Source organism: Brevundimonas sp. (genome assembly GCF_019636155.1).
Taxonomy (GTDB): domain Bacteria; phylum Pseudomonadota; class Alphaproteobacteria; order Caulobacterales; family Caulobacteraceae; genus Brevundimonas.
In genome coordinates this window covers 53,536-109,021 of record NZ_JAHBYB010000001.1, presented here as the reverse complement: position 1 = coordinate 109,021, position 55,486 = coordinate 53,536, and the positions used below count along the sequence as shown (strand labels likewise).

Below are 55,486 nucleotides of genomic sequence, written 5' to 3'. Positions count from 1 at the left end.
GCAAGACCATCGGCAAGATATTCATCGACGTGTTCGACCGCGAGGCGAACAGGATCGAGGGCGCCGAATTCCTGGCCCAGGGGACGCTGTATCCCGACGTGATCGAGAGCGTCTCGGCCTCGGGCGGCCCCAGCGCCGTCATCAAGAGCCACCATAACGTCGGCGGCCTGCCCGATTATATGAAGCTGAAACTGGTCGAGCCCCTGCGCGAACTGTTCAAGGACGAGGTGCGGGCCCTGGGCCGCGAACTGGGCCTGACCGACGCCTTCGTGGGCCGCCATCCCTTCCCGGGGCCGGGCCTGGCCATCCGCATTCCGGGCGAGATCACGCCCGACGCCGTGGCGACCCTTCAGGAAGCGGACGCCATCTATCTGGACGAGATCCGCAAGGCGGGCCTGTATGACGAGATCTGGCAGGCGTTCGCGGTGCTGCTGCCGGTCAAGACGGTGGGGGTGATGGGCGACGCCCGCACCTATGAGAAGGTGCTGGCCCTGCGCGCCGTCACCTCGACCGACGGCATGACGGCCGATTTCTTCCAGTTCCCGTGGGATGTCCTGGCCCGCACGGCGACGCGGATCATCAACGAGGTGCGCGGCGTCAACCGCGTCGTCTATGACGTGACGTCCAAGCCGCCCGGGACCATCGAGTGGGAGTGACGGGCACTGGCTGGCAATGTCTAGCAACGGCAGGCATTTCGGCTGAGGGTAAAAGAACTTTCCGCTAAGCGATAGACTGTATGTAAACACAGTATTGCAAGGACGCGGAACATGCCTCATGTGGCGGCCAGGACGGCCAGCCGGGATCGGGATACTGGTCGTTACCAGAGCCACCGACCCGAGCAAACCCTTCTCTATCAGATCGTTGACGAGTATTACCCGGCATTCGCTGCGCTTATGGCAGAGCAGGGAAAGGAATTGCCGGGCTATGTGCAACGGGAATTTGAAGAATTTCTCCAATGCGGGCGGCTGGAGCATGGCTTTCTACGGGTTCGCTGCGAGTCTTGCCACGCCGAGCACCTGGTCGCTTTCAGCTGTAAGCGTCGCGGTTTCTGCCCGAGCTGTGGGGCGCGGCGGATGGCCGAAAGTGCCGCCTTGCTGGTTGATGAAGTACTGCCTGAACAACCCATGCGTCAGTGGGTGTTGAGCTTCCCGTTTCAGCTGCGTTTCCTGTTTGCCAGCCGGCCCGAGATCATGGGGTGGGTGCTGGGCATCGTTTACCGCGTCATTGCCACGCACCTGGTCAAGAAAGCGGGCCATACCCACCAAGTGGCCAAGACGGGCGCGGTCACCCTGATCCAGCGTTTTGGATCGGCGCTCAATCTGAATGTTCACTTCCACATGCTGTTTCTCGACGGTGTGTATGTCGAGCAATCCCACGGCTCAGCGCGTTTCCGCTGGGTCAAGGCGCCGACCAGCCCAGAGCTCACCCAGCTGACGCACACCATCGCCCACCGGGTGGGTCGCTATCTGGAACGGCAAGGCCTGCTGGAACGGGATGTCGAAAACAGCTATCTGGCCTCGGATGCGGTGGATGACGACCCGATGACACCCCTGCTGGGGCACTCGATCACTTACCGTATCGCTGTCGGTTCACAGGCGGGGCGAAAGGTGTTCACTTTGCAAACTCTGCCGACCAGTGGTGATCCGTTCGGTGACGGGATTGGCAAGGTAGCCGGGTCCAGCCTGCACGCCGGCGTGGCGGCCAGGGCCGATGAACGCAAGAAGCTCGAACGGCTGTGCCGGTACATCAGCCGCCCGGCGGTATCCGAGAAGCGGCTGTCGTTAACACGAGGCGGCAACGTGCGCTACCAGCTCAAGACGCCGTACCGGGACGGCACCACGCACGTCATTTTCGAACCATTGGATTTCATTGCAAGGCTGGCCGCCCTGGTACCGAAGCCCAGAGTCAACCTAACCCGCTTCCACGGGGTGTTCGCACCCAACAGTCGGCACCGGGCGTTGGTCACGCCGGCAAAACGGGGCAGGGGCAACAAGGTCAGGGTGGCTGATGAACCGGCAACACCAGCACAACGGCGAGCGTCGATGACATGGGCGCAACGGCTCAAGCGTGTTTTCAATATCGACATCGAGACCTGCAGCGGCTGCGGCGGCGCCATGAAAGTCATCGCCTGCATTGAAGACCCTATAGTGATCAAGCAGATCCTTGATCACCTGAAGCACAAAGCCGAAACCAGCGGGACCAGGGCGTTACCCGAAAGCCGGGCGCCACCGGCTGAGCTGCTCCTGGGTCTGTTTGACTGACGAGCCTGAAGGCCAACGATACCAATCAAAATGCTGCGTTCACAGCGCCGCGGCAGGGATCCGCCGTGCTGGTTGTCGGAAAAGGAGCCGCTAGTGGGAAAGAGGAGGGTAAATTTTCAGCGTTGCTGGCTCCCCGTCAGCCGGATTGGGTTGCATCGCAGGGGTGTCGAAAGAGTCAACTGCGGTCCAAAGCTGTTGGACTTGGGTGAAAAGGGCGTTTATTCTTCCTATACGTTGTCGGCAGCGGGCCAAAAAGGAATACGTCCATGCCCATCGAGGTGAAACCGGCTGTGAGCGCGGGTTCAAGCATATAGCCCGACAGGCGCGTATCCTTGCCGATCACGACACGATGGCGGTGGTCACCGCGACGAAAGACACGGCCAGCCGCCATGCCGACGCGCAAGGCGGTTTCCGCCGTCATCGCGCCTTCGTTGGCTTTGCCACGAATACCGTCTGTGCCGAAATATTTGCGCACCATAAGGTCGATTATCCTGTCGTCGGGTCGCCCTCAAAGGGGACATGCCTGCTGAACCGCGAATATAGAGAAATATCCCGAATGTGCAGTTAACGAATTCTTGCGGTTTCTTTCAGCGCCGCCAATACCGCCAGCCCGTCGCGCAAGGGGCGCGGCTCGTGTGTGCGGATGAAGTCAGCTCCACCTGCGGCGGCGGCAAGCTCTGCAGCGAGTGTCGCGGCCCCGACATCCCCCGGACCACGGCCTGTGAGCGCGCGCAGAAAGGATTTGCGCGAAACAGACAGAAGCACCGGCAAATCGAAGCGCAGCCGCAATTCATCGAACCGCGCCAGCACCGAGAGCGAGGTTTCGGGAGCAGCCCCCAGAAAAAACCCCATGCCGGGATCAAGGACAAGGCGGTTGCGTTTGATACCGGCACCCGTCAGCGCCGCGATGCGCGCGTCAAAGAACGCCGCAATGTGATCCATGATGTCGCCAGCGGGTGCCTCGCGCCGATCTGCCTGCCCGTCTTGCACCGAATGCATAACGACGAGTTTGGCAGATGATTTCGCCAATTGCGGATAGAACGCAGCGTCTGGAAAACCGCGAATATCATTGAGATAGGCCACACCACGCGACAAGGCATAGGCTTGCGTCGCGGGTTGATAACTGTCGAGCGAGACGGGAATGCCATCTGCCTTGAGCGCGTCCAGCACCGGCGCGATACGCGCGATTTCTGTGTCGGACGAAACAGGCGCGGCGTCGGGATTGCTGGATGCCGGACCGAGGTCGATCACATCTGCCCCCTCGGCCATCAGCTTACGCGCCTGCGCAATGGCTGCGTCTGGCGCCAGATACCGGCCTCCATCGGAGAAACTGTCCGAGGTTATGTTGACGATGCCGAAAATGATGAGCGATTTATTCATGGGGGCTTCTATAATAATAATAATCGAGCATGAGTCTCATACGGATGCTCGGGTCGAAAGGGAATCCCCAGGCGAGTAACCTGTTTGCGGTGATCCATTAGCTGCAGGAGCAGAAGAGCATACATCTGGAAGCAAAGCCAGGAAAGCGGCCTATGGAGCTGTGCGGCAGCGCTCAGTAGGCAATTTTTCAAAATATTGTTAAGCCTTTTCTGAGCATGGTATTTTTCATGGTATTACCAATTAGCAGGAAAATAAGCCATTGAATATAAAAGATAAAAATGTCTTGTTTACAATAGAGTGGGAGTGAGGGGCGCGCGCCGCTAGAAGCTGGGTGGGGTGCAGGCGCTGATCAGGCGGCAGGGTTCCTGGCCGACGCAGCGGAAGCGGTGCGGCTTGTGGCTTTCGAAATAATAGGCGTCGCCGGGACCCAGGACGCGCACCCGCCCTTCGACCGTGACCTCCAGCCGTCCGCTGATGACGACCGCCCCTTCCTGGCCTTCGTGCATCAGGGGGACCCGGCCGGTGTCGGCGCCCGGCTGGTAGGTTTCGCTGAGGATCTGGAGGGTCTTGCCGAACACCCTTTCACCGACCTGGCGATAGGAGATCAGCCCCTTGCCGATCTCTGTCAGTTCGTCCGCCGTGTAGAAGAAGCGGGACGAGGCCTCGGGGACGATGGCGAAGAATTCGGACAGGCCGACGGGAATGCCGTCCAGAATGCGCTTCAGGGCGCCGATCGAGGGGTTCATCCGTCCCGCCTCGATCAGGGATATGGTGGAATTGGTCACGCCCGCGCGCTTGGAAAGCTCGCGCTGGGACAGGCCCTGACGTTCCCGAACGAAGCGCAACCGGCTGCCGACATCGACCGTCATGAGGGTGCGTCCGTTGTTGCGGATGTTGCGGATCGGGCAAAGATAGCCCGACCAAACGCGTGAATCCAGTGACTTAGGGAGCGTTAGAAAAGGGGTTGTTGTCGATGGCGCCATATAGCCCACTGGCGCCGATGTTAGAGTCCATGAAGTCAAACACGCTTTTGATCGGTGGTCGCTGGCGCAGGGCCGACGCCGCCGAGGCGATCCCGGTCGAGGACCCCTCGACCGGCGAGGTGATCGCGGACATCGCCGCCGCGACCGCTGCGGATGTCGATGGGGCGGTGGAGGCCGCCAGGGCGGCGCTCGATTCCGACTGGGGCGCGCTGGCGGCGGCCGACCGGGGCCGAATTCTGGCGAACATCGGCCAGGCGGTGCTGGCCTATGTCGACGACCTGGCGGTGCTGGAGGCGCGGGACGTCGGCAAGCCGCTGAGCCAGGCGCGGGCCGATGTGGTCGCACTGGCGCGGTATATGGAGTTCTACGGCGGCGCCGCCGACAAGGTTCATGGCGAAACCATCCCCTTCAAGGCCGGCTATACGGTCTACACCCTGTGGGAGCCGCACGGGGTCACCGGCCACATCATCCCGTGGAACTATCCGATGCAGATCATCGGACGCTCGGTCGGGGCGGCGCTGGCCATGGGCAATGCGGCGGTGCTGAAGCCGGCGGAGCAGGCCTCGCTGACCGCCCTGGCCTTCGCGCGGATCGCCATGGAGGCGGGACTTCCGGCCGGGGCGCTGAACGTCATCACGGGCCTGGGGTCCGTGGCCGGGGCCGCCCTGGCGGGACACGCCGGGGTGGGGCACGTCTCCTTCACCGGATCGACCGGGGTCGGCGCCATGATCCAGCAGGCCGCCGCCGCCAATGCGGTGCCGGTCACCCTGGAGCTGGGCGGCAAGTCGCCGCAGATCGTGTTCGATGACGCGGACCTGGAAAAGGCCCTGCCTTTCCTGGTCAACGCCGGAATCCAGAACGCGGGCCAGACCTGTTCCGCCGGGTCGAGAATCCTGGTGCAGACGGGCGTCTACCGCCAGCTTCTGTCCGCCCTGAAGGAGCGGTACGAGGCCCTGCGCGTCGGCCCGGCCATGGCCGACCTGGACGTCGGGCCGCTGATTTCGGCGCGGCAGAAGGCCATGGTCGAAGGGTATCTCGAACTGGGGCGGGCCGATGGCCTGGTCGCGGCCGAGGGTCGGATCGTCGAGGATGCGCCCGCCGGCGGCCATTACGTCCGGCCGACCCTGTTCGCGGATGTCCCGGCGGATCACCGGCTGGCCCAGGAAGAGATATTCGGCCCGGCCGTGGTGGTGACGCCGTTCGAGACGGAGGACGAGGCGGTCGCCCTGGCCAACGGCACCGATTATGGGCTGGTGGCGGGCGTCTGGACGGCGGACGGCGGCCGGCAGATGCGGCTGGCCCGGCGTCTCAGGGCCGGTCAGGTCTTCCTGAACAACTATGGCGCCGCGGGTGGGGTCGAACTGCCGTTCGGCGGCGTGGGCAAGTCCGGCCATGGACGGGAAAAGGGGTTCGAGGCGCTCTATGGGTTCTCCACCCTGAAGACCGTCGCGGCCTATCACGGTTAGGAGCCGAGATGAGACTGGACGGCAGGATCGCTATCGTCACGGGGGGCGCGTCCGGTTTTGGCGAGGGCATCGCCCGTCGCTTCGCCGCCGAGGGCGCGCGGGTGGTCGTCGCCGACCGCAACGAGGCCGCGGCGGCGGCCCTGGCTGCGGACCTGGGAGGCCAGGCCCTGGGCGTCGGGGTCGATGTCTCCGACGCGGATCAGGTCAACGCCCTGGTTCGACAAACGGCCGACCTGGGCCGCATCGAGATCCTGGTGAACAACGCCGGGGTGGGCCACCAGCCCCAGCCGATGGAAGACCTGCCGCCGGAGGAGTTCGAGCGCGTCTTCGCCGTGAACGCCCGATCCATCTATCTGACGGCCCGCGAGGTGGTGCCCCTGATGAAGGCCGCCGGCGGGGGCGCCATCCTGAACATCGCCTCCACGGGCGGCGTCAGCCCGCGCCCGAATCTGACCTGGTACAACGCCTCGAAAGGCTGGGTCATCACCGCCACCCGGGCCATGGCCATCGAGCTGGCGCCGTCGGGGGTGCGGGTCAACGCCCTGAACCCGGTGGCCGGGGAGACCCCGCTGCTGAAGACCTTCATGGGCGCGGACACGCCCGAGGTTCGTGCGAAATTCCTGGCCTCCATCCCGCTTGGCCGGTTCTCGACGCCGGCGGACATGGGTGCGGCGGCGGCCTTCCTCTGTTCCGATGACGCCTCGATGATCACCGGCGTCGCCCTGGAGGTGGACGGTGGCCGCTGCATCTAGGCCGGACAGGCTGCGGCTCCTGGTTCTGCCGGGAGACGGGATCGGACCCGAGATCGTCGGGGAGGCGGTTCGTCTGGCGCGCTGGTTCTCGGCCGACCTGGGCTTTGATCTGGAGATCACCGAGGGGCTGGTGGGCGGCGCCTCGATCGAGGCCCATGGCGCGCCGATCACCGACGCGGTGGTGGAGCAGGCCCTGGCCGCCGATGCGGTTCTGTTCGGCGCCGTGGGCGGCCCGCGCTGGGACCATCTTGAGCGACCCGCGCGGCCCGAGGCGGGAATCCTGCGTCTGCGCCAGACGCTGGACCTGTTCGCCAACCTGAGGCCGGCGGTCTGCTACGGTGAGCTGGCGGGGGCGTCGGCGCTGAAGCCCGATCTGATCGAGGATCTGGACATACTGATCATCCGGGAAGCGACGGCCGGGGTCTATTTCGGCCTTCCCCGAGGGATCGAGACGGGGCCGGACGGCGCCCGGCGGGCCTATGACACCCAGTCCTATACCGAGGCCGAGATCGCCCGGATCTGCCATGTCGCCTTCGCGACCGCCCGGACCCGCTCTGGCCGGGTCTGTTCGGTCGACAAGGCCAATGTGATGGAGACGGGGGCCCTGTGGCGGGCGGTGGCGACGGAGATCGGAGCGCAATACCCGGACGTCGCCCTGAGCCACATGTTCGCCGACAACTGCGCCATGCAGTTGGTGAGCCGGCCCAAGCAGTTCGACGTGATCGTCACGGACAATCTGTTCGGCGACATCCTGTCGGACGCGGCGGCCGCCCTGAGCGGATCGCTGGGCCTGCTGCCGTCCGCCTCGCTGTCGGCGCCGCTGGCGAACGGCCGACGGCGCGCGCTTTATGAGCCGATCCACGGGTCCGCGCCGGATATCGCCGGGCGGGGCATGGCCAATCCCATCGCGACGCTTCTGTCCTTCGGCCTGTGCCTGCGCCATTCGATGGACCGTCCGGAGGCGGCGGACCGGCTGCAGCAGGCGGTCAGGACCGTTCTGGCCGAGGGCATTCGCACCCCGGACATCGCCGTCGACGGCCCATCCGTGTCGAGCGCCGCCCTGACCGACGCGGTGCTGCGGCAGCTGGAAAATCCCTCATCTCCGGTTGAAACGAAGGCGCGCCGATGACCGATCCCCTGGACGCCGTGATGACGATGATCGACGGCCGCGCCGACGATGTGGCGCAGCTGACCCGGGACCTGATCCGCTTTCCCACCGTCAATCCGCCGGGCGACGCCTATCGCCCCTGCGCCGAATATATCGGCGACCGTCTGCGTCGGCGCGGGTTCGAGGTCGAATACATCCGCGCAGTCGGTTCGCCGGGCGATTCCGACGCCTATCCCCGCATCAATATCGTGGCCCGTCGAGAGGGGTCGCGGCCCGGCCCCTGCGTGCATTTCAACAGCCACATCGACGTGGTCGAGGCCGGTGAGGGCTGGACGGTTGATCCGTTCGAGGGCGTGATCAGGGACGGCCGCGTCTATGGCCGGGGCGCCTGCGACATGAAGGGGGGGCTGGCCTCCTCGATCATCGCGGTGGAGGCGCTGATCGATTCCGGGGTTGACCTTCCCGGCGCCCTGGAGGTTTCGGGCACGGCGGACGAGGAGTCGGGCGGCTATGGCGGGGTGGCCTATCTGGCCGAGCGCGGCTGGTTCTCGAAGCCGCGCGTCGATCACGTCATCATTCCCGAGCCCCTGAACGTGGACCGGGTCTGCATCGGCCACCGGGGCGTCTGGTGGGCGGAGATCGAGACCAAGGGGCGCATCGCCCATGGCTCCATGCCCTTCCTCGGGGATTCGGCGATCCGGCACATGAACGCCGTGATGCAGACCTTCGAGGAGCGGCTGTATCCGGCGCTGGAGAGCCGCCACTCGGACATGCCGGTGGTGCCGGAGGGCGCCCGCCAGTCGACGATGAACATCAACTCCATCCATGGCGGGCAGAGCGAGGATTTCGAAGGCCTTCCGGCGCCCTGCGTCGCCGATTCCTCGCGGATGATCATCGACCGCCGGTTCCTGATCGAGGAGACGCTGGAGGATGTGAAGGGGGAGGTGGTCGGCCTGCTGGACGAACTGGCGGCGACGCGGCCCGAGTTCCGATACGGAATCCGCGATCTGTTCCAGGTCGCGCCCAGCATGGCGGATCGCGACGGGCCGGTGGCCACCGCCGCCGCCAGGGCCGTCGAGCAGGTTCTGGGACGAAAGGCCAAATTCGTCTGTTCGCCGGGCACCTATGACCAGAAGCACATCGACCGAATCGGCAAGCTGAAGGACTGCATCGCCTATGGGCCCGGCGTGCTGGACCTGGCGCACCAGCCCGACGAATGGGTCGGCATCGACGACATGGTGTCGGCCGCCAAGGTCATGGCCCGGGCGGCCTATTCCCTGCTGCACGGCCAGCGGTGACGGACCGGAAGGGAGCGACGCCATGGACAACATCGTCGGTCCCAAGCTGAGGCTGCTGCGCGCCAAACTGGGTCTCAGCCAGAGGGCGCTGGCCAAGAAGGCCGGAGTGCCGTCCAGCACCGTGTCCCTGGTCGAAAGCGGACGGACCAGCCCCTCGGTCGGCTCCCTGAAGCGGCTGCTGGACGCCGCGGGCCTGTCGCTGGGCGAGTTCTTCAGCCAGGATTTCGAACAGCCCCAGCAGGTCTTCTTCCGCAGTGAGGAGTTCACGGAAATCTCGCAGGGCGACGTTTCGTATCGCCAGCTGGGCTGCGGCCAGGCCTCGAGCCTCCAGATCCTGCACGAGACCTATCAGCCGGGCGCCGACAGCGGCCGGGTTCCGCTGTCGCACGAGGGCGAGGAGGGCGGTCTGGTCGTGGAGGGGCGGCTGGAGGTCACGGTGGGCGACCAGGTCCGGGTGTTGAAGCCGGGCGACGGCTATCTGTTCTCCAGCCTTCTTCCCCATCGCTTCCGCAATATCGGGGACGCCCCCTGCGTGATCATCAGCGCCTGCACCCCGCCAACCTTCTGAGGTCCGAGAAGCCCATGTCCCGGACCGATCGAGCGGCTGATGCACCTGATCAGAATCTTGAGCGATATGGCGACAAAGCTGAACCTTTTCAGCGCAATCGGCGAGGCAAGAAACAGGCTTGTTCCTCGGCTCGGACCAACGGACTAATCCTTTATTGATCATGAAGTCGGCAAATGCTCACACGTGAAACCAGTGATCTGGCGTCGTTCTGGATGCCCTTCACGGCCAACCGCGACTTCAAGCGGACGCCTCGCCTTCTGGAGTCGGCCGAGGGGATGTACTACTTCACCCCCGAAGGTCGGCCGGTGCTGGACGGCGCCGCGGGCCTGTGGTGCGTCAACGCCGGCCATGGCCGCCGCGCCATCATCGACGCGATCAGCCAGCAGGCGGCCCGACTGGACTATGCGCCGACCTTCCAGGTCGGCCATCCCAAGGCGTTCGAACTGGCCGACCGGCTGGGCAAGCTGTTTCCCGACGACCTGGACAGGGTCTTCTTCGCCGGGTCCGGATCCGAGGCCGTCGATACCTCGCTGAAGATCGCGCAGGCCTATCATCAGGCCCAGGGCAAGACGGACCGGGTGCGGTTCATCGGTCGCCAGCGCGGCTATCACGGCGTCGGCTTCGGCGGCATCTCCGTCGGCGGGCTGGACAACAACCGGCGCGGATTCTCCCTGCTGCCGGGCGTCGATCACCTGTCCCATACCCACAGCCTGGAACATGCGGCCTTCTCGCGCGGCCAGCCGACCTGGGGCGCCCATCTGGCGGACGAGCTGGAGGACCTGATCGCCCAGCGGGGCGCCGAGACGATCGCCGCCGTCATCGTCGAACCCCTGGCGGGGTCGACGGGCGTCCTGGTGCCGCCGGTCGGCTATCTGGAAAGACTGCGAGAGATCACGGCCCGCGAGGGCATCCTGCTGATCTTCGACGAGGTCATCACGGCCTTCGGCAGGCTGGGGGCGGCGACGGCTTCGGAACTGTTCGGGGTAACGCCGGACATGATCGTCTGCGCCAAGGGGCTGACCAACGGCGCGGTGCCGATGGGCGCGGTCGCGGTCCGCTCGGACATCTATGACACGGTGGTCGAGGCCGGCAGCGGCATCGAATTCTTCCACGGCTACACCTATTCCGGCCATCCGCTCGCGGCGGCCGCGGGCCTGGCCGCGCTGGACATCTACGAGGGCGAGCAGCTGTTCGACCGCGCCCGTTCCCTGTCCGGCGTCTGGGAAGAGGCCGCCCATGGCCTTGGGAACGCCGCCCATGTCATCGACATCCGCAACCTGGGCCTGGTCGCCGCCATCGAACTGGAAAGCCGCCCGGGCCAGCCGGGCGCGCGGGCGACCGAGGTGTTTCAACGCTGTTTCGACGAAGGCGTGCTGATCCGGGTGACCGGCGACACCATCGCCCTGTCGCCGCCCCTGGTGGTCAGTCCATCCGAGATCGAACGAATTTTCGAGTGCGTGTCCACGGTGATCCAACAAACGGCCTGAGGGCCGAAAGGGGGAGACGATGAGGCAGTTCTACTTGAGTGCGTCATTCGGGGTCCTTGCATCGGTTCTGGCCGGCGCCGCCGCGGCCCAGACGCCGCCGGCCAGCCAGACGGGGCAGGCCGCCACGGTGATCGACGAGGTCATCGTCACGGCCCAGCGTCGCGAGCAGGCCGCCCAGGACGTGGGCATCGCCCTGAGCGTCCTGTCCGGGGACGACCTGGCCGATCGCGGCGTCACCAACATCAACCAGTTGCAGACCGCCACGCCCAACCTGGAGATCGAACCGGCGTTCGGCGGCGGCGCGGCGCAGTTCAGGCTGAGGGGCGTCGGCTTCCAGGACTACGCCTCGAACAACGCCCCGACCGTCGGCGTCTATGTCAACGAGGTGGCCTATCCGGTCCCGGTCATGACCCAGGGGCTGATCTTCGACATCGACCGGGTCGAGGTCCTGCGCGGGCCCCAGGGCACCCTGTATGGGCGCAACACCACGGGCGGGGCGATCAGCTTCGTGACCCGCCGGCCGACCGATACGCCGTCCGCCGGGATCATGGCGGAATACGCGAGCTTCGACGCCCTGCGGGTGGAAGGCTTCGTGTCGGGCCCGATCGGCGACAGCGTGAAGGGGCGCATCGCCCTGTCGACCCAGCAGGGCGGGGCCTTCCAGTACAACCGCGACACCGGGGCCTCCCTGGGCGACGCCGACCGCACGGGCGTCCGGGCCCTGATCGACTGGCAGGCGTCCGAAACCGTCTCCTTCCTGCTGGATGTGCATGGCGGGATCGACAAGTCCGAGAACGAGGGCCTCTATCTTCTCAATCCCCTGGTGACCCGCCTGGGCGGTCCGGGCAGCGTGCTGATCCCGGCCGACAGCGACCACCGGGCGACCGGATGGGGGGTGTCGCCGCGCTTCGCCGCCGAGATGGGCCGCGACCTCGACGCCAAGCCCGGGCGCGACAACAGTTCGTGGGGCGCCTCGCTCAACGCCAACATCGACCTGGGCGCGATGAGCCTGACCAGCATCACCAGCTATGAGACGCTGGATCGCAGCGAGTTCGGGGACTGGGACGCCACCGCCTCGGTCGAGGCCGACACCTTCTTCGGCAGCGACGTCAGCGTCGTGTCGCAGGAGGTGCGCCTGGCCTCCTACAACGACGGGCCGCTGAACTGGGTGGCGGGCGTCTATTATTCCAAGCAGGAGTTGGACGAGCGCTATTCGTCCGACTTCATCGACATCTACGGCACCTACGGGCAGGTCTCCTATGCCCAGCAGGTGGAGTCCGTCAGCGTGTTCGGCCAGGCGGAATTCCGCTTCAACGACGCCTTCAAGCTGATCGGCGGGCTGCGCTACGAAGAGGAGACCCGCGATCTCGACGGCTTCGGCACAGCCTTCGGCGGGGCCACCGCCCTGCCGCCCACCTCCGTCTCGACGAAGATGACGCCCATGACCGGCAAGGTCGCGCTGGAATACACGCCGAGCGACAATCTGCTGATCTACGGCTCGGTCAGCCGGGGCGCCAAATCGGGCGGCTTCACCACCTACAACACCGGGGACGCCAGCGGGATCGCGCCGTTCCGGCCCGAGATCCTGATCGCCTATGAGGTCGGGTTCAAGTCGGACCCCAGCCCGAGCCTGCAGATCAACGGCGCGGCCTATTTCTACGACTATACGGACCAGCAGGTGCTGTCCGCCGTATATGGGGTCAACGGGCCGGTGGGCCGGTTCGCCAATGTGCCGTCGTCGGAAATCTACGGCGCGGAACTGGAAGGCGTGTGGAGGCCGATGGACGGCCTGCGGATCGCCCAGTCGCTGAGCTACAAGCATGGCGAATACACCGACTTCTTCGACCTGGACGTGCCGGCGTCGCGGAATGCGGGGATGGCGGTCTATGCCGACAAATCGGGGCAGGAGATTCCCTTCCCGGCGATCAGCTATGGCGGGTCGGCTTCTTATGACTGGATGGCCGGCGGTTTCGCCCTGACCGCCGAGGTCAACTACAGCTATCGGGATGAATACCCGTCCTGGCTGGGCGTCAAATACGACGTGCCGTCCTACTGGCTCGCCAATGCGAGCCTGACCTTCTCGCCGTCCGCCGGCCCCTGGTCTGCGACGGTCTTCGTCCGGAACCTGTTCGACCAGGAATACGACCTGACGCGCAATTTCTTCACCAGCGCGGACATCGCACAGCCCGGCCGCCCGAGAACCTGGGGGGTTCGCCTAAGCTACCAATACTAAAAACTTTTCCTGAGGGGGAAATGCCATGAGACAGCTTCTTTTCGGTTCTTCGACACTGGTGCTCGCCGCGCTTATCTCAGGCGCCGCGGCCGCCCAGGACAGGCCTTCGACCCAGGAGGGCGCCTCCGTCCTCGACGAGGTCATCGTCACGGCCCAGCGGCGTGAACAGGCGGCCCAGGACGTGGGCATCGCCCTGAGCGTCGTCGGTGGCGAGCAACTGGACGAAAAGAACATCAGCGTCGTCAACGACCTGGAAAACGCCGTCCCGGCCCTGGAGGTCGACAGCCAGTTCGGGGGCGGCCAGCCGCAGTTCCGCATCCGCGGCATCGGCGCGCGCGAATATTCCAGCAACAACGCCTCGACGGTCGGCATCTATGTCGACGAGGTCGCCCACCCCTATACGGTGACCACCCAGGGCGCCCTGTTCGACGTGGCGCGGATGGAAGTCCTGCGCGGGCCCCAGGGCACCCTCTATGGTCGCAACACCACCGGCGGCGCCGTCAACATCATCACCAACGCCCCGACCGACCAGCTCCGCGCGGGGATGACGGCGGAATACGGCTCCTACGACCGCTATAAGGTCGAAGGCTTCGTGTCCGGCCCCATCTCCGATAGCCTGCGGGCGCGCCTGGCGGCGACGACGGAGCAGGGCGGGGCGTGGCAGTTCAACCGCGACACCGGCGAAGCCCTGGGCGACGCCGATCGCACCGCGGTGCGCGGCCGCCTGATCTGGGACGCCTCGGAGCGAGTTTCGGTCAATCTGAACGCCACCTATTCGCGCGACCAGTCTGACGGTCTCGGCTTCCGGCTGCTGGCCCCCTATACGCCGGTCGGCGGCGCGACCATCCCGGCCGATACGCAATGGCGCATCACCGGCTGGGGCATTTCGCCCGAGTTGGCCGCCGTCGCGGGCCTGCCGAACAACGCCAAGCCCCAGCGGAACAACACCGGCTTTGACCTCAGCATGATCATCAAGGTCGATCTGGGGGCGGCCGAACTGACCTCGATCACCGCGCACCAGTCGTTCGAGCGCAAGGAGTTCAACGACTGGGACGGCACCGCCTTCCACGAGTCGAACGTCTTCTTCTACAACGACATCAACGTCACCTCGCAGGAACTGCGCCTGGCCTCCACCTCGGACGGTCCGCTGAGCTGGATGGTCGGCGCCCACTATGCCGACGAGGACATCGACGGGGGCTTCTACACCCAGTTCCGCGGCCTGGGCCCGCTGATCAACACCCCCTATGGCCAGACCGTGGAGGCCTTCGGGGTCTTCACCCACAACACCTATCAGGTGACGGAGCGGCTGAACCTGGTGGCTGGTCTGCGCTATGAGACGGAGACCCGGACCCTGACCACCACCGGCACCGGCGTCGGGGGCGCCGTGGGGGCGGCGGTCACCTATGACACCGACCTGTCCGAAGTCTCCGGGCGGCTGGGTCTGGAATACAAGCTGGCCGACGACGTCCTGTTCTACGCCAACGTCTCGCGCGGGGTGAAGTCCGGCGGCTTCACCACCTACAACGCCACTTCGGCCACCCCGTTCAAGCCCGAGATCGTGATCGCCTACGAGACCGGGTTCAAGTCTCAGTTCCTGGATCGCCGGGTCCAGCTGAACGGCGCGGTCTTCTACTACGACTACCGGGACCAGCAGGTTCAGGGCCTGGAATACGACCGTGACAACGGTCGTCTGGGCAAGATCACCAATGTGCCCAAGTCCAGCATTTCGGGTGGAGAGCTGGAGCTGATCTGGGCCGTCCTGCCCGGTCTGACGGTCACCCAGCATGTCGCCTACAAGGATGGCCAGTACGACGAGTATTTCGCCATCGACGGACCGAAGACCGACGCGGCCAACCCGCCGGACGGCCCGTGGGACGTGATCATTTCGAACGATCGGTCGGGTGAGCGGCTGGGCTTCCCGCGGCTGACCTACGGCGGTTCGGTGGCCTATGACTGGTCTCTGGGGAATGTCGATATCCGGGCGGAGACCAACTACTCCTATCGGGACGAGCTGTATTCCGTCAGCGCGTCGTCCATCATCCCCGAATACTGGCTGGCCAACGCCAACCTGTCGCTGAGCCCGGCGGGTTCGAACTGGAGCGTGACCTTCTGGGCGCGCAACATCTTCAACAAGTATTTCGAGGAGACCCGGAACGGCTTCAATGGATCGGCCCGTCCGACGACGTCGCCGCACATGCCCCGGACTGTCGGGGTCCGTCTGAGCATGGACTTCTGATGGTTACTGGCGGGCGGGTCTCCCCGGTCTCGCCCGCCAGTCCTTTTGTGTGTGGATGCGTCGATGATTCTCAGCTGCCCTCGTCCTGACCGGCGTTCGGTCCTTGCCGGACTGATCGCCGCCCCGGCGGTCATGGCGTTCGGCCGCGCCCGGTCGGACGGCGCCGACCTGTTTTCGCTGGGGGTGGCCAGCGGCGATCCCACGCCGGACGGGGTCGTTCTGTGGACCCGGCTGACGGTCGATCCCCTGGCGGCCGATGGGTCGGGGGGGCTTTCGGAGCCGATCCCGGTGCGCTGGGAAATCGCGGCCGACGAGGCCTTCCGGCAGCCGGTGCTGGCGGGAGAGGATGTGGCGACCGCCGACTGGGCCCACTCCATCCACATCGAGGTTTCGGGCCTGCAGCCGGACCGGCCCTACTGGTATCGTTTCGTGGCGCAGGGCCAGCAGAGCCCCATCGGCCGCACGCGGACGGCCCCGGCGCGCGACGCCGACCTGGAGCGCCTTCGCTTCGTCGTGGCCTCGTGCGCGCACTGGGAGCGGGGGTATTTCAGCCCCTACCGGCACATGGCGGACGAGTCGCCCGATCTGGTCGTCTTCCTGGGCGACTACATCTACGAATATTCGCTGGGCGAAGATCGGGCGGCCGAGGTGGTGCGGCCCTATGGAATGGGCGAGGCCACGACCCTGGCGGGCTATCGCAACCGCTACGCCCTTCACCGCACCGACCCCGACCTGCGGCGTCTGCACGGGGCCGCGCCCTGGATCGTCATCTGGGATGACCACGAGGTGCAGGACGACTATTCCGGCGTCTGGTCCAAGGTGAACGGCGTCAGCCCGGTGGATTTCGGGCGGCGGCGGGCGGCGGCCTATCGCGCCTTCTACGAACATATGCCGCTGCGTCGGAACGTGCTGCGCGGGCCGGGGATGGAGATCTATCGCAGCCTGTCCTACGGCCGACTGGCGCAGTTCGTCATGATGGACGGCCGGCAGCACCGTTCGCGCCAGCCGTGCAGCACCGGGCCTGAAGGCGGCAAGGGACAGGTCGTGGCCGATTCGACCTGCCTGGATCGCGCCGACCCTTCGCGCACCTTCCTGGGCTTCGAGCAGGAGACCTGGGTCTATGACGCCTTGAGGCGGTCGAACGCCCGGTGGAACATCCTGGCCCAGGACCTGGTCATGGCGGGGCTGAGGATGGGGTCGGCGGGCGGCGCGGAACCGCGCTACTGGACCGACACCTGGGACGGCTTCCCCGCCGCGCGGAACCGGTTCGTGCGCAATCTGGCGGCGATCAATCCGTCGAATCCCGTGGTCCTGACGGGGGATTATCACTCGTTCTGGACCAATGACGTGCGGCTGGATTCGGCCGATCCGGACTCGCCGGTGGTCGCCACCGAATTCGTCGGCACCTCGGTGACCTCCAGCGGGCCGCCCCACGATGCGCTGAATGCGATGCTGCCGGAAAATCCGCAGGTGAAATTCCTGGATGCCCGTTCGCGCGGCTATATTTCCGCCGATCTGGATCGACGGCGGCTGAGCACCCGCTATCAGGCGATCTCGGATCGGCGGGACCCTGACGCCACCCTCTCGACCCTCAAGTCCTGGGTCGTCGAGACCGGCCGCCCGGGCGCCGTGGCCACCGATGACTGATATGCGTCCCCCTTCCGGAGCCGACCAATGACCCTTCGTTCCTTCCTGTTCCTGGGCCTCGGCGCGCTGGCTTGCGGAACCCTGGCCGGCTCGTGCGCCACCGCCGACATGGGCGCCGCCGCGGCCGAAACCGGGGCCGCCCCGACGCAGACCAGCTTCTGGACCGGATTCCGGGATCATCCGCACGGCTATCTGACGGCGGGCGACGCGCCGAACGCGCTCAACTTCCTGCCGCCGCCGCCGGAGCTGGACTCGCTCAGAGGTCAAGCCGACGTCGCGGCCTATCGCGCCACGCGGTCGCTGGCGGGCTCCGAGCGCTGGGCGATCGCCCGTTCGGACAATGAAATCGAGACCCCCACGGCCCCTCGGATTTTCGAATGCGCCCTGGGCGTCAAATTCGAGCCGGAGCAGATGCCGACCCTGACCTATCTGCTGGGCCGGATGCTGGGCGATCTGGAGACGATCCAGACCCCGGCCAAACGCGCCTATTTCCGCTCGCGCCCGTTTGTCGCGGAACCGGCTGAGACCTGCATCGCGCCGGAATCCTGGCTGGCGGCCAGCGGCTCCTATCCCTCGGGTCATTCGGCCTTGGGCTGGGCCTGGGCCCTGACCCTGGCGGAAATGGCGCCAGACCGGTCCGACGCCATCCTGCGCCGGGGCCTGGCCTATGGCGAGAGCCGGGCGGTGTGCGGCGTCCACTACGCCAGCGATGTCGAAGCCGGCCGCATCGTCGGGGCGGTGATCGTCACGCGGCTGAAGGCCGATGCGGCCTTCCAGGCCGATTTCGCCAAGGCCCGGGAAGAACTGGTCCGGGCGCGCGCGGCGTCGTCGCAGGCGGCGCCGGACTGCAGCGCCGCCCTGGCCTCTGCGCCCTACTGAGACGACGGTGGTGAGTGGCGTCCGACCATCGCGCATGAGGACGGCCGACGAGGCGACTCAGGGCCGGCGATGGGCGGCGTGGGCCGCGACCCTGCTGGCCGCCCTGTGCCTGGCCGTGGCGGGCCTGGGGGCGCTGTTCGTCGGAGTCGCCGACGCGGCCGCCGGTCCGGCGAGGACCAGGCTGGTGCTGGGCCTGCCGCTGGAGCCGCCGAATCTGGATCCGACCAGCGGCGCGGCCGCGGCGGTCGACGAGGTGGTTTACGGCAATGTCTTCGAGGGCCTGACCCGCATCACCCAGAACGGCACGGTGGCGCCGGCCCTGGCCGAGTCGTGGGAGGTGTCGCCCGACGGCCTGACCTATGTCTTCCACCTGAGGCGGGGGGTCGTCTTCCACGACGGCTCGACCTTCGACGCCTCGGACGTGAAATTCTCCCTGGACCGGATCACCGCCGAAACTTCGACCAATGCGCAGAAGGCCCTGTTCGAACCGATCCGGTCGGTCGAGGTGCTGGACCCCGCCACGGTGCGGGTGACCCTGGCCCATCCGGTCAGCGCCCTGCCGACGCTGCTGGCCTGGGGAGACGCGGTGATCGTCGCGCCCGAGAGCGCGGCGGCCAACGCCTCCAATCCGATCGGCACCGGTCCGTTCCGCCTGTTCAACTGGCGCCGCGGCAATGCGCTGGAACTGCGTCGCAACCCGACCTACTGGGGGCCTGCGCCCCGGCTTGAGGCCGTGGAGTTCCGGTTCATCAGCGACCCGACCGCAGCCTTTTCCGCCGTGAGCGCGGGCGACATCGACGCCTTCCCCAACTATCCGGCGCCGGAAAACGTGGCCCAGTTCGAGCGGGATCCGCGCTTCCGCGTCGTGATCGGCGCCTCGGAAGGCAAGGTCATACTGGGCATCAACAACCGCAACCCGCCGCTGAACGACGTGCGGGTGCGACGCGCCATCTCCTATGCGATCGACCGGAAGGCCCTGATCGACGGCGCGATGTTCGGCTTCGGCCAGCCGATCGGCAGCCATTACTCGCGCCAGGCGCCGGGCTATGTCGATCTGACGGGCCTTTATCCGCACGATGTCGCCCGTGCCCGGCGTCTGTTGGCGGAGGCGGGCTATCCCGACGGGATCGACCTGACCCTTCGCCTGCCGCCCCGACCCTACGCCAGGCGGGGCGGGGAGGTGCTGGCGGCCCAGCTGGGCGCGGCGGGCATAAGGGTGAAGATCGAAAACCTGGAATGGGCCCAGTGGCTGGACCAGGTCTTCAAACGCCACCAGTTCGACCTGACCATCGTCGAGCATGTCGAGCCGATGGACTACGACATCTACGCCCGTGACGACTATTATTTCGGATACCGCAGCGAGGCCTTCAACGCCCTTGTCGACCAGCTGGGCCGAGCCACGGACGACGCCACCCGCCTGAGGCTGCAGGGCGAGGTGCAGCGCCGGATCGCCGAGGACGCCGTCAACGGATTCCTGCTCCAGTCCTCGCGGATCGGCATCTGGAAGGCCGACCTGCAGGGGCTTTGGATCAACGCCCCGATCGCGGCCAATGTGGTCTCCGGCGCCTATTTCACCGGCGGTCAGGGCGCAGCGGCGGCGCCCCAGGAGAAGGCGGGCGGGGGCCTGCCTTGGGGATGGCTGTTCGCCGGGTTCGGGGCGCTGGTCCTGGCCTATGTGCTGCGACAGTTCGGGGCCGCCTATCTGCTGCGGCGGCTGGGCGGCCATGCGGTGACCCTGGCGGCCGCGACGGTGGTGATCTTCCTGCTGCTGCAGGTCGTGCCGGGTGATCCGGCCAGCTATATGATGGGGCTGAACGCCAGCCCCGAGGCCGTCGCCGCCCTGCGCGAACAGATGGGTCTCGAAGGGGGTGCGCTGGAACGCTACCTGGCCTGGGTCGGCGACCTGGTCAGCGGTCGGTTCGGCATCAGCTATACCTATCAGGTGCCTGTCGGCGGCCTGATCGCTGACCGCTTGGCGGTGTCGGGGCCGCTGGCCCTGATGGCCACCCTGATTTCCCTCGTCGTGGCCTTCCCGATCGGCGCCATCGCGGCCAGTCGCCGGGGGTCGCTGATCGACGCCGGCCTGGTGGGGGTGACCCAGGTGGGGATCGCCCTGCCGAATTTCTGGATCGCCATGCTGCTGATCCTGTTCTTCTCGATCAATCTGGGCTGGTTCTCGGCCGGCGGCTTCCCAGGCTGGGACGCGGGCGCATGGCCGGCCCTGAAGGCGCTGCTGTTGCCGGCCGTGGCCCTGGCGGCGCCCCAGGCGGCCATCCTGGCGCGGGTGCTGCGTACGGCGCTGCTGGACACCCTGAACGAGGACTATATGCGCACCGCGCGGGCCAAGGGCCTCAGCGTCGGCCAGGCGCTGCGCCGCCACGCCCTTCGCAACGCCCTGATCCCGGTGCTGACGATCCTGGGCCTGCAATTCCCCTTCCTGCTGGCGGGGGGCATAATCATCGAGAATGTCTTCTCCCTGCCGGGCCTGGGGCGCCTGGTGTTTCAGGCGATCACCCAGCGGGACCTGATCGTGGTCCAGGGGGTGGTCATGGTGCTGGTCTTCTCGGTCGTGGTCGTCGGATTCCTGATCGACCTGGCCTATGTCTTCGTCGATCCGCGCCTGCGGGGGCGGCGCGCATGACCGCCCGTCGCCGCATTCCGCCCGCCCTGATCGTCGGCGCCGTCCTGACCGGGATGGTGGTGCTGGCCGCCCTGGTCTCCTTCATCTGGACCCCATACCCGGTCGAGATGATCGACATCGGCCGCAAGCTGGCGCCGCCGTCCCTGGCCCATCCGTTCGGAACCGATCATTTCGGCCGGGACGTGCTGTCGATGATCATGGTCGGGGCCCGCAACTCCCTGGCGGTGGCGCTGGTCGCCGTCGGCATCGGGCTGGGCGTCGGCGCGCCCCTGGGCCTGACCGCCGCCGCCCAGGGCGGATGGGTGGACGAGGCGGTCATGCGCGGAAACGACCTGATCTTCGCCTTTCCCGCCCTGATCCTGGCGGTGATGATCACGGCGGTGTTCGGCCCCGGCGCCATCAACGCCATCATCGCCATCGGCGTCTTCAACATCCCCGTCTTCGCCCGGGTGGCGCGCGGCGCGGCCCTGGGGCTGTGGACCCGCGAATACATCCTGGCGGCGCGCACGGCGGGCCGGTCGAAACTGGCCATTTCGACCCAGCACATCCTGCCCAACCTGCTGAGCCTGCTGATCGTGCAGGCGGCCATCCAGTTCGCCCTGGGCATCGTCGCCGAGGCGGGCCTGTCCTATGTCGGCCTGGGCGCCCAGCCGCCGGCGCCCAGCTGGGGCCGGATGCTGGCCGAGGCCCAGACCATGATCGGGTTCGCGCCCTGGCTGGCGGTGATCCCCGGCATGGCCATCGTCGTCGTCGTCCTGGGGCTGAGCCTGGTGGGCGACGGCCTGCGGGACCTGCTGGACCCGCGCCTGCGGCGGGAGCGTTGAGATGAGGGTGCTCGACGTCCAGGACCTGGGAGTCGTCATCGACGGCCGGCCCATCCTTGAATCCGTCTCCCTGTCCCTGGACGCGGGCGAGGTCCTGGGTCTGGTCGGGGAATCCGGCTCGGGCAAGTCGATGACCTCCCTGGCGATCCTGGGCCTGCTGCCGCCGCGCGCCGAGGCGACGGGCCAGGTGACGCTGGACGGCGCATCGATCCTGGGCGCCTCGGACGCGGCCCTGCGCCAGGTGCGGGGGCGCAAGGTCGGCATGGTCTTCCAGGAGCCGATGACGGCCCTCAATCCATTGATGACCATCGGCGACCAGGTGGCCGAGACCCTGCGTATCCACGGCCAGGGGTCGCGCAAGGCGGCCCGGACGGCGGCGCGCGGCCTGCTGGATCGCGTCGGTCTTCCGGCCGAACGGTTCCCCCTGGGGCGCTTTCCCCACGAACTGTCCGGCGGCCAGCGTCAGAGGGTGGCCATCGCCATGGCGATCGCGCTCAAGCCGCGGGTGCTGATCGCGGACGAGGCGACCACGGCCCTGGACGTCACAACCCAGGCGCAGATCCTGGACCTGCTGAAGCGGCTCGTGCGCGAGGACGGCGTCGGCCTGATCCTGATCACCCATGACCTCGCCGTCGTCGCCGAGACCGCGGATCGCGTGGCCGTGATGAAGGACGGCGAGGTGGTGGAGGAGGGGCCCGCCGCCCGGATCGCCGGCGGCATGACCCACCCCTATTCGCGTCGTCTTTTCGACGCCGCCACCCATGCCCCGACGCGGGTCCGCGCGACCCGGCCCGAGGCGCCGCCGATCCTGCAGATCGAGGGCGTCGTTCGGGAGTACGCAGGCCCGGCCCGCCTGTTCGGTCCCCGAAAAAACGTGCGGGCCGTGGACGATGTCAGCTTCGTCGTCCAGCCCGGCGAATGCGTCGGCCTGGTGGGCGAGTCCGGTTGCGGCAAGTCCACCCTGCTGCGCACCGTGATGGCGCTGGAGCGGCCCCAGGCGGGAAGGGTGCTGGTGCATGGCGAGGACATCACCCGCGCCACGGGCGCCGACCTGCGCCGGCTGCGGCGGCACATCCAGATGGTGTTCCAGGACCCCTATGGCAGCTTCGATCCCCGCTGGCGCGTGCACCGTCTGGTGGCGGAGAATCTCCACCTGCTGGATGAGGCCCCGACCGCCGCGGAGGCGCGGCGCCGCGTCGACGAGATGCTGGAACAGGTCGGGCTGAGCGCCTCCGACGGCGAGAAATTCGCCCACGAATTCTCCGGCGGCCAGAGGCAGCGGATCGCCATCGCCCGGGCCCTGATCACCGGCCCGTCGATCCTGGCCCTGGATGAGGCGGTGTCGGCCCTGGACGTCTCGATCCGGGCCCAGATCCTCGATCTTCTGGCCGAGCTGTCCGGCCGTCTGTCGCTGTCCTATCTGTTCGTCACCCATGATCTGACGGTGGTCCGCTCGGTGGCCGACCGGCTGATGGTCATGCGCGGCGGCCGGATCGTCGAGACCGGCGAGACCGAGGCGATCTTCTCCGCCCCCAAGGCGGCCTATACCCGTGACCTGCTGGCGGCGACGCCGGACCTTTCCCGCAACATGCGCGCCCTGGCCGAAGGCCGGGACGCCGACCCGAATACCGAGGAGATCGACCGATGAACCGCAGAACCGTGCTCGGATCCATGGCCCTGATGGGGGCCGTCGCGGCGGGACGGGGCGCCGCCGCCCAGAATCGGCCTACCGTCTCCTCCGGACCCGGCGGCCCGGGGCCGCTGAACCTGATCACCGACGTGGCCGGGCTGAAGGTCGGCCAGGCCCAGAACGCCGCCGCGCGCACGGGGGTGACCGTCATCCTGGCGGACACGCCCGCCGTGGCCGCCGTCGACGTGCGCGGGGGCGGGCCGGCCAGCCGTGAAACCGACGTTCTGCGGCCCGAGAACCTGGTCCAGCGGGCGGATGCGATCGTTCTGTCCGGAGGGTCGGTCTATGGGCTGGGCTCGGGCGACGGGGTGACCGCCTGGCTGGGCGCCCAGGGCCGGGGCTTCGGGTTCGGACCCAAGGTCGACGGCATTCCCCTGTCGCCGATCGTGCCGACCGCCAGCCTCTATGATCTGGCCAACGGCGGGGACAAGGGCTGGGGCGTCGATCCGCCCTACAAGGCGCTGGCCATCCAGGCGGCCGAGGCCTGCTCGGACCGGTTCGAACTGGGCACGGCGGGCGCCGGCTATGGCGCCAAGGCCGGATCGCTGAAAGGCGGGATCGGCTCGGCCTCGGCGGTCATGAGCAGCGGCGCCACCGTGGGGGCCATCGTGGCGGTCAACAGCGCCGGATCGGTCGTGGCGCCGGGCGGCAAGACCTTCTGGGCGGCGCCGTATGAGATCGGCGACGAGTTCGGGGCCCTGGGCTCGGCCGGGCTTCAGGCCGCCGGCGACGAATGGGGCGCCCCCCGGTCCAATCCGCGCGCCGGAGAGAACACCACCATCGCCCTGGTCGCGACCGATGTGGCGCTGACCCGGGTCGAGTGTCAGCGGGTCGCCATCATGGCCCAGGACGGAATGGCGCGCGCCATCCGCCCGTCCCATGCGCCCTTCGACGGCGACATCGTCTTCTGCATGTCGACCGAGAAGCGGGAACTGCCCCAGGGAGACGCCCGGGCCTTCATGGTGGCGCAGATCGGGGCCCTGGCCGCCGACGTCCTGGCCCGCGCGATCGCTCGCGGCGTCTATCAGGCGACCAATTGGCCGGGCGTCACCGGCGAGGCGTGGCGCGATCTCTGATCGTTCCGCACCCCCTTCATCACCAGATCCTCAGACACTCCAGATACGGACAGTCCACCACCATGCGCGACATAGATCATTTCATAGACGGATCGGGTTTCACGGGGGGTTCGGGTCGGTATTCGGATGTGTTTGATCCGAACACGGGCGGGGTTCAGGCGCGGGTTCAGCTGGCCACGGCGGGCGAGGTGGATCGGGCGGTGCAGTCGGCGCAGGGGGCCTTTGACGGCTGGTCCTCGACCAATCCCCAGCGCCGCGCGCGGGTGATGTTCGAGTTCAAGCGCCTGGTCGAGGCGAACATGGACGAACTGGCCGAACTGCTGAGTTCCGAGCACGGCAAGGTGGTGGCCGACGCCAGGGGCGACCTGCAGCGCGGCCTGGAGGTGATCGAGTTCGCCTGCGGCATCCCCCATGCGCTCAAAGGAGAATATAGTTGGGGGGCCGGCCCCGGCATCGACGTCTATTCGATGCGCCAGCCGCTGGGGGTGGTGGCGGGCATCACCCCGTTCAACTTCCCGGCCATGATCCCGATGTGGATGTTCGGCGTGGCCATAGCGGTGGGCAACACCTTCATCCTGAAGCCTTCGGAGCGTGATCCGTCGGTTCCGGTGCGGCTGGGCGAGCTGATGCTGGAGGCGGGGGCGCCCAAGGGGGTGCTGAACGTGGTCCACGGCGACAAGGCGGCGGTCGACGCCATCCTGACCCACCCCCAGATCCACGCCGTCAGCTTCGTCGGTTCGTCCGACATCGCCCACTATGTCTATCAGACCGGGGCGGCCCACGGGAAACGGGTCCAGGCCATGGGCGGGGCCAAGAACCACGGCGTCGTCCTGCCCGACGCCGACATGGACCAGGTGATCAGGGACCTGTCGGGCGCCGCCTATGGCTCGGCCGGCGAACGCTGCATGGCCCTGCCGGTGGTGGTTCCCGTGGGCAGGAAGACGGCCGACGAACTGCGCGAGCGGATGGTCGCGGAAATCCCCAGGATGAAGGTCGGGGTCTCGACCGACGCCGAGGCCCACTATGGGCCGGTGGTCACCGCCGCCCACAAGGCGCGGATCGAGGGCTGGATCGCCAAGGGGGTGGAAGAGGGCGCCGAACTGGTGGTCGATGGTCGCGGCTTCACCCTTCAGGGCCACGAGAAGGGCTTCTTCGTCGGCCCGTCCCTGTTCGACCATGTGAAGCCGACGATGGAGAGCTACCGCGAGGAGATCTTCGGCCCGGTGCTGCAGATCGTGCGGGCCGACAGCTTCGAGGAGGCGCTGAGCCTGCCGTCGCAGCACCAGTACGGCAACGGGGTGGCCATCTTCACCCAGAACGGCCGCGCGGCCCGCGACTTCGCCGCCCGGGTCAACGTCGGCATGGTGGGGATCAATGTGCCGATCCCGGTGCCGGTGGCCTATCACACCTTCGGCGGCTGGAAGCGGTCGGCCTTCGGCGACATCAACCAGCACGGCATGGAAGGCCTCAGGTTCTGGACCAAGACCAAGACCGTCACCGCCAGATGGCCCGACAGCGCACTGGAACACCCGGACTCCAGCTTCGTCATCCCGACCATGGGGTGAGGCGGCCGGACGACGCGGCATCCTCCTGATCGGCAAGACAAAGGCCCCGGAAGATCGCTCTTCCGGGGCCTGGTTCGTCAGGCCTGAGGCTTACCAGCGCCAGGCGTCGTTGATCACCTCGATGATGTAGCCGTCGAAGCGGTCGACCAGATAGATGTTGTTGTCGACGAAGACCCACATGGTCCCGGCCGGGGGGAAGGGCAGGCCCCAGTAGGACCAGTCGCGGATCTCGTAGCGCCAGAACAGGGACGGCAGGAAGTCGCCCTCGTAATAGCGGCGGCCCCAGTAGCTGCTGGGCACGCTGTAGTAGCCGTAGCCCGGCGCGAAATAGAAGCCGACGCGCAGGCCGGTCCAGCCGCGGAAGGCGCGGTCGCTGCGCCACCAGTCGATGCGGCTGTGGCGGCGGTTCCAGTCGTTGCGCCACTGGTCGCGGTTGAAGTTGCGGCGGAACTGCTGGTGGTCGCGGTCGCGGTTGTTGTTCCAGCCGCCGTTCGGGCGGTTGGGGCGGCTGTCCGGGCGCGACTGCTGGCCGGGCCGATTGTTGTTCCAGCCGCCATTGGGACGGTTGTTGTCGGGACGGTTCCAGCCGCCGTTCTGACCCTGGCCTTGGCCGGGCCGGGACGGGCGCTGGCTGTCTGGGCGCTGCTGCTGGGGCCGGTCGGGCCGGTTCCAGCCGCCCTGGTTCTGGCCGTCAGGGCGACCGGGGCGCGCGCCGGGGTTCGAAGGCTGTTGCGGACGATCCGGACGGTTCCAGCCGCCGTTGTTCTGGGGACGATCCGGGCGATTGGGGCGGGCGCCTTCAGGCCGGCGCGGCGCCGACTGGCGCGCATTGTCGGCGTCGTCCGAGGACGAGCGCGCGCGCGGCGGCGGCGTTGAGCGTTGGCCGGAGTTGAAGCGTTCGGCGCGGGCCTGGGCCCGCTCGGAACGTTCGCCCGAGTTCGCATCGCGGTCACGGGACTGGTGGCGGGCGGGCCGATCCTGGGCCGTCGCCGCCGGTGGAAGCGCCAGGGGAACGGCCAGGGCGGAGATGGCGCAGAAGGCCATCAGGGAGCGTTTCATGCTGTTCTCGTTCTCGATGTCCTCCGCCAGGCGGAGGGAAGGGCCCCGCGGCGCGGGCCGCGGGGCCGGACGGGATCCCTTAGAAGATGTCGTGCAGGACGCTGGCGATCAGGCCGGTGGCCACGGCCATCAGCACGATGTCGCTGCCGGCGTGGACGTAGCGGTAGCCGCGCGGCGCCGGGGGCAGGCCGTAGTAGTAGGGATCGTTCACATAGTAGTGGCGATAGGCCGGGGGCAGGTAGGATCCGCGCTGCCAGCGATAGCCGTAATAGCGCGGCTCGACCCGGTGGTAGCCGTAGCCGGGGGCGTACCAGTAGCCCTGGCGGGCGCCGCGATAGTCGCGGAAGTCGCTGCGGCCCCGCCACCAGTCGCGATTGTTGCGGTCCCAGCGGTCGTTGCGGCGATTGTCCTGGCGCCAGTCACGGCGGTCGTTGCGACGATCCTGGCGCCAGTCACGGCGATCATCGCGGCGGTCCTGACGCCATTCGCGGCGGTCGTCGCGGCGGTGCTGCTGGGCCTCGGCGGCCAGGGGGACGGCGGCCGTGCCCAGGGCGAGGGCGACGACGGCGGCCTTGGTCATGCGGTTCATGAAGGTCTCCATGCGTTTCGGCGCCCGCCCCCCGAGCGTCGTGTTTACCCTGTCACGTTCGGCCCGGCCGCATGAACCCAGGCTGAACGGCGGGTTCAGCCGGCTTGCGGCCCGCCGCTGCCCGCACCAGATCAGCGGGGCAGTTGGAAAGGACCCGCCGATGACCCGCCCGATCGAACTCTGGTACTGGCCCACGCCGAACGGCTGGAAGGTGTCCATCGCCCTGGAGGAGATGGGCCTGGCCTATGAGATGAAGCCGGTGAACATCGGCGCCGGCGAACAGTTCAGCCCGGAATTCCAGGCCATCAGCCCGAACGGGCGGATGCCGGCCCTCGTCGACCCGGACGGGCCGGGCGGGGCGCCGATCTCGATCTTCGAATCCGGGGCCATCCTGCAGTATCTGGGCGGCAAATCGGGCCAATTCTATCCGAAAGATCCGCGCGCCCGGGCCGAGGTGGACCAGTGGCTGTTCTGGCAGGTCGGCGGCCTGGGGCCGATGGCGGGCCAGACCCACCATTTCCGTCAGTATGCGCCGGCGATCATCAAGGATCAGCGCCAGATCGCCTATGGGGTGCGCCGCTATACGGACGAGACGCATCGGCTTTATGGCGTGCTGGACCGCCGGCTGAAGGACCGTGACTTCATCGCCGGCGACTATTCCATCGCCGACATGGCGGCCTGGCCCTGGATCCTGCCGGGGCCGCAGGGGCAAGACCTGGACGACTTCCCCAATCTGAAGGCCTGGGTCCAGCGGGTGGGGGCGCGGCCCGCGGTGATCGCGGGCAAGGCGGTCGGCAATGCGCTTCGTGGCGACCTGGGCGCGTCAGGCGCCTCGGCCGAGGCGGCGCGCAAGGTGCTGTTCGGCCAGCGGGGACGCTGAGGCTCAGCGCATCAGCGGCTGGTTGTCGCGGAACACCTGACAGCGGAATTGGACATCGCCATAGGTTCCGCGCTCCACGCCGTCGACGCGATAGACGTCCCGGCCGTTGGACGCGGGCGACATCCGCAGCACGAAGCTGGCGTCGGGGCCGAAGCTCATGCCGCCGGGCAGGGCGTCGGTCTGGACCGGGTGGAATTGATCGAGCACCACGCGGAAGCCGCCGCCGTCATTGACGACACGGCCGCCGATGCGGGAGCGCCGCTTGTACACGCGGCCGTCGATCATGACCCGGACGTGGTGTTCGCCCGTGATCCGCCAGGCGCCGTCGGCGCGCAGCTCGAACAGGGTGCTGGTGCGGATGCCGTTGTTGCTCTGGACGCCCGCGCAGTCCCAGGCGTTGCGGGTCAGATAGGCGACGCGGGCCTGGGCCTCGGCGGCCGGCTGTTGCCGGGCCTGGGCCGGCGTGGCGATGACGGCGAACCCGGCGGCGGCGAGAAGCGGTAGGGCGATCCTGATCATGGCGTCGATCCTGGACCGAGGCGGGCCGGGCCTGAAGTGATCAAAGCTGACGGGCGGTGGCGAAAAGTGAATCGAATCTTGCCCCCGGATTACGAAGGTTTGAATCGGGTTTGGAGTATTCATTTTCGCTTTACTGAAAAGTCCGGGTCGAGCCTTTCGCCGTTAACTTTAACTTCAAACCGGCGGTATTTGATCGCGTATCAGAGGGGCGAGCCAGAACGGCGCCGCCTTGGAGGATACGGTGATGAACGCGCAAGAAATGGCGCAGGACGAGACCACGGCGGGCCTGCCGCTGCCGACCCCGGACATGGACGGCGACGCCCTGTTCCGGCTGGGGATGATGTATTCCTCGGGCTCGGGTGGTTGTCCGATGGACCGGGTCTCGGCCCATATGATCTTCAACCTGGCGGCCATGAAGGGCTCGGTCGAGGCGCGCGTCTATCGCCGCGAGATGAGCCAGGAGATGGAGCGCGAGGAGATCGCCGAGGCCCAGCGCGCGGCCCGGCAATATATCGACGCGGGCGTGGTGCGGCTGGTAGCCTGAGGGCCGCCCGTTCATTCTTGTTGGGCCGCGGTCGTCGGCCCTTCGGGGCCTCCCGACCCGACGCGGCCTGGCGCTTCGCGCAGGCCAGGCGCTCAAGCAGCGAGCCGCCGCGCGGCGAGCGATAGCGCCACAACCAAGCGCTCAAGCAGCGAGCCGCCGCGCGGCGAGCGATAGCGCCCCTAAAACTGCTGATACTGCCCGTTGATCGTATAGTTGAAGCCGATCGGCAGGGCGTTGCGGATCTGGGTGAAGAAGTTGGCCAGTTCGCCCAGGTTGCTGCGCGGGACATAGATCAGGTCGCCGCGCCTCAGGGCCACGACCTCGCCGCGCCTGGGCCGAAGGTCGATTACCCGCATCATCCGCCGACCGCCCGGACCGCGCCGGATCAGGGCCGTCTGTTCGGGCTTGGCCGTGGGCTGGAAGTCGCCGGCCATGACCACCGCCTGATAGGCGTCGATATCGCCGGCCATGTCATAGACGCCGGGGGTGCGGACCTCGCCGGCGACCCAGACCTTCAGCGGTCCGGCCTGTTTCAGGGTGATCTCGACCATCGGCCGCACCAGCTGGGTGGCGTAGGCGCCGGAACAGGCGGCCTCCAGCTCGGCGATGGACCGGTCGGCGGCCATCAGCTGGCCCACCAGGGGCAGGGAGATCCGCCCGTCGGGGCCGACGCGCAGGGTGCGGGTCAGTTCCGGCGCTGTGGGGGTGGCCACCTCGATCTCGTCGCCCGGATAGAGGACGTATTCCGGCTCGTCGTCGGTCCAGTCGGCGAAGGGGATATCGGGGAATCCTTCCGCACGCACGCGGTCGACCCGGCCAGGGCCCATCGCCGAGGCGCGTCGGTCGCGCACGCCGCCGCCCGCGCAGCCCGACAGCAGGGCCGCGGCGCCCAGCAGGATCAGTCGGCGGTCGGGGGTCATGGGACGCTCGCTGCAGGCGACGGGAAACCGGCGTGGACCCACAGGCTGGAGGCTTATGGGTAACCAGTGGTTAACGACGCGCCGCCACTGTCGAGTCGACGTCAGTATCCAATGGAATCGATCCGCCCCCATGCGCTCGGCGACCTATGTGACAGCCCGCCCGCGCTACGGCCTGGACGACCTTGTCGGCCTGTTGCTGCGCGAGATCTGGGTGATGATCGTGGTCTTCCTGATCGTCTTCGTGATCGGGGCGGCGGTGACCCTGACGCTGAAGAAGACCTACACCGCCTCGGCCAGCCTGTTCGCCGGGGTGGGCCAGGAATATGTCTATCAGCCGCGCGTGGGCCAGACGGCCGAGCGCGGACAGGCCCCGGCCGCCGACGAGGTGGCCCAGGCCGAGGCCGCCATCCTGTCCAGCCAGGTGGTCAAGGAGCGGGTGGTGCGGGCCCTGGGGCCGGCCGCCTTCGGCGACGGCAAGCCGGCCAAGGGCACGGCGGACCAGGCCCGGATCGCCGCCCTGCGGGCCCTGGACAGCGGGCTGAAGGTCAGCGCCACGCCGGGCAGCGCGGTCATCCATGTCGGCTATGAGAGCGACGATCCGGCAAAGTCGGCGCGCATCCTGAACGCGGTCATCGACCAGTATCTGACCTATCGGCGCGAGGTGTTCCAGGACCGCGCCAGTCCGGCCATCGGCGCCCAGCGCCAGGCCTTCGAGAACGACCTGGAGGCGGCCGACGCGGCCTATGAGTCGTTCCAGAATTCCAACGATGTCGGCGATTTCGCCGCGGCCAAGGCGGCCCTGGCGGCGGCCTATCAGACGACCATGGCCGACCGGCTGGCGACCCAGGCCCAGCTTTCGGCGGCGGACCGGCGGCTGCAGACCCTCGTGGCCCAGCAGGCGGCGGTGCCGGCCGAGGTGGCCCTGCAGCAGGACCTGAACATCTCGGCCCAGGACCAGATCCTGCAGCTTCGAACCGAGCGCGAGAACCTGCTGGCCCGCTATACGCCCCAGAGCCAGCCGGTGCGGGACATAGAGACGCGGATCGCGGCCCTGCAGCAGTATGTGGCCACCGGCACGGCGGTGGGGGCCAAGGAGGTCCGCACCGGGCCCAATCCGATCTGGACCGAGCTGGAGACCACCCGCATCAACACCCAGGCCGAGCGCGATTCCCTGGCCGCGCGCCTGGCGACGGTCGAGCGCCAGCTGTCGGACATCCGCCAGCGGCAGATGACCCTGACGCGACAGGAATCCGAGAACGCCCTGCTGTCCGGCAACCGCGAGATGCTGCAGGCCTCGATCCGCGAGTTCCAGCAACGCGAGGCCCAGAGCCGCGCCGACGGCGCCCTGGTGGCGGCCGGGGCGGACAATGTGACGGTGATCGAGCGGGCGCGGGCGCCGACGCGGGGCAAGAGCCTGAAGGTTCCGCTGCTGGCCGCCGTCTTCCTGTTCGCCGGTTTCACGGCCCTGTGCGTCGGCCTGTTGCGGATCTTCACCCGGCGCGGCTTCGTCACCGCCGGCTCGGCGGGCCGGACCCTGGAGCTGCCGGTCCTGGCCGTGGCGCCCGCCAAGGCGACGTGAGCATGATAGCCTCGGGGCCGACGACAGGCGCGTAACCGATTCGATGGTCGATCTGACATCCGAAATGGCCGGGTTGTGGGCGGCGCTGGGACCGGCGCCGCAGCATCGCGGCCGCGTGATCCAGTTCGTCGCCGCCGGGGCGGGCGAGGGTGTCTCGACCGTGTCGCGGGAGTTCGCGCGCCTGGCCGCCGTGCGGGCGCGCAAGCCCGTCTGGCTGGTCGACGGCGACCTGCTGCAGCAGGGCCAGCTGGAGGCCGCGGCGGCGGAAGCGGACCGGTTCGGACGGCTGGGCCGGCCGGCCCTGGCCTCGCCGGACGGTTCGTCCTTCTTCGCCGTGACGCCGCGGGTGATGGACCGACAGAACCGGCCCGTGGCGCCCGCGCGGCTGCTGACCGCGCGGCCCTGCCTGGGCGGCCGTCTCTGGATCACCCGCTTCGCCACCGAAACCCTTCGCTCGGGCCAGAGGGTCGAGGTGGTGGGCGAGCCGGGCTATTGGGACGCCCTGCGCCGGCACGCCGACACGGTGGTGATCGACGCCCCGGCGGCGGACCGCAACGACATGGCGATCACCCTGGCGCCCTTCGTGGACGCCACCATCATCGTGGTCGCGGCCGAGACCACGGCAGCGCACGAGCCGGTCATCCTGCGCGACGAGATCGAGGCGGTGGGCGGCCGGATCGCCGGGGTGGTGGTCAACCGCTCGACCTATCGGCCCCCGGCCTTCCTGACGCGGCTGACGGGGTAGGCGCCGCCTTCTCCCCTTGCGGGAGAAGGTGGCCGAGCGGAGCGAGGTCGGATGAGGGGTTTCTCAGGCCTCGCCCCAGCGACCCCTCATCCGTCAGCCTTCGGCTGCCACCTTCTCCCGCAAGGGGAGAAGGGAAACATCCTGCGTCCGGGTTTGGCGCATGGCGCCGTTATGTTGCACGGTCTGCAGGCGTGGGAGGGAACACGGCCCCTGGCCCGATTGGACTCTTTGGACTCTCTTTTTCGGAGTCTAAGCCCGCTTCGTCTTTAGCCGCTCCAGTTCACGTGTGCCGTAAAAATTCGGCTCCAGCCCTTTCATCCAGAACAGTTTTCCCAGGCCCCGCGCGGCGCGGTCCAGAAGGTCGGCGCGGCGGGGGCTGAGGACCAGGGTCAGGACCAGGGCGGCCAGGCCGAAGATCGTGGCCTGGGCGGCGCCCACCGCCATCCAGCGGGCGACGGCGGGCCAGTCGCGGGCGCGGGCGGCGGTCTGGCTGGGTCCCTGGCCATAGGCGAAGGCGCGGGCCAGCGCGTAGCTCAGGGTGGCGCGGTGGGCCGGGGCGTATTCCTCGACCCCGGCCTCGGCGGCCCAGGCGAAGCGGCCGCCCCGCGCGCGCAGGGCGGCGAACAGGGCGTCGTCCTCTCCGCCCGACTGGTCGGCCGAGGCGTCGAAGGGGGCGGAGCCGGGCAGGGCGGTGGCCCGCACCATCAGGCTGGCGCCGCAGCCGAAGCTGTCTTCGATCAGGCCCGTCGTCTCGGGGCCGGCGCGGCCGAAGAAGCGCTCCAGATAGGGCCGCAGCCAGGGCCGGGCGGTCGGGGCGCGGCCGGCGATGGGACTGAAGACGACATCGGCGCCGGTCAGGGCCTGGGCCTCCAGCAGGGCCGCCAGCCAGCCGGGCGAGGCGACCTCGTCATCATCCAGGAAGGCGATCAGCGGCGCCGAGGTCTGGCCCAGGGCGGCGTTGCGGGCCGTGGCCACGCCGGGCCGGGGAACATGGTGATAGACCAGGGGCGCGGGCGATCCGGCCGTCAGGGCTTGAACCACCGGCGCGGCCGTCCCGTCCGGGTCGTTGTCGGCGACGACGATGGCCGCGATCCGCCCCTGAACCCCCGTCTGGGCGAAGATCGAGCGAAGGGCCCGCTCCAGCTCGGCCGGGCGGCGCAGGGTCGGGATCAGGATGGCGACGTCCGGCCCGCTCATCGCACCGCCTCGGCGTAGAGGGCGGCGCGATACAGGCGCAGGGCAAAGGCCCGCGCCGCAACGGGCAGCCAGCCGGCGCCGGCCGCCCGCTTCATCCACGGCCGCGCCAGGCCCAGGCCCGGAACCCGCCCCAGCAGTCGGGCGGCGCGATAGCTGGGATAGGCGGCCAGGATGTCGGGATGGCGGGCGGCGACGCGGGCGAAATTGGGCGCCGACTGTTCGTATTTGGCGGCCAGGGCCTGGACCGTGTCCAGCCCCATGTGGGTGGCCGGATTGTCGATGTGCCGGATGGGAAAGCGGCGCGAGACCCGCATGGCCCATTCCACATCCTCCCAGCCCCAGCCGGCGAAGCCGTCATCGAAGGCCTCGGCCTCGAACACGTCGCGCCGGACCAGCAGGTTGGAGGTGAAGACGTGCTTCTCCGGCTGAAGGGCGCGCTGCTCGCAGGGGGTGCAGTCCGACCGCAGGGCCATGGCGCGATGGACGGCGAAACGCGGGTGGACCGGCGCCTGAAGCAGGGAGAAGCCGCCGAAGGCCACGGCGGGATCGTCGCGCCGCACGAGATCGATCCAGCGGTGCAGGAAGTCGGGTCCGTCCGGCCGCATGTCGCTGTCGAGGAACAGCAGGCTGGCGCCGCGGGCGGCCTGGGCCAGGCGGTTGCGGCCGCGGCTGCGCCCCTCGTTGGCGGCCAGGCTGATCAGGCGCGCGGGCAGGCGCATGGCGTCGATCCGTCCAGCCATGCGGGTGGTCAGGTCCGGATCGCCGGTGCCGTCATCCAGCAGGATGATCTCCACCGCCCCGCTCAGGGCCTCCGCCTCATGATCCAGCAAGGTCAGCAGCCGGTCCGGATCGTCGCGCAGGAAGGGAATGAGCACGGACAGGCGGGGCCGGGCCTCGGCCCAGGCCGGATTGGTCCGGTCGTTCGCGCCGCCGCTCACGCCAGGGCTCCGCGACGCCGGGCCAGAAGACGCAGGGCCAGGTCCCGCACGCCTGCGGCGTTGAGCGTCAGGGCGGCGGCGCCATAGACGATGACGCCAAGCGTGGCGTCGAGGATCAGTTCGACCAGGCCGCCCAGGGGCGGGGCCTGTCTGACCACGGCGGCCATGACGGCGGTGGCGACGCCGCAGCGGGTCAGGGCCTCCCACGGGATCGGCAGGGCGATGGCGCGGCGGGTCAGGATCATGGAGACGCCCAGCCCGACCGCGAAGGCCGCCGCCGTGGCCCAGGCCGCCCCCAGGACGCCGAAACGCGGGATCAGGATCAGGTTCAGCAGCACGTTCGCCGCCGCCGGCGCCGCCATGGCCGGCAGCAACAGGCCGGTGCGGCGGCCCAGGGTGAAGCCCTGGTTGACGTAATAGATGGTCAGGCCGGACAGCAGGGCCGACAGGGCGATCCAGGGGGTGACCAGGGTCGCCGCGCCGCGCAGGTCGGCGCCCACCAGAACCTCGGCCAGCGGCCGGGCGACCAGGGCCACACCGGCGGCGGCGGGCAGGCCGATCAGCAGAAGGGTCGCGGCCTGTTCGCGCGCGGCCTCGCCCAGCCGTTCGGCCCCGCCCCGTTCCAGAGCCATGACCAGGGCCGGGGCCCCGGCGGCGCCCAGCCAGATGAACAGGACGTCCAGGGTGCGGTTGGCGATGCTGTAGGCCGCGTGATAGGCGCCGACCGCCGCCTCGTCCATGAAGGCGGCCAGCAGGAACCGGTCGGTCGACGACAGGATCAGGGCGAAGGACAGGCCGACCGCGATCGGATAGCCGAAGGCGGCGTAGGCGCGCAGGCGCTGGGGCTCGATACGGCCGCCCCTGGCCTGGCGCCATTCGCCCGGCAGGACGAAGGGCAGGGCCAGCAGGGGCGCCAGGCCCAGGCCCAGCAGCGGCGACGCCCCGCCCGCCCCGGCCAGGGCGAAACCGAGCCCGATCAGCAGACCCATGACGGCCACGGCGATGTCCAGGGCGGCGGCGCGCCGCACCTCTCCGGCCGCGCGGAACCGTTCCTGCCCCAGCTTGACCAGACAACGCACCGGCGCGCCGTAAAGGCCCGCGGCCAGGGCCCAGCGGAACAGGGGATCGACAGGGACGATCAGCAAGACCGCCGTTACCACGATCAGATAGAGACCGCTGAGGGCGAAGGCGGCGCGATACAGGCCTGCGAAATGGCCGGCGGCCTGTTCCGGCGTGATCTGGGCCGCCCAGAACCGGGCCATGGCCGCCTCCAGCCAGGTGAAGACCGCCACATGAGCCAGGGTCATGACCGAGAAGGCCAGGGCGTAGCGGCCGAAGTCCTCGGCGCTGAGCAGGCGGGTGAACAGGACGATGGCCAGGACCCCGACCACCCCCTGGACGATATTGGCGGGCAGATAGCCCCAGACCCCGCGCCAGAACATCCCGCCGGCCCGCCTCAGCGCACGGCCATGCGGTCACCCAGCAGGACCGGGACGGTGACCAGCATGATCCAGAGATCGAGCCAGAAGGACTGGCGCTCGATATATTCGACGTCCAGCTGGACCCGGCGGCGCACGTCGGCGGCGGTGTGCAGCGGCCCGCGCGACCCCTTGATGGCGGCCCAGCCGGTCATGCCCGGCTTGATCCGGTGACGATGGGCGTAGTCGGCGACCATCCGGGCCGACTCCACCTGGCCGGTCTTCATGCCGATGGCGTGGGGACGGGGCCCGACCAGGGACATCTCGCCGCGCACGACGTTCAGCAACTGGGGCAGTTCATCCAGGCTGGTGGCGCGCAGGAACCGGCCCAGGCGGGTGACGCGGTCGTCATCGGCCGTGACCTGGCGGCTGGCGCTGGCGTCGGCGGCCTCGTGGCGCATGGTGCGGAATTTCCACACCACGATCTCTTCGTGGTTGAAGCCGTGGCGGCGCTGGCGGAACAGGGCCGGGCCGGGGCTGTCCAGCCGCACGAACAGGGCGATCAGGGCCAGGACGGGCGCCAGCAGGACCAGGGCGGTCAGGCCCAGGGCCAGGTCCTGAAGCCGCTTGTGAAAGGCCTTGCGGTCCGGATCGACCGGGCCGTCCAGGCTGGCCAGGGGCGTGCGCACCAGCCGCTCCAGGGCCGCATCCCGCTCGTCCGCCCCATGCGGATCGACCAGAAGGGTGACCGGATTGGGCAGGATGGCCAGGCGGCGGGTCAGGTCGCGCACCCGCGCCTCGGCCCGGGGATCGATGGCCAGGACGATGCGGTCGACATAGGGGGTCAGCCGGTGGCTGAGCAGGTCTTCGGCGCGGCCCAGGACGGGCACGCCCGACACCGCCTGGGGCGAACGCGCCAGCCGGTCGTCGAAGACGCCCAGGATGTTCAGGTCGCGCCGCTTCAGCGCCTCATGGATCAGGGCCTCGGCGTGGCGGGTGGCGCCGACAATGACCAGGTTCGGCGTCAGGGCGCCCGAGGCGCGCCAGCGCCCGACCCCCTCTCGCCACAACATGTGCAGGGCGTAGAGGCCCAAAAGGGTCAGGGCCGACCAGACCAGGGCGGCGGCGACCGTGGCCGCGCCCGGCGCCAGAAGGGCCGTCAGCCCGGTGGCCAGGACGCCGCCCAAGGCGGCGCAGGCCGAGACCTTGGCCAGATGCAACCCCAGGCCCTCGTCCCGGCCGAAACGATAGAGGTCCAGCCGCCGCAACAGCCACAGGACCGCCGCGGCTCCGACCAGATAGGGCAGGCCCTGGGCCAGGGGCGCCTGCAGAAGGCCGCTGGGCGCCGCGGCCCAGGCGCAGGCCAGGGCCAGGCCGAAGACCAGGGCGGCGTCGGCGGCGCGGAAATAATGGGGGGCCAGGCGGGCCGCCCCGCGCTGGCGCGCATTCAGCCAGACATCGGGCCGGAAGGGGCCGCGCCGGGCCGCGCCGTCGGCGGGCGCCGTCTCCAGCCGATGGGCGGCATAGGCCTGAAGCGCCGGCGCCCCGGCCGTCGCGGGCGCGGCCTGGGCCGTGGACGGCAGGCGGGACAGGGAGTCGGCCATGGAGTTCCGGATCGCGACAGGTCCCGCAAACCCTGCCCGAGCGGCCTCTAGATCGCGTTAACGCGGTCCCGGCCACAGAAGCGATTGCGCCCGGCCCCCGCCTCCGCTATCCACGCCGCCTGCCGGAGACGTGGCCGAGTGGCTGAAGGCAACGGTTTGCTAAATCGTCGTACCCTGTAAGGGGTACCGAGGGTTCGAATCCCTCCGTCTCCGCCAGACCTTCTGAAATATGGCTTCCGTATCAGACCGGCTTCAGCGCGCCGCCCTTGTGGGCCGCGATGTGATCGGTCTTGTCGCTCTTGATTTCGTACTGGGGGTCGTCTTCGGAGGCGCGGTGGGTGTGCCCCTTGTAGTCGAAATCGCGGGTGTGGACCTTGATGATCCGACCCGACACATGGCCCGCCTCGGAATTCCAGCGGACATGGTCGCCGACCTTGAATCTCTTCGTCATCCTTGACCTCCTGAGTGGATAATCAGGCGGGCCGCGCTTCGTTCCGCGCGGCCTTGATCTTGTCACCGGGCGGGGGCCTGATGCCGGCATGGCGCGGTTCGATGTCGAACAGATGAGGCGGCGGCTGATCGACGGGATCGGCAAGGCGCGCGACGCGGTCGGCCGGGTCGGGCCGCGCACGCGGATCGGCCTGCTGGCGGCCGGGGGACTGACCGTGGCGGGACTGGCCCTGGCGGGGATCGCGGGCGGCGGGTCGTCAGCCCCTGGCGACGACGGCCAACGCATCCGGATCGAGATCGTCCAGCCGGAGGAGCCGATGCTGATCTCCGGGCCGGTGATGGAGGTCGGGGTGCTGGTGGATGCCTTCGACCCGGCCGCCCTGCCGCCGGCCCGTGCATCGGCGGATATGCCGGTCGAGGATTTTGGCGATGCAAAGGGGACGGAGGCGGATCGACCGCCCGACAGCGTCCTGCGCCGTCTGTCCAGCGCCATGCGCCAGGCCCTGCCGCATTCCGACACCCCGCCCGCGGCGCCGCGCATCCGGCGCGACGATCGGTCCTATGGGTTCGACCAGCCCGGGCCGGACTGGCGCGCCGAGCGTGAGGCGCGGCGCGCGCAACGCGACCGGATCGAGGCCGAGCGCGACATGCGCCGCCAGATGGAGGCCGAGCGGCGGGCGTCGCGCGACATGCGTCAGAGGATGGACGGGCCCTGGGAGACTGACCCCGGCGCGCCCCTGGCCGACTGAGCTTTCCCCGACGTGATCTTGGCGCCGGGGCGGCGTGGGGCTAGGTCGGAGGTCCAACCTTTCAGGAGACATCTCCCATGGTCGATCTGGCCCAAGTGACTGAACGCATCCGCGCCGCCGTGGGCGACGACGCCGGCCTCGGCAAGACCGTCAAGCTGGACCTCGGCGACATCGGCAAGATCTTCATCGACGGCGCCTCCAGCCCCAATTCGGTGACCAATGAGGACAAGCCGGCCGACGCCACGGTGTCGATCTCGTGGGACGACTTCCTGGCCCTGTCCCAGGGGCAGCTGGATCCCATGATGGCCTTCATGCAGGGCAAGCTGAAGATCGCCGGCGACATGATGCTGGCCCAGAAGCTGGCCCCGCTGCTGAAGCGATAAGTCACGATCCTCCCCCTTGGGGGAGGTGGCGCGGCGCGGTTCGCGTCGTGACGGAGGGGGCTTGCCGCGAGCGCCGGGGATGGGGTCGGCCCCCACCACCGCTTCGCGGTCCCCCTTCCCCGATGGGGGAGGAGTTCGACCATGGATTTCCAGCACAGCGACAAGGCTCTTCACTGGCAGGAGCGGCTTCAGCGCTTTCTGGACGAGGCGGTGGTCCCTCGTGAGGCCGAATACTGGGCTCAGGTGAAGCAGGACCCCGCGCGCCAGCCGCCCGTGATGGAGGCCATGAAGGCCGAGGCGCGCGCCGCCGGACTGTGGAACATGTTCCTGCCGGGCGACAGTTCCCATGAGAATGGGGGCGCGGGCCTGACCAATCTGGAATACGCCCCCCTGGCCGAGATGATGGGGCGGCGGCTGTGGTCGGCCGAGGTGTTCAACTGCAACGCCCCGGACACCGGCAACATGGAGGTGCTGCACCTCTATGGGAACGCGGCCCAGCAGGCGCGCTGGCTGGCGCCGCTGATGGCGGGGGAGATCCGGTCCGCCTTCCTGATGACCGAGCCGGCGGTGGCCAGTTCGGACGCCACCAATATCGAGACCCGGATCGTCCGCGACGGCGACCACTATGTGATCAACGGCCGCAAATGGTGGTCGACCAACATGGCGCATCCGAACGTCGCCATGACCATCGTCATGGGCAAGACCGACCCTGAGGCCGCCACCCACGCCCAGCAGTCGCAGATCATCGTGCCGGTGGATGCGCCCGGTTTCCGCGTCGAGCGGATGCTGTCGGTGTTCGGTTATGATGAACGGCCGATCGGCCATGCCGAGGTGGTGCTGGAGAACGTCCGCGTGCCGGTCGAGAACCTGATCGCGGGCGAGGGACGGGGGTTCGAGATCGCCCAGGGCCGCCTGGGGCCGGGCCGCATCCACCACTGCATGCGGGTGATCGGGGCGGCGGAACGGGCGCTGGAGCTGATGTGCCAGAGGCTGCTGAGCCGCACCGCCTTCCGCAAGGCGGTGGCCGAGCATTCGGTGTGGGAACAGAGGGTGGCCGAGGCGCGCACCAATATCGAAATGTGCCGCCTGCTGGTGCTGAAGGCCGCCTGGATGATGGACGTGGCCGGCGCCAAGAACGCGCGCTCGGAGATCGCCCAGATCAAGGTGGCGGCGCCGAAGATGGCGCTTCAGGTCATCGACGACGCCATCCAGGCCTTCGGCGGGGCGGGGGTGTCGGGCGACTTCCCCCTGGCCGAGATGTACGCCGGGGTGCGGACCCTTCGCATCGCCGACGGACCGGACGAGGTGCACAATCGCACCATCGCCCGGCTGGAATACGCCAGGCACGGCGGACGGCCGGTTCGCTGAAAACCGGCCGCCGTCGCCGGGTTCAGATCGGGGGCAGTCGCGTCGGCGAGGCCGGGGTCTCATCCTGAGCGCGGCCGTTGCGCGAGCCGTGCGAGGCCTCACCCCCCTTGCGGCCGGCCTGGGCGGCCAGGTTGCGATCCTGGGAGAAGCTGCGCTTTTCGCTGGGAACGCTGGCGCCGCCCTTGCGGGCGATCTCGCGTTGGCGCTCGGGGTCCATGGAGGCGAAACCGCGCTTGGACACGCCCGATGCGCGGGTGGTCTGACCTTCAGCCATCTTGGGCTCCTTTCGTGACGAGGCGGGTTGCTGGTCTGAACCCCGACGAATGCCTGAGGTTCCGGCCGCTTGGCCGAATACTGACGGTTCGGAAGACTTGACCATGGGACGAATCAGCGGCGGTCGTGCGGACGCGAATCGCCGGGTCCGCCGCCGCCGGGCTGGAGCGGCGGGACTTCCTGGGGCGTCTCGGCGGGGGTGATTTCCGGCGTCTTGGCCGGAGACGGATCGACCTCGGGCTGGGGCGTTCCGGGAGGTGTCGGTTCGACATAGGTCATGGGGCGTCTCCTTGTTCGATAGGGAAACGCCGCCACGCCGGGGCCGATCCCGGCTGCGACGCCGCGGCGCCAGGAACCCGGCGCCGGCCATGGGGGTTGTCAGCCGCGAACCCCCATCGGAGCCTCCAGATGAGCCAGACCTACGCCGCAACACCTGTCGCCGACGACATCGTGGACGACGCCTTCGACCGGCCCAGCGCGGCGCTGGATCATGCCGCGGATCGTATCCTGCTGGAGGACGCCGCGGCCGCGCGCCGACAGGTCGCCTCGGTGCGCCAGGCGGTGCGCGAGGATCTGGCGCAGGGGCGTCACTGGGGGCGCGAGCGCTTGGTCCGGACGCGCCGGGCCATCGAGGCCGAGCCGCAGCGGGCGGCCCTCTACGCCCTGGGCGCCGGCCTGCTGCTGGGCCTGTTGATGCGGCGCTGAGGCGGAATGAAAAAGGGCCCCGGAGAGCGATCTCCGGGGCCCTTGATCATTGTCCGGTCGGACCGATCAGCCGTTGTCCTCGCCCGGCGTCGAGGCGCCCGGCATGGGGGGAACGGGTTGTTGCGGCGCATCCGGATCCAGCTCCGGCACATCGACAATGCCGCGGCCGACGTGGCTCTTGCGGATGCCGTACAGGAAGTAGATCACCAGGCCGATGCCGCCCCAGATCGGCAGCACCATCTTGGCGTCGTGCGGCAGGTTCCAGAACAGGAAGGCGCAGCCCAGGGCCGACAAGGGGGCGAACAGCCATACCAGCGGCGTCTTGAACGGACGACGACGGTTGGGGTCCTTCACCCGCAGGATCAGCACCGCCAGCGACACCATGAAGAAGGCGAACAGGGTGCCCGAGTTCGAGATGTCGGCCAGCTGACCGACGGGGAACAGGGCCCCCGCGATGGCCACGGCGATACCGGTGAACAGGGTCACGATGTGCGGGGTCTTCCACTTGGGGTGGACCTTGGAGAAGGCCTCCGGCAGCAGGCCGTCGCGCGCCATCACGAAGAAGATGCGGGTCTGGCCGAAGATCATCATCAGGATGACCGACGGCAGGGCCAGCATGGCGGCGGTGCCCAGGGCGTTGCCGACGGCCGGATAGTTGATCTCGCGCAGAACGTGGGCCAGGGCCTCGTTCGAGCAGACCAGACGGTTGGCGTTCTCGGCCAGGGCGCAGGCGGCGACGAAGCCCGGCGAACCCGGCTGAACCGCCGAGCCGTCCAGGCCGACGACCGGCTGGGCGCCGATGGCGCCGATCGCCCCGATGGCGACGAACAGATAGAAGATGGTGCAGATGGCCAGCGAGCCGATCAGGCCGATCGGCACATTGCGCTGCGGGTTCTTGGTCTCTTCCGCCGCCGTCGAGACGGCGTCGAAGCCGACATAGGCGAAGAAGATCGAGGCCGCGGCGCCGACGATGCCCATGCCCGACGACGAACCGAACAGGCCGTTGGGGGCGAAGGGCGTGAAGTTGTCGGCGTTGATGATCGGCAGGGTCAGGGCGATGAAGGCGGTCAGGGCGGCGACCTTGATCGCCACCAGGATGGCGTTCACGCGCGCCGATTCCGTCGTGCCGATCATCAGCAGCATGGTCACGGCCAGGGCCACGATGATCGCGGGGACGTTGATGACGCCCACCGAGAAGTCCGGCGAGGGAATCCAGCCGTTCATGCTCCACGCCGGGCCGGCCTGAAGCATGTCTGGCCAGTCGAAGCCCAGGGCGTTCTCGATCAGCCCCAGCACATAGCCGGACCAGCCCACCGACACGGCCGAGGCCGCCACGGCGTATTCAAGGATCAGCGCCCAGCCGACCGTCCAGGCCAGAAGTTCGCCCATCACGGCGTAGGTATAGGTGTAGGCCGAGCCGGAAACCGGCGCCATCGAGGCCAGTTCCGAATAGCAAAGCGCCGCGACGGCGCAGACGGCGCCGGCGATGACGAAGCTCCACATCATGCCCGGGCCCGCCTTCTGAGCCGCCGCGGCGGTCAGGACGAAGATGCCGGTGCCGATGATCGCCCCGACGCCCAGCAGCGTCAGCTGCACAGGCCCCAGCGAGCGATGAAGCGATTTCTTTTCAGCCGTGGCCAAGATCGCGTCTAGCGATTTAACGCGCCACATGGGTGCCCTCCCGATAAAACCAGCGGCCAGCGCCGCTTCGCGCGCGACGCTAGCGGCGTGAACGGCCATGCGCAACGCGGTTTCCGTTCGGTGAAGAGACGACGACGCTTTCGTGGACCGGCCCGTTGCGGCTAGAGCGCAGGCGATGCTGCCGATCCACGCCGTCCTTGAAGATCTGAAATCCATTGTCGCGGACCACCCGGCGACGGTGCTGGCCGCGCCGCCGGGCGCGGGCAAGACGACTGTGGTTCCCCTGGCCCTGCTGGAGCAGCCGTGGCGGGGCGACGGCCGCATCCTGGTGCTGGAGCCCCGCCGGCTGGCGGCGCGGGCGGCGGCGGAACGGATGGCCCGGACCCTGGGCCAGGCGCCGGGGGATGTGGTCGGCTATCGCACCCGGCTGCAGAGCCGGATCGGACCCCGGACGCGGATCGAGGTGATCACCGAGGGGGTCTTCACCCGGATGATCCTGGACGACCCGGGCCTGGACGGGGTGGCGGCGGTCCTGTTCGACGAATTCCACGAACGCAGCCTGGACGCCGACCTGGGCCTGGCCCTGGCGCGGGACAGTCAGGCGGTGTTGCGCGAGGACCTGAAGATCCTGGTCATGTCGGCGACCCTGGACATCGCCGGGGTGTCCCGCCTGCTGGCCCAGACCGACGGGACGCCGGCGCCGGTGGTGGAGGCGCAGGGCCGCGCCTTTCCGGTTCAGACGCGATACCTGGGCCGCGATCCGGCCGTGCGGATCGAAGACGCCGTGGCCCGCGCCTGCCTGACGGCCCTGGGCGAAGAGACCGGCTCGATCCTGGCCTTCCTTCCGGGGCAGGGTGAGATTAACCGTGTTCGTCAACGGTTGATGGAACGGCTGCGCGACCCGGAGGTGGAGGTGGTCGCCCTGTACGCCGCCCTGGACAGGGCCGAGCAGGACCGGGCGGTGGAGCCGGCGGCGCCGGGGCGTCGCAAGGTGGTGCTGGCGACCTCGGTGGCCGAAACCAGCCTGACCATCGAGGGGGTGCGGGTGGTGATCGATTCCGGCCTGTCGCGCGTGCCCCGGTTCGATCCGGCCAGCGGCCTGACGCGCCTGGCCACGGTGCGGGTCAGTCGGTCTTCGGCCGAACAGAGGCGGGGCCGGGCCGGCCGCGTTGAACCCGGCGTCTGCTATCGCCTGTGGGACGAGGAACAGAGCCGGGGTCTGGTCCCGCACCAGAGGCCGGAGATGCTGGAGGCCGACCTGACCGGCCTGGCACTGGACCTGGCGCGATGGGGGGCGACCTCGGCCGAGGGGTTGGCCCTTCTGGACCCGCCGCCGGCCGGCGCCTTCGCCGAGGCGCGCAAGGTGCTGGGGCGGCTGGGAGCGCTGGACGGCGAGGGCAGGCTGACGGCGCACGGGCGTCGGCTGGCGGGCCTGCCCCTGGCGCCGCGGCTGGCGCATCTGGTCGCCGCGGCCTCGGACGCCGGGGACGCCCGGATGGGCGCGCGGATCGCGGCGGTGCTGTCGGAACCGGGTCTGGGCGGGAGCGCCGTCGATCTGGAGGATCGGCTGAAGGGGCTGGCGCGTGACCGCTCGCCGCGCGGGCGGGAGGCCTCGGCCCTGATCGACCGCTGGAGCCGGGCCGCGGGCGGCGGGAGGGGGGCGGCGGCCGACCCCGGCGGCCTGCTGGCCCAGGCCTTCCCCGAGCGGATCGCCCGCGCGCGCGGCAAGGCGGGAGAGGTGCTGCTGGCCTCCGGGCGCGGCGCCCACCTGGACCCGCACGACCCCCTGGCCCGCGAACCCTGGCTGGCGGTCGCGGAACTGGGCGGGGGCGAGCAGAAGGACCGCATCCGCCTGGCCGCGCGGCTGGACGCCGGGATGTTCGACGGCGAACTGGCCCACCTGGTCGTCGAGGAGGATCGGCTGGCGCGCGAGCCTTCGGGGCGGCTGAGCCTGCGCCGGCTGCGGCGGATCGGGGCCCTGACCCTGGCCGAAAAGATCATCGGGGCGCCGGATCGGGCGGCCGTGACGGCGGCGCTGAAGGCCGAGTTCGCGGCCCGGGGCCTGGGGGCGCTGAAATGGGGCGAGCGGGCCTCGGCCCTGCGGGCGCGGCTGGCCTTCCTGCACGCCCTCGATCCCGACTGGCCGGATATGTCGGACAAGGGGCTGGCCGCCTCGGCCGAGACCTGGCTGCATCCGGCGCTGGACGGGGTCGACGCCCTGTCGGCCGTCGGCGATGGGGCGCTGGAGCAGGGGCTGCGCACCCTGATCCCCTGGGACCGGCAGCGGGCGCTGGACACCCTGGCGCCCGCCCGGCTGGAGACCCCCCTGGGCAGCGCCGCCATCGACTATGCCGCCGAGGGCGGGCCCCGCGTCGATATACGGGTGCAGGAGCTGTTCGGAGTGAAAACCCATCCGATGGTCGGCGGCGGACGGGTTCCCCTGACCCTGGCCCTCCTGTCGCCGGCGCGGCGACCGGTGCAGGTGACGAAGGACCTGCCGGGCTTCTGGGCCGGATCGTGGGCGGCGGTCAGAAGCGAGATGCGCGGCCGCTATCCGCGCCACCCCTGGCCCGAAGACCCCGCCAACGCCGACGCCACCACCCGCGCCAAACCGCGCGGGACCTGATCACTCCGTCAGGGCGTAGGCCATGATCCCGGTGGCGATGGCCAGGTTCAGGCTGTCGGCGCGGCCGCGCATGGGGATCTTCACATTGATGTCGCAGGCGGCGGCCAGGCGGTCGGTCAGGCCCGCCTGCTCATTGCCCATCAACAGCAGGGCGGGGCGGATCACGGCGCCGTCGCGGTAACCAGCCGTGGCGTCCAGCCGGGTGCCGATCACGCTGCCCGGCCAGCGCGCTCGCCAGGCCAGGAATTCGTCGGATGAGGCGCGGCTGATGGTGACGGCGAAGACCGAGCCCATGGTGGCGCGCACCGCCTCGACCGAGAACGGGTCCACGCAGTCGTCGATCAGGATCACCCCGCCGCATCCGGCCGCGTCGGCGGTGCGGATGATGGTGCCCAGATTGCCCGGATCGCGCACCTGCTCCAGCGCGATCCAGCAGGGAGCGGCGGCCGGGTCGATGGCGTCCAGCGGCGTATAGGTCTGGCGGAACACGCCCAGCACGGTCTGGGGGTTATCGCGGCGGCTGATCTTTTCCAGGATGGCGTGGGTGACGGTGACGATGCGCCCGCCCGCCGCGCGCGTTTGCGCCCTCGCCCGATCCAGCAGCGGGTGCGGACGCGCGTCCTGGCCGACCAGCAGCATCTGCGGCGTCTGTTTCAGATCGAGGGCTTCGCCGATGAATTTGAGCCCTTCGGCCAGGAACAGGCCGGTGGCCTCACGCTCCTTCTTGGCATGCAGGGCGCGCACCGACTTGACCGTGTCATTGGTCAGGGAGGTGATGACCGCGTCCATCAGGCGCTCCATCGTGCGAAGAAGGACAGGCCGATGGCGCGCGCGTCCGGCCCGTCTTCCGACAGCGCCAGTTCGCCCCAGTCGATGCGCCCGCCGCGATCGGGCAGGGCCTCAGCCATCAGATGCGCCAGCGACAGGCCCGAGATGCGCGCCGCATAGGCGTTCAGCAACAGGAAGTCCGCATCATCGCCCAGCAGGGCGGCGCAGTCCTTCAGCAGGCCCGGCAGGTCTTCGAACAGCCGCCACACCTCGCCGGTCGGGCCGCGACCGTATTTGGGCGGGTCCAGCACGATGCCGTGGTATTTCGAGCCGCGCCGCACCTCGCGCGCCACATATTTGCGGGCGTCTTCCACGATCCAGCGGATGGGGGCGTCCTGAAGCCCCGACTGGGCCGCGTTCTCGCGGGCGTAGGTGACCGACTTCTTCGACGCATCGACGTGGGTGACCTCGGCACCCGCCGCCGCCAGGGCCAGGCTGGCCACGCCGGTATAGCCGAACAGGTTCAGGATGCGCGGGCGCACCTTGCTTGCGCTATCGCCCGTAGGGCTGCTTGAGCGCGAGAGTTTCCGCACCCGAGCATCCATCCAGGCCCAGTTGGCGGCCTGTTCCGGAAAGAAGGCCAGGTGGCGGAAGGGGGTGAACCGACCCGTGAACCGCACGTCGTTCCAGGCCAGGGGAAAGGCGTCCAGCGCCGTGCCCGAGAACCGCCAGCGGCCGTCGTCCTCCTCGCCGGTGGGGTCGAACACGGCGTCGGCCTGGTCGAAGGCGGCCGGGTCGCGCGGGGTCCAGAAGCATTGAGGCTCGGGCCGCACCACGGTGAACCGGCCATACCGCTCCAGCTTGCGCCCGTCGCCGCTGTCCAGCAGGGCGTAGTCGGGCCAGGCGCGGGTGACCAGGGTCTCGGGACTGGGCGACAGGAGGGGAGCCATGGCCGGCTGATAGGCGCTCAGGCCGCCCGACGTCCAGTGGCCGGCGCCGCCGTGTCCTCGATGACCGCGGGCCGATCGGGCAGGTGCGGGGTCTTGTCCCAGGCGTGCGGCTCGGTCGCCAGCCGCCAGACCGCATGGACGAAGGCCAGGGTCAGCATGGACCAGTAGGCCGGCGCCGCCAGCATGTCGAAAGGCCCATAGGGAATGTTGGCCCGCCGGGCGCCGACCCAGGTGACGATCCAGGCGGAGACGGCCCCGGTGCACAGGACGCCGATGGCCATGGCCGGCGTTGCCGGCGACACCTTGGCCGTGACGGCCAGCATCAGGGCCGAGACCAGCCAGGCGATGGCCGGGGCGTGCGCCAGGGCCGACAGCAGGCTCATGCCCAGGGTGACGCCAAGGGAGGCGAAGCCGCGCCAGCCCAGTTCGGACGGCCGCCGGGTATGGACGCCCCAGGTCTGCATGAAGCCCTTCAACCACCGCGTCCTCTGCGGCAGCCAGGCGCGGACGCCGCCGGGCGGGGTCTCATAGGTGGGCCGCGCGATGACTCCCGAGCGCCAGCCCGCGCGCCACAGGCGGAAACCCAGGTCCGCGTCCTCGGTGACGTTGAAGCCGTCCCAGCCGCCGACCTCGCGCAGGGCCTGGGCCCGCAGATGGTTGGAGGTGCCGCCCAGCGGAAACGGCAGGCCCAGGGCCGCCATGCCCGGCAGGACCACCTCGAACAGGGCGGCGTATTCGGCCGCGAACTGGCGGTCAACGAAGGGCGACGGCTCGGCGGTCTTGTGCTTGCGGCGGATGCGCAGCGGCGCCTGGACCGCGCCCAGGCCGGGATCATCGGCGAACCGCCGGGCCGCCTCGCGCAGCTGCAGCGGGTCGGGGTCGTCCTCGGCGTCATAGATGGTGACCAGGTCCCCGGTCGACAGGGCCAGGGCGTGGTTCAGGGCTCGGGGCTTGGTGCGGGGATGGCCTTCCGGAACCAGCAGCAGACGCAGCCACTGGGGCCGGGGCGTGGCGCGGGCGGCGGCGATGGTGGCTTCGTCGTCGGCCTCCAGCACCAGGAAGCCCTCCAGCCGTTCGGGTGGATAGTCGATCTGGGACAGGCGCTCGACCAGCTGGGGCAGGACCTCGGCTTCGTCGTGCAGGGCGCACAGGACAGTGTAGCGCGGCCAGGTTCCGGGATCTGCGCCCTGGCGCGGCGGGCGCGCGCTGAGGCCCATCAGCAGCAGGCGCCAGGCGGCGGCCAGCAGGAACAGGGCCTGGACGCCCACCACCAGACAGGCGACGGCGCCGGCGGGCGCGGCGATCAGGGCGCCGACCAGCAGCACCGTCAAGGCGGCCGCGACCATGGCCTGGCCCGGCGTGGCGCCCAGGCGCGCGGCGCTGTCCTCGAACGCCGGCCCCAGCCGCGCGATATTCGGCGTTTCGCCCCCCATGGGCCCAGCAATAGATGTTTCTGACAGACGAGCAACGCGGGGCGCGGTTGGCGCGGCCGGGCGAATGCCGCTATGGAGACCCCGCCGTCTGGCGCGGAGTGCCTGCCCCTTGACCGATACCGCACCGATCCGGAGCCGCGTCCGCAAGCCCAAGGGCGAGGGCCATTCGCGCCGCGCCGAGATCCTGGCGGCGGCCGAGCGCATCTTTGTCGAGCATGGCTATGAGGGGGCGACGATCCGCAAGATCGCGGACGAGGTCGGCCTGTCGTCCACCGCCCTCTACATGCATTTCCCGGACAAGGGCGCGATCCTGCACGAGATCTGCCGCGCCGCCTTCGAGGCCCTGACCGAGGCCACCCGCAACCTGATCGGCGAGGACGCGCCGCCGGAACAGCGGCTGCGGGCCATGATCGAGGGCTATGTCCGGTTCGGCTTCGACAATCCCAACGCCTATCGCCTGGTCTATATGACGCGGCCGCTGGAGGCCCGCGACGGGGCCCAGACGGCGGCCCAGGAGGTCGGCTACAGCCTGTTTTCCGCCTTCCAGGCGGTGGTGGACGAGGCGGCGGCGGCGGGACGTCTGAAGGCCGAGCCCCGGGCGGCGGCCCAGGCGATCTGGGCGGGGGGGCATGGGGTCGTCTCCCTGATGATCACCAAGCCCTATTTCGACTGGGTCGAGCGCGAGCGCCTGACCCGCACCCTGCTGGACGCCCTGTTCGAAGGCCTGCTGGTCTCGTGAGGCCGGTCGCGGGGGCGATGGCGGCGGCCGTGATCGTTTCGGCCGGCGCGGCCGAGGCTCGGCCCCTGAAGATCATGGCCCTGGACCAGTGCGCCGACCAGTATGTCCTGGCCCTGGCGCCGGACGCCGACCTGGCCCTGTCGCCCCGCGCGGACGATCCGGACGCCTGGCTGCGGGCCGAGGCGAAGGGGCGTCTCAGGATGCGGCCGACCCTGGAGGCGGCGGTGCGGTTCCAGCCGGACGTGGTGGTGCGCTACTGGGGCGGAGAGCCGCGCCTTCTGGCCGCGCTGGAGCGGCGCGGCGCGCGGGTCCTGACGATCGCGGACGCCGCGGATTTCGATGGGGTCCGGGACAATGTGCGGGCGGTGGCCGAGGGGCTGGATCAGCCGGAACGCGGCGCGCGCCTGCTGGCCCATATGGACCGGCGGCTGGCCTCGGCCCGGCCCATGCGGGCCAGGGGATCGGCCCTCTATCTGACCACGGGCGGCTTCACCGCCGGGACCGGGACGCTGATCGACGCCGTTCTGAGGGCGGCGGGATACGCCAACGCCGCCCCGTCCCCAGGCTTCGGGGCCGTCAGCGTGGAGCGGATCGCCCTGGTCCCGCCGGCGCGGTTCGTACTGGGCTTCTTCGAACAGGTGCGGGCCGACTGGCGCGGAGCCGGGCGCCATCCGGTGGTGCGGCGCGCGGCCCGGTGGCGGACGGCGGCGCGTCTGCCTGGCGCGGTCCTGGCCTGTCCCGCCTGGTTCGCGGCCGACGCGGCGGCCATGCTGGCGGAGCAGGACCGATGAGGACGCCCGGACTGATCCTGGGTCTGGCATTGGCCCTGGGCGTCGCCCTGGTTCTGGCCGTCCTGCTGGGCGAGACGATGCTGAGCCCCGCCCAATGGGTCCAGGCCTTGCGCGATCCGACTTCCGGGCCGGGCGAGGTGCTGTGGGCCGTGCGGGCGCCGCGCGTCGTCTGCGCCCTGGGCGTCGGGGCCGCCCTGGGGCTGGCGGGGGCGGTGATGCAGGGGCTGCTGAGGAACCCCCTCGCCGACCCGGGGGTGCTGGGGGTGTCGGCGACGGCCGCTCTGGGCGCGGCCCTGGCCATCGTCGCCGGGGCGGCGGGCCTGGCGGGGGCGGTCGAGATGTCGGCCCTGGGCGGGGCGGCCGTGGGCGGACTGATGCTGGTGGCCTTCGCCGCGCGGGTCCGGCAGCCGGAGGCCCTGATCCTGTTCGGGGTGGCCCTGTCCAGTTTCGCGGGCGCCCTGACCGCCCTGGTGTTCAATCTGTCGCCCTCGCCGATCGCCATGGCCGAGGTGATGAGCTGGCTGCTGGGCTCGGTGCAGAACCGGAGCTGGATCGACGTGCTGTGGATCGCGCCGCCCCTGGCCCTGTCGGCGGTGCTGGCGGCCCTGGCCGCACCGGGCCTGAGGATGCTGACCCTGGGCGAGGAGACGGCCGCGACCTCGGGCTTGGCCATGACGCGCCTGCGTATCCTGGCCCTGGTCGGGGCCAGTCTGGCGACGGGGGCGGCGGTGGCGGCGGCAGGGGTGATCGGCTTCGTCGGGTTGGCGGCGCCCCATCTGGTGCGACGGGCGGTGCGGGGCGATCCGGGACGGCTGCTGGCGCCCTCGGCCCTGGCGGGAGCGCTGATGCTGGTGGGCGCGGACCTGCTGGCGCGGATGACGCCGACGGACCAGGAACTGAAGCTGGGGGTGTTCACCGCCCTGGTGGGGGCGCCCCTGTTCGCCCTGATCGCCTGGCGCGCGGCGCGGGAGTGGCGGCTGTGAGCCTGGTGACGTTGAGCGGCGCCGTGGCGCGGATGGGCGGGCGGCCGGTGCTGGACGGCGTCGGCCTGCGGCTGGAGGCGGGCGAGCTGGTGGCCCTGTGCGGCCCGAACGGGGCGGGCAAGACCAGCGCCCTGCGCGCGGCCCTGGGCCTGCTGCGGCTGGATCAGGGCATGGCCCGGCTGGGCGGAGAGGATCTGGCGCGGCTGGACAGCCGGGCGCGGGCGGAACGGGCGGCCTATCTGCCGCAGGAAAGGCGCATCGCCTGGAACCTGCCGGTAATCGAGGCCGCGGCCCTGGGCGCCCCTTTCCTGACCGGGGCGGCCGCCCTGGACGCCGCGCGGGCGGCGCTGGAGGAGGTGGGGGCGGCCCATCTGGCCGAGCGCGGGGTGGCGGACCTGTCGGGGGGCGAGAGGGCGCGGGTGCTTCTGGCGCGCGCCTTGGCCAGCCCGGCGCCGGCCCTGCTGGCTGACGAGCCGGCGGCGGGGCTGGACCCGGACGCACGGCTTCTGGTGATGGACCGGCTGAGGGCGCGGGCGGATGCGGGGCGCGGGGTCCTGGTCAGCCTGCACGACCTGGGGCTGGCGGGTCGATACGCGGAGCGGGTGGTGATCATGGCCGGCGGGCGCGTCTTGGCCGACGGACCGCCGATGCAGGCGCTCGGCCCCGAGATCCTGGCGCGGGCCTTCGGTCTGGCGGCCGTCTGGGTGGAGGGGCCCGACGGTCCCCTGCTGTCGACCCGCCGGGCCTGATCAGACGCCCAGCTTGTGCACCAGCACCTGGTTCAGGTGTTCGGTCACGGCCTTGCGCTGGGCCGTCGCCTCGGCCGGCAGGCTCATCAGCAGGCGCATCGACTGGGCGTGGACGGTGACGATGCGCCAGTCCATGTCGCCGTCCTCTCCGGCCGCGTCCAGCAGGTCGCACAGTCCCTTGGCGGCGGCGCACAGGTCCTGCATGTCGAACATGCCCGAGGCGTCGATCACCTCGCTGGACAGGCGATAGGCCTCGATCCGAGCCGGCAGGGCGTCTTCGGCCGTCTGGGGCGCCGGCAAGGCGTTCAGGCTGTCGATCCGTTCGGCGATGATGGCCAGGCCGCGATCCTTCATTCCTTCGAGATTGGCCTGGGCCTGGCGTTTCGCGACCCCGACGCTGATGCCGCCGGCCTGGTCGATCATGGTCGAGAGGCGGGACTTGCGGGCTATGGTGCGGACCACGGTCATGTCGGGTCTCCTTTGGCCTGGGTCTCGGCGGCGCGAGCGGCTTCCATCTCGGCCTGGCGGATGCGGTCGGCGCGGCGCTCGACGCCGTTCGGCGCATCGCCCCGGCGGAAGCGGCGGTCGGGTCCGAAATAGTCGCCGACTTCCAGGAAGGGGCGGCCGTCGCGCGCGGTCCAGACGATCCGCTCCAGCAGGGTGGTGGCGCTGAACGGCTTGGTCAGCAGGAAGTTGGCCCCGCAGTCGCGCACCCGGTTCAGCTTGTCCTTGCGGACGTGGGCGCCGGTCATGATGACAGGAACGAAGGCGTTGGGATCCAGGCCCGAGCGGCGCAGCCAATGCACTAGCTCCAGTCCGTCGATGTCCGGCATCTCCACATCGACCAGCAGCAGGTCGATGGCGTGGTCCTTCAGTATCTCCATGGCCTCGGCCGCACTGTGGCAGGGCCAACGGGTCTGGATGCCGAAGCCCATCAGGGCCTGGGTGGTCAGCTCCAGCGAGAAGGGGGCGTCGTCCACGACCATGGTCACGGCCGAGCCCAGATTGACCACGGCGCTGTCGCGCAGGCCCTCAAGCAGGGGCGTCAGCATGATCGGGCCCGGCGAATCCGTGACATGGGGCGACGGTCGCCCAACCTCATGGACAGGGCGTTAACGCCTCAGGCGGCGGCGCCGATGGCGTAGAACCGGTCGGCCCGCGCCTTGCGGATCTGGTCGGGGCTCAGGCCCGTCAGGGCGTCCAACTCCTCGGCCAGGACGTCGCCGACGGTGGCGATGGCCGCCTCGCGGTCCGCATGGGCGCCGCCCACCGGCTCCTCGATCAGGCGGTCGACGATCTTCAGCCCGATCAGGTCCGGCCCGGTGATCTTCATGGCCATGGCGGCGTCCTTTGCGCGCGCCCCGTCGCGCCACAGGATGCCGGCCGCGCCTTCCGGCGAGATGACCGAATAGATGGAATGCTCCAGCATCAGCACCCGGCTGGCCGCCGCAATCGCAATGGCGCCGCCCGATCCGCCCTCGCCCGTGATGGTGGCGATGGAGGGCGTACCCAGGGTCAGGGCCCGTTCGGTCGAGCGGGCGATGGCCTCGGCCTGGCCCCGCTCTTCGGCGCCCAGGCCCGGATATGCGCCGGCGGTGTCCACGAAGGTCAGGACCGGCAGGCCGTAGTGTTCGGCCATGTCCATCAGCCGGACCGCCTTGCGATAGCCCTCGGGCCGGGCCATGCCGAAATTGTGCGTCAGCCGGGTGGCGGTGTCATGGCCCTTCTCGTGGCCCATGATCATGACGGGCCGGCCCCGGAACCGCGCCAGCCCGCCCAGAATGGCCTGGTCGTCGCCGAACTGACGGTCGCCGTGCAGTTCGGTGAAGTCGGTGAACAGGCCCTCGACATAGTCGACGAAATGCGGCCGCTGGGGGTGGCGCGCCACCTGGGTCTTCATCCAGGGGTCCAGCTGGCCATAGGTCTTCTTGCGCAGCTGCTCGGCCTTCCTGCGCAAGCCCTCGATCTCCGAATCGAACGATCCGGCCGTGGAGGAGAGCAGGCTCAACTCCTCGATCTTGGCCTCGAGGTCGGCGATCGGCTTTTCGAAATCGAGATAGTGCGTGGCCATGAAGGCGTCCGGACAGGGCGGGCGCGAACGCCCATCGGGAGGCGGCGGAACCTAGTGGGCGGAACGCCGGGGGGCAAGCGGAGGTTCAGAAGGCCTTGGGCAGCCCAGCCTGTTTGAGGACTTCATTGGCGGTATGTCGGCTTTTTGATCGCGGCACGAACACGGCGTGCGGATGATCAGGATGCCTCCACTTTTCGTGGCTGCCCTTTGCGTTGCCCACCTTCCTCCATCCTGCTGCATAGAGCAGGTCGGTCAGGTCTGGGTAGAAGTCCTTGGGCATTGCAATGCTCGCGCCGTTAGCCAGCAAAACCTGTCGTCATGCCTCTGCGGCGACAATCCGCCGACTGTTGTCAGGGGGCCGGAAACAACACCCACTCTCAGGCCGCGATGACGTCGAAGCCGCCCGCGGCTTCAAACCGGATCGCCACGGAGCCGAAGATGCCGAGGTTCTCGGCGAGCAGCTCGGAAGCGAAATGGCGGGCAAGAGACTCGAACTCGGTCAATGTCGCGGTCTCGATCACGAGCCCCGGAATGTTCGACTCGCTGCACCAGACGCTCGCCTCGGCGTCCCAGATGGCCTTGACGTAGAAGGGCTGGGTCATTGTCTGAATATGCGCCCTCAGTCGTCGCGCGCCAAGGGATGCTTGGACCGCACGACTTCGCTCAGCCGGTCGGTGGCGACGTGGGTGTAGATCTGGGTGGTGGCGATGTCGGCGTGGCC

The 55,486-nt window shown here is 69.3% G+C and carries 53 protein-coding genes, 1 tRNA gene and 1 pseudogene (2 of these 55 running past the window's edge); 31 read left to right on the top strand and 24 right to left on the bottom strand.

Annotation, left to right across the window (positions count from 1 at the left end; all coding sequences use genetic code 11):
• Both guaA and KF910_RS00570 read left to right on the top strand, forming a co-directional pair.
• Positions 1 to 656 carry the 3' portion of a glutamine-hydrolyzing GMP synthase gene (gene guaA / locus KF910_RS00575; protein WP_292258213.1) on the top strand. It extends 904 nt beyond the left edge of the window, so the window shows 656 of its 1,560 coding nt (coding positions 905–1,560); its start codon lies beyond the left edge, outside the window; its stop codon occupies positions 654 to 656.
• Between the two features lie 111 nt (positions 657 to 767).
• On the top strand, positions 768 to 2,261 hold the full coding sequence (locus KF910_RS00570) for an IS91-like element ISVsa3 family transposase (protein WP_001120888.1): 1,494 nt from the start codon (positions 768 to 770) through the stop codon (positions 2,259 to 2,261).
• Between the two features lie 235 nt (positions 2,262 to 2,496).
• Here the strand turns inward: KF910_RS00570 and KF910_RS00565 are convergent.
• The 3 genes and pseudogenes from KF910_RS00565 to KF910_RS00555 form a co-directional block, all read right to left on the bottom strand.
• A pseudogene (locus tag KF910_RS00565) lies at positions 2,497 to 2,739 on the bottom strand (phosphoglucosamine mutase); the annotation flags it as partial.
• An 86-nt stretch (positions 2,740 to 2,825) separates the two neighbouring features.
• Complete coding sequence (gene sul2 / locus KF910_RS00560; protein WP_001043260.1) at positions 2,826 to 3,641, bottom strand: sulfonamide-resistant dihydropteroate synthase Sul2; 816 nt, start codon at positions 3,639 to 3,641, stop codon at positions 2,826 to 2,828.
• A gap of 320 nt (positions 3,642 to 3,961) precedes the next feature.
• On the bottom strand, positions 3,962 to 4,510 hold the full coding sequence (locus KF910_RS00555) for a cupin domain-containing protein (protein ID WP_292257814.1): 549 nt from the start codon (positions 4,508 to 4,510) through the stop codon (positions 3,962 to 3,964).
• A gap of 143 nt (positions 4,511 to 4,653) precedes the next feature.
• Here KF910_RS00555 and KF910_RS00550 point away from each other — a divergent pair, with 143 nt between their 5' ends.
• From KF910_RS00550 to KF910_RS00480, 15 genes are all read left to right on the top strand, one after another.
• Positions 4,654 to 6,090 (top strand): aldehyde dehydrogenase family protein, encoded by a 1,437-nt coding sequence (locus KF910_RS00550; RefSeq protein WP_292257812.1) that lies wholly within the window; start codon positions 4,654 to 4,656, stop codon positions 6,088 to 6,090.
• Between the two features lie 8 nt (positions 6,091 to 6,098).
• A complete protein-coding gene (locus tag KF910_RS00545) occupies positions 6,099 to 6,842 on the top strand; it encodes a glucose 1-dehydrogenase (RefSeq protein WP_292257810.1) in 744 nt (247 codons plus the stop codon).
• Between the two features lie 10 nt (positions 6,843 to 6,852).
• Complete coding sequence (gene leuB / locus KF910_RS00540) at positions 6,853 to 7,971, top strand: 3-isopropylmalate dehydrogenase (protein ID WP_416354670.1); 1,119 nt, start codon at positions 6,853 to 6,855, stop codon at positions 7,969 to 7,971.
• Positions 7,968 to 9,248 carry an acetylornithine deacetylase/succinyl-diaminopimelate desuccinylase family protein gene (locus KF910_RS00535; RefSeq protein ID WP_292257807.1) on the top strand — a complete coding sequence of 427 codons (1,281 nt, stop codon included), beginning with the start codon at positions 7,968 to 7,970 and terminating at the stop codon, positions 9,246 to 9,248. Before leuB ends, KF910_RS00535 begins: the two co-directional genes overlap by 4 nt.
• Positions 9,249 to 9,270: 22 nt before the next feature.
• Positions 9,271 to 9,816 (top strand): cupin domain-containing protein, encoded by a 546-nt coding sequence (locus KF910_RS00530; protein WP_292257805.1) that lies wholly within the window; start codon positions 9,271 to 9,273, stop codon positions 9,814 to 9,816.
• 173 nt (positions 9,817 to 9,989) lie between these two features.
• The gene (locus KF910_RS00525; protein WP_292257803.1) at positions 9,990 to 11,303 is read left to right on the top strand and encodes an aspartate aminotransferase family protein; all 1,314 of its coding nucleotides are present in this window, start codon (positions 9,990 to 9,992) and stop codon (positions 11,301 to 11,303) included.
• 19 nt (positions 11,304 to 11,322) lie between these two features.
• Positions 11,323 to 13,536 (top strand): TonB-dependent receptor, encoded by a 2,214-nt coding sequence (locus tag KF910_RS00520; RefSeq protein ID WP_292257801.1) that lies wholly within the window; start codon positions 11,323 to 11,325, stop codon positions 13,534 to 13,536.
• 25 nt (positions 13,537 to 13,561) lie between these two features.
• On the top strand, positions 13,562 to 15,772 hold the full coding sequence (locus KF910_RS00515; RefSeq protein WP_292257800.1) for a TonB-dependent receptor: 2,211 nt from the start codon (positions 13,562 to 13,564) through the stop codon (positions 15,770 to 15,772).
• Positions 15,773 to 15,835: 63 nt separating this feature from the next.
• On the top strand, positions 15,836 to 17,419 hold the full coding sequence (locus KF910_RS00510) for an alkaline phosphatase D family protein (protein ID WP_292257798.1): 1,584 nt from the start codon (positions 15,836 to 15,838) through the stop codon (positions 17,417 to 17,419).
• A gap of 27 nt (positions 17,420 to 17,446) precedes the next feature.
• Positions 17,447 to 18,298, top strand: a complete 852-nt coding sequence (locus KF910_RS00505; protein WP_292257796.1) for an acid phosphatase — start codon at positions 17,447 to 17,449, stop codon at positions 18,296 to 18,298.
• Between the two features lie 34 nt (positions 18,299 to 18,332).
• Positions 18,333 to 20,939, top strand: coding sequence for an ABC transporter substrate-binding protein (locus tag KF910_RS00500; RefSeq protein WP_292257795.1), 2,607 nt, complete (start codon positions 18,333 to 18,335; stop codon positions 20,937 to 20,939).
• Positions 20,936 to 21,763, top strand: a complete 828-nt coding sequence (locus KF910_RS00495; protein ID WP_292257793.1) for an ABC transporter permease — start codon at positions 20,936 to 20,938, stop codon at positions 21,761 to 21,763. The genes KF910_RS00500 and KF910_RS00495 overlap by 4 nt, the downstream gene beginning before the upstream one ends.
• A 1-nt stretch (position 21,764) precedes the next feature.
• The gene (locus tag KF910_RS00490; protein ID WP_292257791.1) at positions 21,765 to 23,411 is read left to right on the top strand and encodes an ABC transporter ATP-binding protein; all 1,647 of its coding nucleotides are present in this window, start codon (positions 21,765 to 21,767) and stop codon (positions 23,409 to 23,411) included.
• Positions 23,408 to 24,529, top strand: a complete 1,122-nt coding sequence (locus KF910_RS00485) for a P1 family peptidase (protein ID WP_292257789.1) — start codon at positions 23,408 to 23,410, stop codon at positions 24,527 to 24,529. Before KF910_RS00490 ends, KF910_RS00485 begins: the two co-directional genes overlap by 4 nt.
• Before the next feature lie 62 nt (positions 24,530 to 24,591).
• Positions 24,592 to 26,094 (top strand): CoA-acylating methylmalonate-semialdehyde dehydrogenase, encoded by a 1,503-nt coding sequence (locus KF910_RS00480; RefSeq protein WP_292257788.1) that lies wholly within the window; start codon positions 24,592 to 24,594, stop codon positions 26,092 to 26,094.
• 90 nt (positions 26,095 to 26,184) lie between these two features.
• Here KF910_RS00480 and KF910_RS00475 read toward each other — a convergent pair whose 3' ends face one another.
• Entirely contained in the window at positions 26,185 to 27,153 is a 969-nt protein-coding gene (locus KF910_RS00475; protein ID WP_292257786.1) for an RcnB family protein, read from the bottom strand.
• A gap of 79 nt (positions 27,154 to 27,232) precedes the next feature.
• The gene (locus KF910_RS00470) at positions 27,233 to 27,742 is read right to left on the bottom strand and encodes an RcnB family protein (RefSeq protein ID WP_292257784.1); all 510 of its coding nucleotides are present in this window, start codon (positions 27,740 to 27,742) and stop codon (positions 27,233 to 27,235) included.
• Positions 27,743 to 27,902: 160 nt separating this feature from the next.
• Between KF910_RS00470 and KF910_RS00465 the strand changes: the two genes are divergently transcribed.
• On the top strand, positions 27,903 to 28,622 hold the full coding sequence (locus KF910_RS00465; protein ID WP_292257782.1) for a glutathione S-transferase family protein: 720 nt from the start codon (positions 27,903 to 27,905) through the stop codon (positions 28,620 to 28,622).
• Positions 28,623 to 28,625: 3 nt separating this feature from the next.
• Here KF910_RS00465 and KF910_RS00460 read toward each other — a convergent pair whose 3' ends face one another.
• Positions 28,626 to 29,141, bottom strand: coding sequence for a hypothetical protein (locus KF910_RS00460; protein WP_292257781.1), 516 nt, complete (start codon positions 29,139 to 29,141; stop codon positions 28,626 to 28,628).
• Positions 29,142 to 29,385: 244 nt separating this feature from the next.
• Here KF910_RS00460 and KF910_RS00455 point away from each other — a divergent pair, with 244 nt between their 5' ends.
• Positions 29,386 to 29,685, top strand: a complete 300-nt coding sequence (locus tag KF910_RS00455; RefSeq protein WP_292257779.1) for a sel1 repeat family protein — start codon at positions 29,386 to 29,388, stop codon at positions 29,683 to 29,685.
• 179 nt (positions 29,686 to 29,864) lie between these two features.
• Here the strand turns inward: KF910_RS00455 and KF910_RS00450 are convergent, their stop codons facing one another.
• Complete coding sequence (locus KF910_RS00450; protein ID WP_292257777.1) at positions 29,865 to 30,605, bottom strand: polysaccharide biosynthesis/export family protein; 741 nt, start codon at positions 30,603 to 30,605, stop codon at positions 29,865 to 29,867.
• A gap of 130 nt (positions 30,606 to 30,735) precedes the next feature.
• On the opposite strand from KF910_RS00450, the gene KF910_RS00445 reads away from it, so the two are divergent.
• Positions 30,736 to 32,184, top strand: a complete 1,449-nt coding sequence (locus KF910_RS00445; RefSeq protein ID WP_292257775.1) for a GumC family protein — start codon at positions 30,736 to 30,738, stop codon at positions 32,182 to 32,184.
• A gap of 43 nt (positions 32,185 to 32,227) precedes the next feature.
• Positions 32,228 to 32,929: a hfsB gene (locus KF910_RS00440; protein WP_292257773.1), complete on the top strand. Its 702-nt coding sequence runs from the start codon at positions 32,228 to 32,230 to the stop codon at positions 32,927 to 32,929.
• 249 nt (positions 32,930 to 33,178) lie between these two features.
• On the opposite strand, the gene KF910_RS00435 is transcribed toward KF910_RS00440, so the two are convergent.
• From KF910_RS00435 to KF910_RS00420, 4 genes are read right to left on the bottom strand one after another with little or no spacing between them, the layout of a single operon-like run.
• Positions 33,179 to 34,126 (bottom strand): glycosyltransferase, encoded by a 948-nt coding sequence (locus tag KF910_RS00435; protein WP_292257771.1) that lies wholly within the window; start codon positions 34,124 to 34,126, stop codon positions 33,179 to 33,181.
• Positions 34,123 to 35,064 carry a glycosyltransferase family 2 protein gene (locus KF910_RS00430; protein ID WP_292257769.1) on the bottom strand — a complete coding sequence of 314 codons (942 nt, stop codon included), beginning with the start codon at positions 35,062 to 35,064 and terminating at the stop codon, positions 34,123 to 34,125. Before KF910_RS00430 ends, KF910_RS00435 begins: the two co-directional genes overlap by 4 nt.
• A complete protein-coding gene (locus tag KF910_RS00425; protein WP_292257767.1) occupies positions 35,061 to 36,506 on the bottom strand; it encodes a lipopolysaccharide biosynthesis protein in 1,446 nt (481 codons plus the stop codon). Before KF910_RS00425 ends, KF910_RS00430 begins: the two co-directional genes overlap by 4 nt.
• A gap of 14 nt (positions 36,507 to 36,520) precedes the next feature.
• Positions 36,521 to 38,086: an exopolysaccharide biosynthesis polyprenyl glycosylphosphotransferase gene (locus KF910_RS00420; protein WP_292257765.1), complete on the bottom strand. Its 1,566-nt coding sequence runs from the start codon at positions 38,084 to 38,086 to the stop codon at positions 36,521 to 36,523.
• Positions 38,087 to 38,210: 124 nt separating this feature from the next.
• Here KF910_RS00420 and KF910_RS00415 point away from each other — a divergent pair.
• A tRNA-Ser gene (locus tag KF910_RS00415) sits at positions 38,211 to 38,302 on the top strand.
• 25 nt (positions 38,303 to 38,327) lie between these two features.
• On the opposite strand, the gene KF910_RS00410 is transcribed toward KF910_RS00415, so the two are convergent.
• Entirely contained in the window at positions 38,328 to 38,537 is a 210-nt protein-coding gene (locus KF910_RS00410) for a DUF2945 domain-containing protein (protein WP_292257763.1), read from the bottom strand.
• 88 nt (positions 38,538 to 38,625) lie between these two features.
• On the opposite strand from KF910_RS00410, the gene KF910_RS00405 reads away from it, so the two are divergent.
• From KF910_RS00405 to KF910_RS00395, 3 genes are all read left to right on the top strand, one after another.
• Entirely contained in the window at positions 38,626 to 39,285 is a 660-nt protein-coding gene (locus KF910_RS00405) for a hypothetical protein (RefSeq protein ID WP_292257761.1), read from the top strand.
• A gap of 77 nt (positions 39,286 to 39,362) precedes the next feature.
• On the top strand, positions 39,363 to 39,668 hold the full coding sequence (locus KF910_RS00400) for an SCP2 sterol-binding domain-containing protein (RefSeq protein ID WP_292257759.1): 306 nt from the start codon (positions 39,363 to 39,365) through the stop codon (positions 39,666 to 39,668).
• A gap of 141 nt (positions 39,669 to 39,809) precedes the next feature.
• Positions 39,810 to 41,036 carry an acyl-CoA dehydrogenase family protein gene (locus tag KF910_RS00395; protein WP_292257757.1) on the top strand — a complete coding sequence of 409 codons (1,227 nt, stop codon included), beginning with the start codon at positions 39,810 to 39,812 and terminating at the stop codon, positions 41,034 to 41,036.
• Between the two features lie 22 nt (positions 41,037 to 41,058).
• On the opposite strand, the gene KF910_RS00390 is transcribed toward KF910_RS00395, so the two are convergent.
• Together KF910_RS00390 and KF910_RS00385 are read right to left on the bottom strand one after the other, a co-directional pair.
• Positions 41,059 to 41,310 carry a general stress protein gene (locus tag KF910_RS00390; RefSeq protein WP_292257755.1) on the bottom strand — a complete coding sequence of 84 codons (252 nt, stop codon included), beginning with the start codon at positions 41,308 to 41,310 and terminating at the stop codon, positions 41,059 to 41,061.
• A gap of 113 nt (positions 41,311 to 41,423) precedes the next feature.
• Complete coding sequence (locus tag KF910_RS00385) at positions 41,424 to 41,588, bottom strand: hypothetical protein (protein ID WP_292257753.1); 165 nt, start codon at positions 41,586 to 41,588, stop codon at positions 41,424 to 41,426.
• Positions 41,589 to 41,717: 129 nt separating this feature from the next.
• Between KF910_RS00385 and KF910_RS00380 the strand changes: the two genes are divergently transcribed.
• Complete coding sequence (locus KF910_RS00380; protein ID WP_292257751.1) at positions 41,718 to 42,014, top strand: hypothetical protein; 297 nt, start codon at positions 41,718 to 41,720, stop codon at positions 42,012 to 42,014.
• A gap of 66 nt (positions 42,015 to 42,080) precedes the next feature.
• Here KF910_RS00380 and KF910_RS00375 read toward each other — a convergent pair whose 3' ends face one another.
• Positions 42,081 to 43,685, bottom strand: coding sequence for an amino acid permease (locus KF910_RS00375; protein ID WP_292257749.1), 1,605 nt, complete (start codon positions 43,683 to 43,685; stop codon positions 42,081 to 42,083).
• Between the two features lie 145 nt (positions 43,686 to 43,830).
• Here KF910_RS00375 and hrpB point away from each other — a divergent pair, with 145 nt between their 5' ends.
• Positions 43,831 to 46,281 carry an ATP-dependent helicase HrpB gene (gene hrpB / locus KF910_RS00370; RefSeq protein ID WP_292257747.1) on the top strand — a complete coding sequence of 817 codons (2,451 nt, stop codon included), beginning with the start codon at positions 43,831 to 43,833 and terminating at the stop codon, positions 46,279 to 46,281.
• On the opposite strand, the gene KF910_RS00365 is transcribed toward hrpB, so the two are convergent.
• The 3 genes from KF910_RS00365 to KF910_RS00355 are packed head-to-tail and all read right to left on the bottom strand — an operon-like array spanning position 46,282 to position 49,432.
• Positions 46,282 to 47,070, bottom strand: coding sequence for a TrmH family RNA methyltransferase (locus KF910_RS00365; RefSeq protein ID WP_292257745.1), 789 nt, complete (start codon positions 47,068 to 47,070; stop codon positions 46,282 to 46,284).
• Entirely contained in the window at positions 47,070 to 47,999 is a 930-nt protein-coding gene (locus KF910_RS00360) for a class I SAM-dependent methyltransferase (RefSeq protein ID WP_292257743.1), read from the bottom strand. The genes KF910_RS00365 and KF910_RS00360 overlap by 1 nt, the downstream gene beginning before the upstream one ends.
• 17 nt (positions 48,000 to 48,016) lie before the next feature.
• Positions 48,017 to 49,432: a glycosyltransferase family 2 protein gene (locus KF910_RS00355; RefSeq protein WP_292257742.1), complete on the bottom strand. Its 1,416-nt coding sequence runs from the start codon at positions 49,430 to 49,432 to the stop codon at positions 48,017 to 48,019.
• Between the two features lie 109 nt (positions 49,433 to 49,541).
• On the opposite strand from KF910_RS00355, the gene KF910_RS00350 reads away from it, so the two are divergent.
• Genes KF910_RS00350 through KF910_RS00335 form a run of 4 tightly spaced genes read left to right on the top strand, consistent with a single transcriptional unit; the run spans position 49,542 to position 52,694 of the window.
• Positions 49,542 to 50,171, top strand: a complete 630-nt coding sequence (locus KF910_RS00350) for a TetR/AcrR family transcriptional regulator (protein ID WP_292257739.1) — start codon at positions 49,542 to 49,544, stop codon at positions 50,169 to 50,171.
• Between the two features lie 17 nt (positions 50,172 to 50,188).
• Positions 50,189 to 50,962 carry an ABC transporter substrate-binding protein gene (locus KF910_RS00345; RefSeq protein WP_292258510.1) on the top strand — a complete coding sequence of 258 codons (774 nt, stop codon included), beginning with the start codon at positions 50,189 to 50,191 and terminating at the stop codon, positions 50,960 to 50,962.
• Positions 50,959 to 51,945: a FecCD family ABC transporter permease gene (locus KF910_RS00340; protein ID WP_292257738.1), complete on the top strand. Its 987-nt coding sequence runs from the start codon at positions 50,959 to 50,961 to the stop codon at positions 51,943 to 51,945. Before KF910_RS00345 ends, KF910_RS00340 begins: the two co-directional genes overlap by 4 nt.
• Positions 51,942 to 52,694: an ABC transporter ATP-binding protein gene (locus KF910_RS00335; RefSeq protein WP_292257736.1), complete on the top strand. Its 753-nt coding sequence runs from the start codon at positions 51,942 to 51,944 to the stop codon at positions 52,692 to 52,694. The genes KF910_RS00340 and KF910_RS00335 overlap by 4 nt, the downstream gene beginning before the upstream one ends.
• Here KF910_RS00335 and KF910_RS00330 read toward each other — a convergent pair whose 3' ends face one another.
• From KF910_RS00330 to KF910_RS00305, 6 genes are all read right to left on the bottom strand, one after another.
• Positions 52,695 to 53,162 (bottom strand): chemotaxis protein CheE, encoded by a 468-nt coding sequence (locus KF910_RS00330; RefSeq protein WP_292257734.1) that lies wholly within the window; start codon positions 53,160 to 53,162, stop codon positions 52,695 to 52,697.
• The gene (locus KF910_RS00325) at positions 53,159 to 53,746 is read right to left on the bottom strand and encodes a response regulator (protein ID WP_292257732.1); all 588 of its coding nucleotides are present in this window, start codon (positions 53,744 to 53,746) and stop codon (positions 53,159 to 53,161) included. The genes KF910_RS00330 and KF910_RS00325 overlap by 4 nt, the downstream gene beginning before the upstream one ends.
• Before the next feature lie 68 nt (positions 53,747 to 53,814).
• Positions 53,815 to 54,765, bottom strand: a complete 951-nt coding sequence (locus KF910_RS00320) for an acetyl-CoA carboxylase carboxyltransferase subunit alpha (RefSeq protein WP_292257730.1) — start codon at positions 54,763 to 54,765, stop codon at positions 53,815 to 53,817.
• Positions 54,766 to 54,850: 85 nt separating this feature from the next.
• Entirely contained in the window at positions 54,851 to 55,045 is a 195-nt protein-coding gene (locus tag KF910_RS00315; protein WP_292257728.1) for a type II toxin-antitoxin system HicA family toxin, read from the bottom strand.
• A 97-nt stretch (positions 55,046 to 55,142) separates the two neighbouring features.
• A complete protein-coding gene (locus KF910_RS00310; protein ID WP_292257726.1) occupies positions 55,143 to 55,367 on the bottom strand; it encodes a DUF1902 domain-containing protein in 225 nt (74 codons plus the stop codon).
• A 17-nt stretch (positions 55,368 to 55,384) separates the two neighbouring features.
• On the bottom strand, positions 55,385 to 55,486 hold the 3' end of the coding sequence (locus KF910_RS00305) for a tyrosine recombinase (RefSeq protein WP_292257724.1). 795 nt of this gene lie beyond the right edge of the window; only the last 102 of its 897 coding nucleotides appear in the window; its start codon lies beyond the right edge, outside the window; its stop codon occupies positions 55,385 to 55,387.

Bases quoted from the DNA above. Each gene is read 5' to 3' on its own strand.
- KF910_RS00510 (WP_292257798.1), top strand. From the start codon at position 15,836: ATGATTCTCAGCTGCCCTCGTCCTGACCGGCGTTCGGTCCTTGCCGGA.
- KF910_RS00465 (WP_292257782.1), top strand. From the start codon at position 27,903: ATGACCCGCCCGATCGAACTCTGGTACTGGCCCACGCCGAACGGCTGG.
- KF910_RS00515 (WP_292257800.1), top strand. From the start codon at position 13,562: ATGAGACAGCTTCTTTTCGGTTCTTCGACACTGGTGCTCGCCGCGCTT.
- KF910_RS00325 (WP_292257732.1), bottom strand. From the start codon at position 53,746: ATGCTGACGCCCCTGCTTGAGGGCCTGCGCGACAGCGCCGTGGTCAAT.
- KF910_RS00310 (WP_292257726.1), bottom strand. From the start codon at position 55,367: ATGACCCAGCCCTTCTACGTCAAGGCCATCTGGGACGCCGAGGCGAGC.
- KF910_RS00555 (WP_292257814.1), bottom strand. From the start codon at position 4,510: ATGACGGTCGATGTCGGCAGCCGGTTGCGCTTCGTTCGGGAACGTCAG.
- KF910_RS00345 (WP_292258510.1), top strand. From the start codon at position 50,189: ATGGCGGCGGCCGTGATCGTTTCGGCCGGCGCGGCCGAGGCTCGGCCC.
- KF910_RS00520 (WP_292257801.1), top strand. From the start codon at position 11,323: ATGAGGCAGTTCTACTTGAGTGCGTCATTCGGGGTCCTTGCATCGGTT.
- KF910_RS00545 (WP_292257810.1), top strand. From the start codon at position 6,099: ATGAGACTGGACGGCAGGATCGCTATCGTCACGGGGGGCGCGTCCGGT.
- KF910_RS00435 (WP_292257771.1), bottom strand. From the start codon at position 34,126: ATGAGCGGGCCGGACGTCGCCATCCTGATCCCGACCCTGCGCCGCCCG.
- KF910_RS00460 (WP_292257781.1), bottom strand. From the start codon at position 29,141: ATGATCAGGATCGCCCTACCGCTTCTCGCCGCCGCCGGGTTCGCCGTC.
- KF910_RS00320 (WP_292257730.1), bottom strand. From the start codon at position 54,765: ATGGCCACGCACTATCTCGATTTCGAAAAGCCGATCGCCGACCTCGAG.
- KF910_RS00500 (WP_292257795.1), top strand. From the start codon at position 18,333: ATGAGGACGGCCGACGAGGCGACTCAGGGCCGGCGATGGGCGGCGTGG.
- KF910_RS00485 (WP_292257789.1), top strand. From the start codon at position 23,408: ATGAACCGCAGAACCGTGCTCGGATCCATGGCCCTGATGGGGGCCGTC.
- KF910_RS00550 (WP_292257812.1), top strand. From the start codon at position 4,654: ATGAAGTCAAACACGCTTTTGATCGGTGGTCGCTGGCGCAGGGCCGAC.
- KF910_RS00440 (WP_292257773.1), top strand. From the start codon at position 32,228: ATGGTCGATCTGACATCCGAAATGGCCGGGTTGTGGGCGGCGCTGGGA.
- KF910_RS00315 (WP_292257728.1), bottom strand. From the start codon at position 55,045: ATGCCCAAGGACTTCTACCCAGACCTGACCGACCTGCTCTATGCAGCA.
- KF910_RS00395 (WP_292257757.1), top strand. From the start codon at position 39,810: ATGGATTTCCAGCACAGCGACAAGGCTCTTCACTGGCAGGAGCGGCTT.
- KF910_RS00470 (WP_292257784.1), bottom strand. From the start codon at position 27,742: ATGAACCGCATGACCAAGGCCGCCGTCGTCGCCCTCGCCCTGGGCACG.
- KF910_RS00410 (WP_292257763.1), bottom strand. From the start codon at position 38,537: ATGACGAAGAGATTCAAGGTCGGCGACCATGTCCGCTGGAATTCCGAG.
- KF910_RS00490 (WP_292257791.1), top strand. From the start codon at position 21,765: ATGAGGGTGCTCGACGTCCAGGACCTGGGAGTCGTCATCGACGGCCGG.
- KF910_RS00355 (WP_292257742.1), bottom strand. From the start codon at position 49,432: ATGGGGGGCGAAACGCCGAATATCGCGCGGCTGGGGCCGGCGTTCGAG.
- sul2 (WP_001043260.1), bottom strand. From the start codon at position 3,641: ATGAATAAATCGCTCATCATTTTCGGCATCGTCAACATAACCTCGGAC.
- hrpB (WP_292257747.1), top strand. From the start codon at position 43,831: ATGCTGCCGATCCACGCCGTCCTTGAAGATCTGAAATCCATTGTCGCG.
- KF910_RS00400 (WP_292257759.1), top strand. From the start codon at position 39,363: ATGGTCGATCTGGCCCAAGTGACTGAACGCATCCGCGCCGCCGTGGGC.
- KF910_RS00530 (WP_292257805.1), top strand. From the start codon at position 9,271: ATGGACAACATCGTCGGTCCCAAGCTGAGGCTGCTGCGCGCCAAACTG.
- KF910_RS00390 (WP_292257755.1), bottom strand. From the start codon at position 41,310: ATGGCTGAAGGTCAGACCACCCGCGCATCGGGCGTGTCCAAGCGCGGT.
- KF910_RS00405 (WP_292257761.1), top strand. From the start codon at position 38,626: ATGGCGCGGTTCGATGTCGAACAGATGAGGCGGCGGCTGATCGACGGG.
- KF910_RS00570 (WP_001120888.1), top strand. From the start codon at position 768: ATGCCTCATGTGGCGGCCAGGACGGCCAGCCGGGATCGGGATACTGGT.
- KF910_RS00525 (WP_292257803.1), top strand. From the start codon at position 9,990: ATGCTCACACGTGAAACCAGTGATCTGGCGTCGTTCTGGATGCCCTTC.
- KF910_RS00495 (WP_292257793.1), top strand. From the start codon at position 20,936: ATGACCGCCCGTCGCCGCATTCCGCCCGCCCTGATCGTCGGCGCCGTC.
- KF910_RS00535 (WP_292257807.1), top strand. From the start codon at position 7,968: ATGACCGATCCCCTGGACGCCGTGATGACGATGATCGACGGCCGCGCC.
- KF910_RS00455 (WP_292257779.1), top strand. From the start codon at position 29,386: ATGAACGCGCAAGAAATGGCGCAGGACGAGACCACGGCGGGCCTGCCG.
- KF910_RS00450 (WP_292257777.1), bottom strand. From the start codon at position 30,605: ATGACCCCCGACCGCCGACTGATCCTGCTGGGCGCCGCGGCCCTGCTG.
- KF910_RS00340 (WP_292257738.1), top strand. From the start codon at position 50,959: ATGAGGACGCCCGGACTGATCCTGGGTCTGGCATTGGCCCTGGGCGTC.
- KF910_RS00475 (WP_292257786.1), bottom strand. From the start codon at position 27,153: ATGAAACGCTCCCTGATGGCCTTCTGCGCCATCTCCGCCCTGGCCGTT.
- KF910_RS00385 (WP_292257753.1), bottom strand. From the start codon at position 41,588: ATGACCTATGTCGAACCGACACCTCCCGGAACGCCCCAGCCCGAGGTC.
- KF910_RS00425 (WP_292257767.1), bottom strand. From the start codon at position 36,506: ATGTTCTGGCGCGGGGTCTGGGGCTATCTGCCCGCCAATATCGTCCAG.
- KF910_RS00505 (WP_292257796.1), top strand. From the start codon at position 17,447: ATGACCCTTCGTTCCTTCCTGTTCCTGGGCCTCGGCGCGCTGGCTTGC.
- KF910_RS00480 (WP_292257788.1), top strand. From the start codon at position 24,592: ATGCGCGACATAGATCATTTCATAGACGGATCGGGTTTCACGGGGGGT.
- KF910_RS00380 (WP_292257751.1), top strand. From the start codon at position 41,718: ATGAGCCAGACCTACGCCGCAACACCTGTCGCCGACGACATCGTGGAC.
- KF910_RS00375 (WP_292257749.1), bottom strand. From the start codon at position 43,685: ATGTGGCGCGTTAAATCGCTAGACGCGATCTTGGCCACGGCTGAAAAG.
- KF910_RS00360 (WP_292257743.1), bottom strand. From the start codon at position 47,999: ATGGCTCCCCTCCTGTCGCCCAGTCCCGAGACCCTGGTCACCCGCGCC.
- KF910_RS00445 (WP_292257775.1), top strand. From the start codon at position 30,736: ATGCGCTCGGCGACCTATGTGACAGCCCGCCCGCGCTACGGCCTGGAC.
- KF910_RS00420 (WP_292257765.1), bottom strand. From the start codon at position 38,086: ATGGCCGACTCCCTGTCCCGCCTGCCGTCCACGGCCCAGGCCGCGCCC.
- KF910_RS00330 (WP_292257734.1), bottom strand. From the start codon at position 53,162: ATGACCGTGGTCCGCACCATAGCCCGCAAGTCCCGCCTCTCGACCATG.
- KF910_RS00365 (WP_292257745.1), bottom strand. From the start codon at position 47,070: ATGGACGCGGTCATCACCTCCCTGACCAATGACACGGTCAAGTCGGTG.